The organism is Kitasatospora sp. NPDC048194 (assembly GCF_043202455.1).
Taxonomy (GTDB): domain Bacteria; phylum Actinomycetota; class Actinomycetes; order Streptomycetales; family Streptomycetaceae; genus Kitasatospora.
Genome location: NZ_JBIDAK010000047.1, coordinates 1 through 46,999, shown reverse-complemented (window position 1 = coordinate 46,999; position 46,999 = coordinate 1). Strand labels below are relative to the sequence as shown.

General features: G+C 74.7%; 48 protein-coding genes and 1 pseudogene. 34 read left to right on the top strand and 15 right to left on the bottom strand.

Going from position 1 to position 46,999, the window contains the following annotated elements; all coding sequences use genetic code 11:
- The first annotated feature begins 100 nt into the window (after positions 1 to 100).
- Both ACGF07_RS33500 and ACGF07_RS33495 read left to right on the top strand, forming a co-directional pair.
- Positions 101 to 1,084, top strand: coding sequence for a phosphatidylserine/phosphatidylglycerophosphate/cardiolipin synthase family protein (locus ACGF07_RS33500; RefSeq protein ID WP_392905069.1), 984 nt, complete (start codon positions 101 to 103; stop codon positions 1,082 to 1,084).
- 72 nt (positions 1,085 to 1,156) lie between these two features.
- Positions 1,157 to 2,110 (top strand): alkaline phosphatase family protein, encoded by a 954-nt coding sequence (locus ACGF07_RS33495; protein WP_392905066.1) that lies wholly within the window; start codon positions 1,157 to 1,159, stop codon positions 2,108 to 2,110.
- Here ACGF07_RS33495 and ACGF07_RS33490 read toward each other — a convergent pair.
- On the bottom strand, positions 2,091 to 3,431 hold the full coding sequence (locus ACGF07_RS33490; protein WP_392905063.1) for an MFS transporter: 1,341 nt from the start codon (positions 3,429 to 3,431) through the stop codon (positions 2,091 to 2,093). The genes ACGF07_RS33495 and ACGF07_RS33490 overlap by 20 nt on opposite strands.
- A gap of 83 nt (positions 3,432 to 3,514) precedes the next feature.
- Here ACGF07_RS33490 and ACGF07_RS33485 point away from each other — a divergent pair, with 83 nt between their 5' ends.
- The 3 genes from ACGF07_RS33485 (at position 3,515) to ACGF07_RS33475 (ending at position 4,525) form a co-directional block, all read left to right on the top strand.
- Positions 3,515 to 4,042: a MarR family transcriptional regulator gene (locus ACGF07_RS33485; RefSeq protein ID WP_350741217.1), complete on the top strand. Its 528-nt coding sequence runs from the start codon at positions 3,515 to 3,517 to the stop codon at positions 4,040 to 4,042.
- Positions 4,043 to 4,212: 170 nt separating this feature from the next.
- Positions 4,213 to 4,371, top strand: a complete 159-nt coding sequence (locus ACGF07_RS33480) for a hypothetical protein (RefSeq protein WP_392905061.1) — start codon at positions 4,213 to 4,215, stop codon at positions 4,369 to 4,371.
- Entirely contained in the window at positions 4,364 to 4,525 is a 162-nt protein-coding gene (locus ACGF07_RS33475; protein ID WP_392905059.1) for a hypothetical protein, read from the top strand. Before ACGF07_RS33480 ends, ACGF07_RS33475 begins: the two co-directional genes overlap by 8 nt.
- Positions 4,526 to 4,535: 10 nt before the next feature.
- On the opposite strand, the gene ACGF07_RS33470 is transcribed toward ACGF07_RS33475, so the two are convergent.
- On the bottom strand, positions 4,536 to 5,798 hold the full coding sequence (locus tag ACGF07_RS33470; RefSeq protein WP_392905056.1) for a DUF5685 family protein: 1,263 nt from the start codon (positions 5,796 to 5,798) through the stop codon (positions 4,536 to 4,538).
- Between the two features lie 198 nt (positions 5,799 to 5,996).
- Between ACGF07_RS33470 and ACGF07_RS33465 the strand changes: the two genes are divergently transcribed.
- Genes ACGF07_RS33465 through ACGF07_RS33455 form a run of 3 tightly spaced genes read left to right on the top strand, consistent with a single transcriptional unit; the run spans position 5,997 to position 8,888 of the window.
- Positions 5,997 to 6,560: a helix-turn-helix domain-containing protein gene (locus tag ACGF07_RS33465; RefSeq protein ID WP_392905054.1), complete on the top strand. Its 564-nt coding sequence runs from the start codon at positions 5,997 to 5,999 to the stop codon at positions 6,558 to 6,560.
- Positions 6,557 to 8,173, top strand: a complete 1,617-nt coding sequence (locus tag ACGF07_RS33460) for an MFS transporter (protein ID WP_392905051.1) — start codon at positions 6,557 to 6,559, stop codon at positions 8,171 to 8,173. The genes ACGF07_RS33465 and ACGF07_RS33460 overlap by 4 nt, the downstream gene beginning before the upstream one ends.
- Positions 8,174 to 8,201: 28 nt before the next feature.
- Positions 8,202 to 8,888: an alpha/beta fold hydrolase gene (locus tag ACGF07_RS33455; RefSeq protein WP_392905049.1), complete on the top strand. Its 687-nt coding sequence runs from the start codon at positions 8,202 to 8,204 to the stop codon at positions 8,886 to 8,888.
- A gap of 118 nt (positions 8,889 to 9,006) precedes the next feature.
- On the opposite strand, the gene ACGF07_RS33450 is transcribed toward ACGF07_RS33455, so the two are convergent.
- Positions 9,007 to 10,407 (bottom strand): DUF2252 domain-containing protein, encoded by a 1,401-nt coding sequence (locus tag ACGF07_RS33450; RefSeq protein WP_392905047.1) that lies wholly within the window; start codon positions 10,405 to 10,407, stop codon positions 9,007 to 9,009.
- A gap of 145 nt (positions 10,408 to 10,552) precedes the next feature.
- Between ACGF07_RS33450 and ACGF07_RS33445 the strand changes: the two genes are divergently transcribed.
- A complete protein-coding gene (locus ACGF07_RS33445) occupies positions 10,553 to 10,993 on the top strand; it encodes a DUF2809 domain-containing protein (RefSeq protein WP_392905044.1) in 441 nt (146 codons plus the stop codon).
- A 7-nt stretch (positions 10,994 to 11,000) separates the two neighbouring features.
- On the opposite strand, the gene ACGF07_RS33440 is transcribed toward ACGF07_RS33445, so the two are convergent.
- Positions 11,001 to 11,783, bottom strand: a complete 783-nt coding sequence (locus tag ACGF07_RS33440; protein WP_350741234.1) for an SGNH/GDSL hydrolase family protein — start codon at positions 11,781 to 11,783, stop codon at positions 11,001 to 11,003.
- 300 nt (positions 11,784 to 12,083) lie between these two features.
- Here ACGF07_RS33440 and ACGF07_RS33435 point away from each other — a divergent pair, with 300 nt between their 5' ends.
- Both ACGF07_RS33435 and ddaH read left to right on the top strand, forming a co-directional pair.
- Entirely contained in the window at positions 12,084 to 12,971 is an 888-nt protein-coding gene (locus tag ACGF07_RS33435; RefSeq protein ID WP_392905073.1) for a 4Fe-4S domain-containing protein, read from the top strand.
- A 160-nt stretch (positions 12,972 to 13,131) separates the two neighbouring features.
- Complete coding sequence (ddaH, locus tag ACGF07_RS33430) at positions 13,132 to 13,956, top strand: dimethylargininase (RefSeq protein ID WP_350741236.1); 825 nt, start codon at positions 13,132 to 13,134, stop codon at positions 13,954 to 13,956.
- A gap of 88 nt (positions 13,957 to 14,044) precedes the next feature.
- Here the strand turns inward: ddaH and ACGF07_RS33425 are convergent, their stop codons facing one another.
- Both ACGF07_RS33425 and ACGF07_RS33420 read right to left on the bottom strand, forming a co-directional pair.
- On the bottom strand, positions 14,045 to 15,226 hold the full coding sequence (locus ACGF07_RS33425; protein WP_392905040.1) for a globin domain-containing protein: 1,182 nt from the start codon (positions 15,224 to 15,226) through the stop codon (positions 14,045 to 14,047).
- A 74-nt stretch (positions 15,227 to 15,300) separates the two neighbouring features.
- Positions 15,301 to 15,744 (bottom strand): RrF2 family transcriptional regulator, encoded by a 444-nt coding sequence (locus ACGF07_RS33420; protein WP_392905037.1) that lies wholly within the window; start codon positions 15,742 to 15,744, stop codon positions 15,301 to 15,303.
- A 282-nt stretch (positions 15,745 to 16,026) separates the two neighbouring features.
- On the opposite strand from ACGF07_RS33420, the gene ACGF07_RS33415 reads away from it, so the two are divergent.
- The 3 genes from ACGF07_RS33415 (at position 16,027) to ACGF07_RS33405 (ending at position 19,640) form a co-directional block, all read left to right on the top strand.
- Positions 16,027 to 17,664 carry a beta-propeller fold lactonase family protein gene (locus tag ACGF07_RS33415; RefSeq protein ID WP_392905035.1) on the top strand — a complete coding sequence of 546 codons (1,638 nt, stop codon included), beginning with the start codon at positions 16,027 to 16,029 and terminating at the stop codon, positions 17,662 to 17,664.
- 123 nt (positions 17,665 to 17,787) lie between these two features.
- On the top strand, positions 17,788 to 18,504 hold the full coding sequence (locus ACGF07_RS33410; protein ID WP_392905032.1) for a transcriptional regulator: 717 nt from the start codon (positions 17,788 to 17,790) through the stop codon (positions 18,502 to 18,504).
- A 5-nt stretch (positions 18,505 to 18,509) separates the two neighbouring features.
- Positions 18,510 to 19,640, top strand: coding sequence for an aminotransferase class I/II-fold pyridoxal phosphate-dependent enzyme (locus ACGF07_RS33405; RefSeq protein WP_392905029.1), 1,131 nt, complete (start codon positions 18,510 to 18,512; stop codon positions 19,638 to 19,640).
- Between the two features lie 88 nt (positions 19,641 to 19,728).
- On the opposite strand, the gene nagB is transcribed toward ACGF07_RS33405, so the two are convergent.
- Both nagB and ACGF07_RS33395 read right to left on the bottom strand, forming a co-directional pair.
- Entirely contained in the window at positions 19,729 to 20,511 is a 783-nt protein-coding gene (gene nagB, locus ACGF07_RS33400; RefSeq protein WP_392905027.1) for a glucosamine-6-phosphate deaminase, read from the bottom strand.
- A gap of 328 nt (positions 20,512 to 20,839) precedes the next feature.
- Positions 20,840 to 21,247 (bottom strand): hypothetical protein, encoded by a 408-nt coding sequence (locus ACGF07_RS33395; RefSeq protein ID WP_350748633.1) that lies wholly within the window; start codon positions 21,245 to 21,247, stop codon positions 20,840 to 20,842.
- A 299-nt stretch (positions 21,248 to 21,546) separates the two neighbouring features.
- Between ACGF07_RS33395 and ACGF07_RS33390 the strand changes: the two genes are divergently transcribed.
- The 3 genes from ACGF07_RS33390 (at position 21,547) to ACGF07_RS33380 (ending at position 25,078) form a co-directional block, all read left to right on the top strand.
- Entirely contained in the window at positions 21,547 to 22,308 is a 762-nt protein-coding gene (locus ACGF07_RS33390) for a serine/threonine protein kinase (RefSeq protein WP_392905025.1), read from the top strand.
- Entirely contained in the window at positions 22,305 to 23,831 is a 1,527-nt protein-coding gene (locus ACGF07_RS33385) for a serine/threonine-protein kinase (RefSeq protein WP_392905023.1), read from the top strand. The genes ACGF07_RS33390 and ACGF07_RS33385 overlap by 4 nt, the downstream gene beginning before the upstream one ends.
- Positions 23,832 to 23,974: 143 nt before the next feature.
- Positions 23,975 to 25,078 (top strand): calcium:proton antiporter, encoded by a 1,104-nt coding sequence (locus ACGF07_RS33380; RefSeq protein WP_392905020.1) that lies wholly within the window; start codon positions 23,975 to 23,977, stop codon positions 25,076 to 25,078.
- A gap of 277 nt (positions 25,079 to 25,355) precedes the next feature.
- On the opposite strand, the gene ACGF07_RS33375 is transcribed toward ACGF07_RS33380, so the two are convergent.
- Positions 25,356 to 26,405: an LPXTG cell wall anchor domain-containing protein gene (locus ACGF07_RS33375; RefSeq protein ID WP_392905018.1), complete on the bottom strand. Its 1,050-nt coding sequence runs from the start codon at positions 26,403 to 26,405 to the stop codon at positions 25,356 to 25,358.
- A 474-nt stretch (positions 26,406 to 26,879) separates the two neighbouring features.
- Between ACGF07_RS33375 and ACGF07_RS33370 the strand changes: the two genes are divergently transcribed.
- Complete coding sequence (locus tag ACGF07_RS33370) at positions 26,880 to 28,193, top strand: geranylgeranyl reductase family protein (RefSeq protein WP_392905016.1); 1,314 nt, start codon at positions 26,880 to 26,882, stop codon at positions 28,191 to 28,193.
- Positions 28,194 to 28,412: 219 nt separating this feature from the next.
- Positions 28,413 to 29,015: a GNAT family N-acetyltransferase gene (locus ACGF07_RS33365; RefSeq protein ID WP_350743987.1), complete on the top strand. Its 603-nt coding sequence runs from the start codon at positions 28,413 to 28,415 to the stop codon at positions 29,013 to 29,015.
- A gap of 78 nt (positions 29,016 to 29,093) precedes the next feature.
- Here the strand turns inward: ACGF07_RS33365 and ACGF07_RS33360 are convergent, their stop codons facing one another.
- Positions 29,094 to 29,483, bottom strand: coding sequence for a VOC family protein (locus ACGF07_RS33360; RefSeq protein ID WP_392905014.1), 390 nt, complete (start codon positions 29,481 to 29,483; stop codon positions 29,094 to 29,096).
- Positions 29,484 to 29,708: 225 nt separating this feature from the next.
- Here ACGF07_RS33360 and ACGF07_RS33355 point away from each other — a divergent pair, with 225 nt between their 5' ends.
- The 4 genes from ACGF07_RS33355 (at position 29,709) to ACGF07_RS33340 (ending at position 31,525) form a co-directional block, all read left to right on the top strand.
- Positions 29,709 to 30,152, top strand: coding sequence for a hypothetical protein (locus tag ACGF07_RS33355; RefSeq protein ID WP_392905012.1), 444 nt, complete (start codon positions 29,709 to 29,711; stop codon positions 30,150 to 30,152).
- Positions 30,153 to 30,219: 67 nt separating this feature from the next.
- Positions 30,220 to 30,618: a hypothetical protein gene (locus ACGF07_RS33350; protein WP_350743984.1), complete on the top strand. Its 399-nt coding sequence runs from the start codon at positions 30,220 to 30,222 to the stop codon at positions 30,616 to 30,618.
- A gap of 4 nt (positions 30,619 to 30,622) precedes the next feature.
- Entirely contained in the window at positions 30,623 to 30,919 is a 297-nt protein-coding gene (locus ACGF07_RS33345; RefSeq protein ID WP_392905010.1) for a PRC-barrel domain containing protein, read from the top strand.
- An 18-nt stretch (positions 30,920 to 30,937) separates the two neighbouring features.
- Positions 30,938 to 31,525, top strand: coding sequence for a type 1 glutamine amidotransferase domain-containing protein (locus ACGF07_RS33340; protein ID WP_392905007.1), 588 nt, complete (start codon positions 30,938 to 30,940; stop codon positions 31,523 to 31,525).
- Positions 31,526 to 31,618: 93 nt separating this feature from the next.
- On the opposite strand, the gene ACGF07_RS33335 is transcribed toward ACGF07_RS33340, so the two are convergent.
- From ACGF07_RS33335 to ACGF07_RS33320, 4 genes and pseudogenes are all read right to left on the bottom strand, one after another.
- Entirely contained in the window at positions 31,619 to 32,473 is an 855-nt protein-coding gene (locus tag ACGF07_RS33335; RefSeq protein ID WP_392905071.1) for a DNA ligase, read from the bottom strand.
- A 189-nt stretch (positions 32,474 to 32,662) separates the two neighbouring features.
- Positions 32,663 to 33,541 (bottom strand): annotated as a pseudogene (ligD, locus tag ACGF07_RS33330) (non-homologous end-joining DNA ligase); the annotation flags it as partial.
- A gap of 248 nt (positions 33,542 to 33,789) precedes the next feature.
- A complete protein-coding gene (locus ACGF07_RS33325) occupies positions 33,790 to 34,236 on the bottom strand; it encodes a VOC family protein (protein ID WP_350743980.1) in 447 nt (148 codons plus the stop codon).
- A gap of 28 nt (positions 34,237 to 34,264) precedes the next feature.
- The gene (locus ACGF07_RS33320) at positions 34,265 to 35,149 is read right to left on the bottom strand and encodes a helix-turn-helix domain-containing protein (RefSeq protein WP_392905005.1); all 885 of its coding nucleotides are present in this window, start codon (positions 35,147 to 35,149) and stop codon (positions 34,265 to 34,267) included.
- Positions 35,150 to 35,382: 233 nt separating this feature from the next.
- Here ACGF07_RS33320 and ACGF07_RS33315 point away from each other — a divergent pair, with 233 nt between their 5' ends.
- Positions 35,383 to 35,817, top strand: coding sequence for a CBS domain-containing protein (locus tag ACGF07_RS33315; RefSeq protein ID WP_392905002.1), 435 nt, complete (start codon positions 35,383 to 35,385; stop codon positions 35,815 to 35,817).
- Between the two features lie 223 nt (positions 35,818 to 36,040).
- Entirely contained in the window at positions 36,041 to 36,628 is a 588-nt protein-coding gene (locus ACGF07_RS33310) for a pyridoxamine 5'-phosphate oxidase family protein (protein WP_350743977.1), read from the top strand.
- A gap of 141 nt (positions 36,629 to 36,769) precedes the next feature.
- On the opposite strand, the gene ACGF07_RS33305 is transcribed toward ACGF07_RS33310, so the two are convergent.
- Entirely contained in the window at positions 36,770 to 37,165 is a 396-nt protein-coding gene (locus ACGF07_RS33305) for a transglycosylase family protein (RefSeq protein ID WP_392904999.1), read from the bottom strand.
- A gap of 473 nt (positions 37,166 to 37,638) precedes the next feature.
- Between ACGF07_RS33305 and ACGF07_RS33300 the strand changes: the two genes are divergently transcribed.
- From ACGF07_RS33300 to ACGF07_RS33260, 9 genes are all read left to right on the top strand, one after another.
- Complete coding sequence (locus tag ACGF07_RS33300) at positions 37,639 to 38,157, top strand: universal stress protein (protein WP_350743976.1); 519 nt, start codon at positions 37,639 to 37,641, stop codon at positions 38,155 to 38,157.
- Positions 38,158 to 38,321: 164 nt separating this feature from the next.
- Entirely contained in the window at positions 38,322 to 39,776 is a 1,455-nt protein-coding gene (locus ACGF07_RS33295) for a PLP-dependent aminotransferase family protein (protein ID WP_392904997.1), read from the top strand.
- A 215-nt stretch (positions 39,777 to 39,991) separates the two neighbouring features.
- Positions 39,992 to 40,504 carry a hypothetical protein gene (locus ACGF07_RS33290; RefSeq protein WP_350743974.1) on the top strand — a complete coding sequence of 171 codons (513 nt, stop codon included), beginning with the start codon at positions 39,992 to 39,994 and terminating at the stop codon, positions 40,502 to 40,504.
- Positions 40,505 to 41,013: 509 nt separating this feature from the next.
- The gene (locus ACGF07_RS33285) at positions 41,014 to 42,420 is read left to right on the top strand and encodes a family 2B encapsulin nanocompartment shell protein (protein WP_350743973.1); all 1,407 of its coding nucleotides are present in this window, start codon (positions 41,014 to 41,016) and stop codon (positions 42,418 to 42,420) included.
- Positions 42,421 to 42,669: 249 nt separating this feature from the next.
- Positions 42,670 to 43,680, top strand: a complete 1,011-nt coding sequence (locus ACGF07_RS33280; RefSeq protein ID WP_392904994.1) for a hypothetical protein — start codon at positions 42,670 to 42,672, stop codon at positions 43,678 to 43,680.
- Between the two features lie 108 nt (positions 43,681 to 43,788).
- Positions 43,789 to 44,559, top strand: a complete 771-nt coding sequence (locus tag ACGF07_RS33275) for a hypothetical protein (RefSeq protein ID WP_350743971.1) — start codon at positions 43,789 to 43,791, stop codon at positions 44,557 to 44,559.
- A 150-nt stretch (positions 44,560 to 44,709) separates the two neighbouring features.
- Positions 44,710 to 45,372, top strand: a complete 663-nt coding sequence (locus tag ACGF07_RS33270; RefSeq protein ID WP_392904992.1) for a class I SAM-dependent methyltransferase — start codon at positions 44,710 to 44,712, stop codon at positions 45,370 to 45,372.
- Positions 45,369 to 46,025, top strand: coding sequence for a hypothetical protein (locus tag ACGF07_RS33265; RefSeq protein ID WP_392904989.1), 657 nt, complete (start codon positions 45,369 to 45,371; stop codon positions 46,023 to 46,025). Before ACGF07_RS33270 ends, ACGF07_RS33265 begins: the two co-directional genes overlap by 4 nt.
- Positions 46,026 to 46,251: 226 nt before the next feature.
- Positions 46,252 to 46,839, top strand: coding sequence for a TerD family protein (locus ACGF07_RS33260; RefSeq protein ID WP_392904987.1), 588 nt, complete (start codon positions 46,252 to 46,254; stop codon positions 46,837 to 46,839).
- The last annotated feature ends 160 nt before the right edge of the window (positions 46,840 to 46,999 follow it).

Genomic DNA, 46,999 nt, shown 5'->3' with positions numbered 1-46,999 from the left:
CCCGGAGAGCCGGACGGCCACTCCGGAGGAGCCACTGAAGGCAAGACCCCATTAGCCACATCCGGCCCTCCCGGGCCACCCAACACCTTATGGAGTCCCCATGTCCCTGGCCACCTCCGCGCGCCGGGCCGGCGCCCTGCTGCTGGCCGCCGCCGGCCTGCTGTCCGCCACCGGCACCGCCCACGCCACCGGCACGTACACCGCGGTCGTCTTCCCCGACCAGGACCACACGGTGGTCTACGACCTGATCGGCTCGGCGGCCAGGACCGTCGACGTGACCATGTACGAACTGCGCGACACCACCGCCGTCAACGCCCTGATCGCCCGCCAGCGAGCCGGGGTCAGGGTCCGGGTGATCCTGGACGGGCAGCACACCTCGGTCAACGGCTCCGCCTACAACGCGCTGAAGGCGGCCGGCGTGGGCGTGACGTACTCCTCCTCGGCGTTCGTCTACACCCACCAGAAGACCGTCACCGTGGACGGCGCCACGTCGCTGATCATGACCGGCAACCTGGACTCGACCTACTACGCGAACGACCGCGACTACGGCGTCGTCGACACCGACGCCAACGACGTCGCCGCGATCGAGCGGGTCTTCGCGGCCGACTACGCCAGGACCTCCGTCACCCCGTCGGACGGCGACAACCTGGTGTGGTCGCCCACCGACTCCCAGACCCGCCTGCTGGCGCTGATCAACGGCGCGCGGACCACGCTGGACGTGGAACAGCTGGAGTTCGGGGACCCGGCCCTGGTGGACGCGGTCACCGCCGCCGCCGAGCGCGGTGTCGCCGTGCGGATCGTGGGTATGAACCCGGACACCTACGGTTCGCAGTTCGACCAGGTCACCGCTGCCGGCGCCAGGGTGGTCAGCTACTCCTCGACCACCGGCCTGTACATCCACGCCAAGGCGGTCGTCGCCGACTACGGCACCGCCACGGCGAAGGTGTTCGCCGGTTCGGAGAACTTCTCCGACAACTCGCTGAACCACAACCGCGAGCTGGGCCTGATCGTCTCCGACCCCGGGGTGCTCGGCACCGTCGAGTCGACCTTCGCCACCGACTTCGCCAACGGCAGCCCCTACTAGGCCGGGCCGTTCCCGAACGCCCAGAGCTCCACAGCGCACGTCTCCCCGAGCCGTTCTCACCCGAGGATTGTCATGACTCCGTCTGCGAAGCCCCTGAACGAGACCCCGCCGAACGACACCCCGCCGAACGGCGCCCGCCCGGGCGACGGCCGCCGCCCCCGCTCCCGCCGCGCCGCGACCGCGATCGGCTCGGCCGTCGCCCTGGTCGCCGCCTCCGGCGGGCTCTGGGCCGCCACCGCCACCACCGCCCAGGCGGCCGGGCTGCCCACGCCCGACCACATCGTGGTCGTGGTGATGGAGAACCACGCCTACACCCAGATCATCGGCAGCAGCAGCGCGCCCTACCTCAACAACACCCTGAAGGCGGGCGGCGGCAACCTCACCCAGTCCTTCGCCATCACCCACCCCAGCGAGCCGAACTACTACGCCCTGTTCTCCGGCTCCACCCAGGGCAGGGTCGACGACAGCTGCGTGACGGTCGGCGGGTTCCAGGCCCCGAACCTGGCCTCCGAGGTGGCCGCCGCCGGCAGGACCTGGGCCAGCTACAACGAGACCCTGCCCAGCCAGGGCAGCACGGTCTGCAGCAGCGGCAAGTACGCACAGAAGCACAACCCCTGGTTCGGCTTCGGCAACGTCCCGCTCAGCTCGGCGAAGACCTTCGCCCAGTTCCCGACCGACTACACCACCCTGCCGAACGTCTCCTTCGTCATCCCGAACCTGTGCAGCGACATGCACGACTGCTCGGTCAGCACCGGCGACACCTGGATCAAGAACAACCTGGGGGCGTACGCCAGCTGGGCGCAGACCCACAACAGCCTGCTGGTGGTCACCTTCGACGAGGACAACAGCCTGTCCGGGAACCGGATCCCGACCGTGTTCTACGGCGCGCACGTCGCCCCCGGCAGCAGCTCGGCCACCAGCTACAACCACTACAACGTGCTGCGTACGCTGGAGGACCTCTCCGGGGCGAGCGGCCACGCGGGCAACGCGGCGAGCGCGGCGGACATCACCGGCATCTGGAACTGACCTCCCGCTCGCAGGGCGCCTGGGGCGCCCAGGGCGTCCGGGAGTCGACCGGGACCGGCGGCTGCTGCGCGGCCGCCGGTCCCGGCGCTCCCGGCGCTGCTTCCGGCGTTGCCGCTTCCGGTGCCGCGGGCGCGGTGCCGAGTCGGCGCACCCCCGGTACCGCCGCCGTGCCCGCGCACACCGCGGTCACCAGGACCGCCGCGGTCAGCAGCGGCACCCGGCTGCCCCAGGCGTCGGCGGCCAGCGGCGCCAGGACGTACCCGACGGGTGCAGCGGCCAGCGAGAGCAGCCAGTCGTAGGAGGTCACCCGGGCCAGCACCCGGGGCGGGAAGTCCTGCTGGACCACCGTCTCCCAGACCGGGTTGAGGAAGCCCAGCCCGGCCGTCGCCACCCCGTAGGCGAGCACCGCAACCGGCGCGGGCGCCGGTACGGCCAGCGCCAGCAGCGGAAGCCCGTACAGGGCGAGGGCGAGGTTGCCGATCAGGACCGGGCGCCGGGGCCGGACCCGGCCGGCGACCAGCGAGCCCACCAGGAGCCCCACCGCCGCGGCCTGGGTGATCGCCACCCAGACGCCGTCCCCGCCCAGACGCGTGGCGGCGATCAGCGGGCCGAGGGTCAGCGCGACGGCGCTCGCTCCGTTCCAGACGCCGTGGGCGATCAGGCTGGTCCAGTACCAGTCCCGGGAGCGCACCTCGCTCCAGCCCTCGGCGAGGTTCCGGCGCAGCGAGCTCGGGCCGGTGGGCACGTGGTTGACGGTGATCCGGGTGAGCAGGGCCGCGCTCAGCAGGAACGAGGCGCTGTCGAGGACGAAGGCCCAGCCCGGTCCGGCCGTGAGGACCAGGACCCCCGCGAGGGCCGGGCCGCCGAGCCGGGCGGCGCTGGTGGCCGAGCCGAGCAGGGCGTTGGCGCGCAGCCGGTGCTCGGCCGGGACGGTGCCCCTGACCAGTGGCGAGGCCGTCGGCATGGCGAAGGCGGAGGCGGCGCCGCCGATCACCTCGGCGACGGCGATGTGGGTGAGGACCGGGCGGCCGCCGAGGAGTTCGAGGCCGACGAGCAGCTGGGTGGCGGCGCGCAGCAGGTCGGTGGTGAGGGCGACGAGGCGCGGGTCGAAGCGGTCGCCGACCACCCCGCCCAGGGGCAGCAGGAGGAGCCTGGGCACCATGGCGCAGCCGAGGACGAGGGCGAGGGCCCCGGAGGAGCCCGTGGCACGGGTGATGGCGATGGCCAGGGCGGCGGGCACGGCGGCGTCACCGAGAGTGGAGACCGTACGGCCGACCAGGAGCAGACGGAACCCTGGGAGGCGCAAGGGGTGTTGGGACATGTGCGGGACTTTATTTCGGTAGCGAAATTTTGGCAACGAATATTTCGGCGCCGACAGAAGTGTCGCCTTTGTAGACTCCTCCCATGCCCGAGCACCCGACCCCTCAGCCGCACCCGCCCCGGGACTGGACGGACGGCCACGTCGAGCGCTGGCTGCCGGTGCTGGCCGACCTCGACCCCGACATCGAGGGGGCGGTGACCCGGATGTCGCGGCTCACCCACCACCTCGGCCGGGTCCGGGAGCAGGGCGTCTCCGACTACGGCCTGCACAAGCACGAGTTCGACACCCTCCACGTGCTGGCCGGCCGTGGTGGCCACGCCGCCCCCTCCGACCTGCGCGCCGACCTCAACCTCGCACCCGCCTCCGTCACCGGACGCCTGGAATCCCTGGAGCGCCGCGGGTTCGTCCTCCGCACGCCGTCCACGGAGGACCGCCGGAAGGTCGACATCGTCCTGACGGAGGCCGGGCGAGCCGCCTGGCAGGAGGCCCTCGACGTGGTCGGGCGCGAGGAGCGGCGGCTGCTCGGCGTGCTGAGCGAGGACGAGCGGCGCACCCTGTCGGGCCTGCTGCGGAAGGTGATGCTGGCTCAGGAGGCGACGGCCGGCGGGTGACCGCCCGGCGGTTCCAACGACCGCCTGGCGGTTCCGGTGACCGCGGCTCTCGGTGACCGCGGCTCTCGGTGACCGCGGCTCCGGAACGGCGTGCTCCGGGCGCCGAGTCCGGTCGGTCCGGGGGCGGCGCGTTTATCGCCTGTTGATCACTGCCGCCTAGCGTCGGGGGCATGGACGACAGGACGGCCGAGCGGCCGGGGGCGGCGCCCGAGGGGCGGATGGCGGGGCGGATCACGGAGCAGGACGCCGATCGGTTCCGGCAGTTGCTGGCCGGGCTGGAGCACTCCTTGGCGGCGGACCGCGAGTCGGCGGGGCGGCGTGATGCCTGAGGCCGTCGAGGTGCGGCCGGTGGTGGTGCTGCCGCTCTGGCGGCGGGACGCACGGCAGGAGGACGCGAAGCGGCCCGGGGTGCTGCGGGGGCACCCCGGGCCGGCGGCGTCCGACCGGGCCGGGCGGGACCGGCAGGACCGGCAGGGCGGCTGACGGGCCGTCGTCAGCAGTCGCAACCGCAGTCGCACCCGTCGCAGCAGCAACCGCAGTCGTTGCAACTGCCGCAGCAATCGCCGCAGTCACCGCATTCGCAGTCGCAGCAGTCGTGCCGCTCGCAGAAGCCCTTGCGGCGTTCGCGGGTGAACGGATGCTCGTGCTCGCAGCAGAGCAGCTGGCAGGTGCAGGCCAGCAGCGCCCAGACCGCGCACCCGGCGAGCAGGTTGCGCGGCGGCGGCGGCTTCTGTCCCGGCGGCGTGAAGCCGGGGCCCTGCGGCAGCCACGGGGAGACCGGCGCGTTCGGGTCCTGGCCAGGGTGCGGCTGGCCAGGGGCGCCGGGCGGCACCTGGCGGGGCGGCGCGTCCTGCGGGTGCTCGCCGTGGGAACCGTGCCGACAGGCCGCCCCGTGCGCGGGCCGGCCGAAGACCCGGTCGACCGCGCGTTCGGTCTCGTGCGCCAGGAGCACGTGGACGAGCGCGCGGTCGCTCAGCTCGACCTCCCGCAGGGCGAGCCGGATGCCGTGGACCGCGTCCCGGCAGAGCCGTTCGGCCTCGGCGCGGTCGGTGCCGGTGGCGGTCAGCGGGTTCCAGGCGCCCGAGGCGGCGTCGGCGGCCTGGTCCTCGGCGGCGTCGAGGAGGTGGGCGAGCCGGCCGAACAGCCGTCCGGCCTCGGCGAGCGGGGCGGCGTTGCCGGGGCGCCCGGCGATCACCGCGGTGTGGGCGAAGGCGGCGCAGGTGGCGGTCTCGGTCGGCTCGGTGACCAGCAGCACCGAACTGCCGGGCAGCAGCGAGCGTTCCAGCCCGCCCTGCCGGGAGGCGGCGTCGAGCAGCACGGCGGTGTCGAAGCCGACCGCGGAGGCGGTGCCCGAACTCTTCCGCTCCCAACGCCTGGTCACCACCCGGGCTCCGGCGGCCACCGGCCGGCGGGCGAAGACGCCGTCCCGGTCCTCGACGTGATCGCGGATCTTCACCGAGGCGAGCGCGAGCGAGACGGCGGCGGCCAGCCGGGCGCCCTCGCCCTTGGCGACGGAGGCGGTCCGCATGCCGCGCAGCGGGCACGGTCCGGCGGTGCGCCGCCAGGAGGAGTCCTCCCGGGCGGCCTGGGCCTCGACCAGGACAGAGATGATCAGACCGTCGTAGTTGGTGGCGGTCCGGGCGAGTTGGCCGTGGTCGTCGCGCAGCGCGAGGCAGAGCCCGCACAGGTGCGCCATCCAGGAAGTCTGGAGCTGCTCGGACAGCCGGTGCCTGCACGGTCTGATGATGCCGAACACGATGGTGGTCCCCCTCGCCCATGGGGCCGCTGACCGGCCACTTTATCGGTGAACATCATATGATCAGCGCCTGCTGGGCCGGCGTGGCCGGGGACGAGCCGTCGTCAGACCGTGACCGCCGCCGGGAAAGGCCGCGAAGGTGACCGGGGCCGGGAAAGGCCGCGAAGGTGATCTCACATCCGGGATAGCATCGCGGATATGGGAATCGACACGGCCGCCGACGAGCGGCTGGCCCGACGCCTCGCCGAACTCCGTCTCCAACGCGGCTGGACGCTTGAGGAGTTGGCGTGCCGGGCGGACGTCAGCCGGTCCACGCTGTCCCGGGTGGAGCGGGCCGAGGTCAGCCCCACCGCCGCCCTGCTCGGGCGGCTCTGCGCCGTGTACGGGCGGACCATGTCCCGTCTGCTCGCCGAGGTGGAGTCCGAACCGGCCCGGCTGGTGCGGGCCGACGAGCAGCGGGTGTGGCGGGACGAGGCGACCGGCTTCGTGCGCCGCTCGGTGTCGCCGCCGCACGGGTCGCTGCGCGGCGAGGTGATCGAGGGACTGCTCCCGGCCGGTGCGGACATCGCGTACGACCGCCCCTGCCCACCCGGACTGGAGCACCACCTGTGGCTGTTCGAGGGAGCCCTGGAGCTCACCCTGGACGGCGAGGCGCAGCTGCTCGGCCCCGGTGACTGCCTCCGCTACGGCTCCGGCACCAGCCGCTTCCGCAGCCTGGGCCCCGGCTGCGCCCGGTACGCACTCCTGGTGGTCGAGCCGTGAGCGCCGCCGCCACCGGCCCGGCGGCCGGCGGACCGATACGCCCCGACTTGGACGGCGACCCGGCGGCCGGCGTCCCGTCGATCGACGCTCCGCCACTCGACGTCCCGTCAGTCGTCCCGTCAGTCGACGGCGGGTCAGCCGACGGCGCCCCGACGGCCACGCCGCGCAAGGAGCGCTTCGACGCCGCCGGGCGCCGCGTGCTGCTGGTCTGCGTCGCCGGCGGCTTCACCACGCTGCTCGACCAGTCCGTCCTCAACACCTCGGTCCCCGCCCTCCGCGAGACCCTCCACGCCCACCCCGCCCACCTGCAGTGGATCGTCGCCGGCTACTCGCTGGCCTTCGGCCTCGCCCTGGTCCCCGGGGGCCGGCTCGGTGACGTCAAGGGCCGCAAGTGGTTCTTCGTCGCCGGGCTCGCCCTGTTCACCGCGGTCAGCCTGGTCTCCGCGACCGCCACCGATCCCGCGGTGCTGATCGCCGCCCGGCTGCTCCAGGGCGCGGGCGCCGGGCTCGTCAACTCCCAGATGATCGGCACCCTCCAGGACGTCTTCGACGGTCAGCTGCGCGCCCGAGCGCTCGGCATGTACGCCGTCACCGGCAGCCTCGCCTTCGCCCTCGGCCCGCCCGTCGGCGGGCTGGTGCTGGCGGCGGCCGGCCCCGGACTCGGCTGGCGCCTGACCTTCCTGCTGAACGTCCCGTTCGGCCTGGCCACCGTCGTCCTGGCCGCCCGGCACCTGCCCAGGCCGCGACCCAGCGCCCGGCAGACCGACCTCGACCTGACTGGCCTGCTGCTGGTCGGCGCGCTCACCCTCGTCCTGATGCTGCCCTTCGTCCAGCCACCCGGCTGGACCGGCTGGATCGGCTTCACGGCCGCCGCCCTGCTGCTGCTCGGCACGCTGATCCGGTGGCAGCGCCGCTACGCCCGCCGGGGCGGCCACCCGCTGATCCACCCGGCGCTCACCCGTTCCGCGCCGTACGCGCTCGGCACGGCCACCGCGATGGCCCAGTTCGGCTCCTCGCTGGCCGCCTCGCTCGTCCTCACCATGTTCCTCCAGGACGGCCTGGGCCTGTCCCCGCTGGGCGCCGCCCTGGTCGCCCTGCCCTCCGCCCTGGCCATGGCGGCCGCCTCCGCGCTCGCCTGGCGGGTGGTGCAGCGCATCGGGCGACGCACCGTCACCCTCGGGATGGCCGGCTCCGCCCTGGCCATGCTCGGCAGCGGACTGGTCGGCCACTGGGCCCCGGCCGCCGCGCTGCCCTGGCTGCTCGCCCTCCTGCAACTGCTCAGCGGCGCCTCGGTGGGTCTGATGGGCCCCACCAACCAGGCGTTCGTGCTGCGTCACGCGCCCGCCGAGGCGGCGGGGGTGAGCGGGGCGATCCTGCAGATGACCCAGCGCATCGCGGCCGCCGTCGCGGTCTCCGCGTTGTCCGGGGTCTACCTGCGGGCGACCTCCGGGGGCGGCGACCACCGCTCCGCCTACCTGGCCGCCGGCGCGGTGTGCGCCGCGGTGGCCGGACTCGCGGTGCTGACCTCGGTGTTCGCCGGGCGGGCCGCCGAGCGGGTGCGCCCCGGGGAGGAGCCCGTCGCGGTGAGCCGAGGGCGAACAGCCGTCCGGTGACGGCCCGTGGGCCCGTACCGTGGCGGGCATGACGAACGTACGGACGGTGGAACTTCCCGAGGTCACGCTCGCCTACCGCGAGAGCGGACGGATCGGCGGGCCGCCGCTGGTCCTGCTGCACGCCCTCGGCGAGCGCGCGACCGACTGGGACGTCGTGCTGCCGGACCTCGCCCCCGGGCACCACGTGTACGCGCTCGACCTGCGCGGCCACGGCGACAGCGGCCGCACCGCCGCCTACAGCCTGGAGGCGATGCGCGAGGACGTCTTGGCCTTCCTCGATGCGCTCGGCCTGGTGCGGGTCGACCTGGTCGGCCACTCGATGGGTGGCGCCGTCGCCTACCTGCTCGCCCAGGCCGCGCCGGAGCGGGTCGACCGGCTGGTCCTGGAGGAGATCCCGGCGCTGCACCCGCGCCCGTCGAGCGTGCCGCCGGAGGGGGCCGACGAACCGGCGCACTTCGACTGGGCGATGGTCCGCGCCGTCAAGGCGCAGCTCGACGACCCCGACCCGGCCTGGCGGGAGGGGCTGACCCGGATCACCGCCCGCACCCTGGCCGTCGCGGGCGGGCCGGCCAGCCCCGTTCCCCAGGAGCGGATCGCCGAACTCGTCCGGCTCGTCCCGGACTGCGGCCTGGTCACGATCGAGGCCGGGCACCTGGTGCACAGTGCCAGGCCGGCCGAGTTCGTCGCCGCCGTGGCGCCGTTCCTGGAACGCTGAGCGGCCGTCCGGCGCGGGTGCCGCCCGCCACCTGCCGGGCGACGGCTGCGGATGCCCGACGGCTGCGGGTGCGGACCGTCCCCCCCGCCGACGGGCAGACGGTCCGGCCGCTGCCCCGCTACACGCCGGACTCCGCGGGCAGCCGCCCGCTGCGCACGGCCGCGACCAGCTCGGCGTGGTCGGCCTCGGTGCGGTCCGCGTACGCCACGGCGAACGCGGCGACCGCCTCGTCCAGTGCCTCGCTCTTTCCGCAGTACCCGGCCAGCAGCTCGGGGTCGGCGGTGTGGGCGTGCGCCCGGGCGAGCAGGGCGCCGGTGATCCGGGCGTAGTCGTCCAGTTGGTCGGGCAGCAGCGCGGCCGGGTCGACGCTGCCCTTGCGGTTGCGGAACTGCCGCACCTGGTAGGGGAGTCCGTCGACGGTCGTCCAGCCGAGCAGGGTGTCGCTGACCACCTGCATGTGCTTCTGGCCGAGCACGACCCGCCTGCCCTCGTGCTGCCGCTCCGCCCGCGCGGCGCCGTCGAGGTGCGGCAGCAGCACGGACGGGCGGGCCTCCTTCACCTGGAGCACCAGGGGCTGGTCCCGGTGGTCGGTGAGCAGCACCACGTAGGAGCGGGTGCCGACACTGCCGGTGCCCACCACCCGGAACGCCACGTCCTGCACCCGGTAGCGGGACAGCAGGGTGCGCACCTCGGGGGGCACCGTCGCCACGTACGGGCCGAGTGCCTCGGCCACCGCCCGGGCGGTCGCGTCGGTCACCTCGGTGAGCACCGGCGCGGCCGCGGTGAAGCGCCAACCGCCGTCCGCGGTCCGGGTGGTGCTGCGGGCGGCGAACCGGGCGCTGGTGTTGCCGAGCGCCTTCGCGCCGACCTTCCGGAGGACGTCGGTGAGGTCGTGGGCGTCGGCGAAGGACACCAACTGCTCGTCCGCCACGGCGTTCCAGGCGTCCAGTGAGGGCAGCTTGGCGAGCGTGCGCACCGTCCGGCGGTACGCCCCGGCCGCGTGCTGGGCGGCCGCCCGGGCGGTGGTCTCGCTCGCCCCCGTCTCCCGGCCGGCCAGCACCAGGCTGGTGGCCAGGCGCTTGAGGTCCCACTCCCACGGGCCGGGCACGGTCTCGTCGAAGTCGTTGATGTCCATGACCAGTTGGCCGCGCGCATCGCCGTAGAGGCCGAAGTTCGCCGCGTGGGCGTCCCCGCACAGCTGGGCGTCCACACCGCTCACGGGCGTGCCGGCCAGGTCGGCGGCCATCAGCCCGGCCGAGCCGCGCAGGAAGGCGAACGGCGTGGCGGCCATCCGGCCGACCCGGATCGGCACCAGCTCCGGTATCCGTCCGGCGTTGGAGGCCTCGATGGCCTCCACGGCGGTCGGCCGGCCGGCAGCGGTCGCGAACTCCGCGTGCCGCTCCCGCGGCACCCGCCGCCGCAGGGCCTTCCCGCGTTCCCGCGCCCGTCCGTCCCGGTCGGTCGCGAACCCGTCCACCGCGAACCGCCGCCGCACCTCGGTGCCTCTGCCGTCTGCCACTGCTCCCCGCCCGTACGTTCCGTTCGATCCGGCCCGTGACCTGCACGGACCGGTCCATCGGGGGGTAGGGACGTCCGGCGCGGCGCGGTGGTTCCCCACGCGGGCGCCGGGATCGGGCGCGGCGGCCGCGGGGTAGCGTGGGCGGGTGGACGATCTTCGGAGGGGGCCGGCCTCGCGCGTTCCGGCCGCCGCTGCGGCGGGCCTGACCGTGGCCGCGGGCCTCGGGGTGCGGGCCGGGGCGGCGGCCCTCGGGGTGCGGGCCGGGGCGGTGGGCGAGGTCGCCAAGTACGCGGGCGACGCGCTCTACACCGTCCTGGTGTACGCCCTGGTGGTGCTGGTCGCGCCGGCGGTGCGCCCGGCGCGGGCGGCCCTGTGGGCAGTGGCGGTGAGCTGGGCGGTGGAACTGTTCCAGGCCACCGGGCTGCCGGAGGCGTGGGGCCGGCACAGCGGGCTGGTGCAGCTGGTCCTCGGGTCGACCTTCGATCCACCGGATCTCGCCTGGTACCCGGTCGGCGCGCTCGGTGCCGCCCTGGTCCACCGGGCGCTGCGGGCGCAGCGCGCCACAGCGCCCGGTGGGAGCGGCTGATGAACCGTCAGAGCGGCAGAAGCTCCGGGCGCTTGGGCTCGACGTGGTCGCCCGAGGACTCGCCGCGCAGGCGCCGGCCGACCCATGGGAGCAGGTACTCGCGGGCCCACTGGAGGTCCGCCCGCCGCTGGTCGGCGGGGGACAGGACGGGCGCGGCCGGCCAAGGGGCCTCCGGGTCCTGCGCGGTGGCCAGGCCCAGCGAGCGGGCGGCCAGCAGGGCCACCCGCTGGTGGCCGTCGGGGGAGAGGTGCAGCCGGTCCTCGCTCCAGGCGCGGCGGTCCTGCACGGCGCGCAGGGACCACAGGTCGGCCACCTTGCAGCCGTAGCGGTCGGCGACGGCCCGCATGTGCCCGTTGTAGGTGGCGATCTTGCCGCGCAGGTGCTTGAGCAGCGGCACGTCCTTGGTGTCGAAGCCGGTGCAGATCAGCACCGTCCCGGCGGACACGGAGAGTTGGGCGATGGCCGCCTCGAATCGCTCGGCGACCTCGTCCGGGTCGCTGCCGGGCCGCAGGATGTCGTTGCCGCCGGCGCAGAAGGTGACCAGGTCGGGCTGGAGCCGGCGGACCTGCGGCACCTGCTCGGCCACGATCTGATCCAGCAGCCGCCCGCGCACCGCCAGGTTCGCGTAGCGGAACGCGCCCGGCGGCCGCCCCTCGGCGAGCATCCCGGCCAGGCGGTCGGCCCAGCCGGCGAAGGCGCCGTCCGCACCGGGGTCGTTCAGGCCCTCGGTGAAGCTGTCGCCCAGGGCGGCGTACGAACTGAGGTCAAGGGTCTCCTGGAGGTTCGGCATGAAGAAGATAGTTCACTGAATCAAGTGACCTACGCCACCGTAGGTCATGCCGCGCGCGCGTGAGATGGGCCACGTACCCCGCGCCGGTCGGCCGCGGCCCGCAGAGCGCCGCAGTCGGAAAACCACAAGATCCTTGCCCCCTTCCCGTTTTGGGCCCGAACGGACGATGCTCGAGGGATGCGGCCGACCGGCCGCCGTCCTTCCAGGGGGAAGCCAGCCGTGAGCCTTTCCGAGCACCCGGACCCGACCGAGAACCCGTCCGCCGGTACCGCGGACCCGACGACCGACGCGGACCCGACCATCGCCGGGGACCCGACCGCCGACGAGCACTGGACCATCGACGACCGCTGCACCAACTGCGACGTCGCCCGCCAACTCGCGCCCGACCTGATCGTCGAGCGTGCCCGCACCTCCGAACTGCTCCGCCAGCCGCGCGACGAAGCCGAGCGGCGGCAACTGCTCGCCGCCGCGCACGCCTGCCCGACCCGCTCCATCCGCCCCGGGAGCGGCCGGCTCGACCCGGCCACCGACCCGTTCCCGCTCGCCCTGGACGACGGGGTGCTGCTGCTCGGCCACAACTCCCGCCGCACCGCGGGCGCCAACTCCTACCTGTGCCGCCGTCCGACCGGCTGGGTGATGATCGACACGCCCCGCTACAGCGAGGGCCTCGCCGCCCGCTACGAGGCGCTCGGCCCGGTCACGGACGTGCTGCTCACCCACCGCGACCACGCCGCCCACGGCCGCGCGTACGCCGACCGCCTGGGCGCCCGGCTCTGGATCCACGAGGGCGACCTCGCGTACGCCCCCGACGCGGACCAGGTGCTGCGCGGCACCGACCTGGTCGAGATCTCCCCCGGCCTGGTCGCCCACCCCTTCCCCGGGCACACTCTCGGCAGCGTCCTGTACGTCGCCGACGAGCGCTACTGCTTCAGCGGCGACAGCCTGTACTGGTCCCGCACCAACCAGGACATCGAGGTGCAGGAGGCGGTGACCTGGTACTCGATCGAGGAGCAATCCGCCTCGCTGGACCGCAGCCTGGGCGCGCTGCGCTTCGAGTGGCTGCTGCCCGGCCACGGCGACAAGCGCCGGATGTCCGCCGAGGAGGCCGACCGCCGTCTGCGCGCCCTGGCCGTCCGCGCCCGGGAGTTGCGCACCGAGCCGGTGGACTTCGCCGCCGTGCGCTGGTAGCCGCCGGGCAGGGGTATGCGTGCGCCGGGGCTCGCGCCGGGTGCGCGGGGGGTTGCACCCGGCCGGGGCGCCCGCGCGGGTGTGCGAACGGGAGTGGCTGGGCAGCGGCCTCTGGGGCGGGGTGCACCCCGTATTCCGGCGACCCGAGGACGGTTGAGCGATGCCCACGCAGACCCCGGCGCGTACGGCGCGGCCGCGCCGCTACCTGATGTGCCGGCCGACGTACTTCACGGTGGACTACGCGATCAACCCGTGGATGGACCCGGCGCAGCCCACCGACACCGCGCTGGCCGTGCGCCAGTGGGAGCGGCTCTACTGGGCGTACCGCCGCCTCGGCCACACCGTCGAGCTGATCGAACCGGTGCCGGGGCTGCCCGACATGGTGTACGCCGCCAACGGCGCCACCGTGCTGGACGGCCGGGCCCTGGTGGCGACCTTCCGCCACCCGGAGCGGGCCGCCGAGTCCGAGGCCTACCAGGCCTGGTTCCGCGCGCACGGCTTCCGCGCGGTGCACCGGGCCCGGCACGTCAACGAGGGCGAGGGGGACCACCTGGTGGTCGGCCGCCGGGTGCTCGCCGGGACGGGCTTCCGCTCCTCGCGGGCCGCCCACGCCGAGGCGGAGGAGCTGTTCGGCGTGCCGGTGGTCAGCCTCACCCTCGTCGACCCGCGCTTCTACCACCTGGACACCGCGCTCGCCGTGCTCGCCGACGACCACGTCATGTACTACCCGGAGGCCTTCGACGCCGACAGCCGCGCGGCGCTGCGTTCGCTCTACCCGGACGCGATCCTCGCGGACCGGGCCGACGCCGAGGTGTTCGGGCTCAACGCCGTCTCGGACGGCCGCCGGGTCCTGCTGCCGGAGGCCGCCAAGAACCTGGCGGGGCGGCTCGTCGAGCACGGCTACCAGCCGATCCCGGTGGACGTGTCGGAGCTGCTCAAGGGCGGCGGCGGGGCGAAGTGCTGCACCCTGGAGCTCAGGCCGTAGGGCCCGGGAACGGCTGCCGGCCCGCCCGGGGAGTGCGTCGGGCGGGCCGGTGCCGACGGAGGAACCCCGCCCGCGTCGCCGGGTGGGATCAGACGCCGAGCCAGAGGTCCGGGCCGAACACCTCGTAGTGGATGTCCCTCGCCGGCACGCCCGCCTCGAGCAGCTGGCCGCGGACGGCGCGCAGGAAGGGCAGCGGGCCGCACAGGTAGGCCGTCGTCCCGGCGGGGACGGTGACGGTGGAGAGGTCGACCAGGCCGGTGCGGTCGGCCGGCCACTCGCCGAGCGGCTGCTCGTAGAAGACGTGGGCGGTGGCGTTCGGCAGCTTGGCCGTCAGTTGCTCCAGGTCGGCGCGGAAGGCGTGGCTGAGCTGGTCGCGGTCGCCGTGCACCGACACGACCTGCCGGGTGGAGCCGGTCGTGGCGAGGTGGTCGAGCATCGCGATCATCGGGGTGTTGCCGATGCCCGCGGAGGCGAGCAGGACCGGGCCGTCGCCCTCGGCCAGGAAGACGTCGCCCAGCGGCGGTGCCAGCTCGACGGTGTCGCCGGTGGCCAGGTGGTCGTGCAGGTGGCCGGAGACCTCGCCGCCGGGCTCGCGCTTGACACTGAAGCGCAGCGCGCCGTCGGCGCCGCCGGACAGGCTGTACTGGCGGATCTGGTGGGCGCCGTCGGGCAGTTCGGTGCGGACCGAGACGTACTGGCCGGGCCGGGAGGCCGGGACGGGGCGGCCGTCGGCGGGGCGCACCAGGTAGCTGGTGACGGTCTCGGTCTCCTGGTAGCGGGTGACCACGGTGTACGGGCGCCACAGGTCGGCCGGGTCGCCGCCGGCGGCCGCCTCGACGCGCAGCCGCGCCTCGACGGCCATCAAGGCGTTGGCCATCAGCCAGTACACCTCGTCCCAGGCGGCAGCGACGTCAGGGGTGACGGCCTCGCCGAGCACCTCGACGATCGCCGCGAACAGGTGCTCGTGGACGACCTGGTACTGGTCGTCGGCGATGCCGACCGAGACGTGCTTGTGGGCGATCCGGGCGAGCATCGCGTCCGGCCGCTGGTCGGGATCGGCGAGCAGCGCGGAGGCGAAGGCGGCTATGGAGCCGGCCAGCGCCTGGCGCTGGGTGCCGTTGGCCTGGTTCCCCCGGTTGAAGAGGTCGCGCAGCAGGTCCGGGTGCGTGGCGAACAGCCGGTCGTAGAAGCGCGAGGTGATGTCACCGATCGCGGCGCCCACGACGGGCAGCGTGGCCTCGACGACCTCGGCGGACTTCGCGGACAGCATCAGACGGGCTCCTGACTGGTATCTGAGATTCGTATTTTCGACCGTGCGGTCGAGCGCGGACCCGGGGGCGGGAATCAGTCGGCGGGCCCGGCCGTGAGGCTGAGCAGGACGGGCCCCGTGGGGGAGGAGACCAGGTCGTTGATGCTGAGCGGATCGAGCGAGGCGAAGAACGCCTCCTGGGCGTTCCGCAGGGCCCCGCGCAGCCGGCAGGCGGCCCGCAGCGGGCACGGCGGGTCGCCCTCGCAGTCGACCACGTCGCCGACCCCCTCCAGTTCGCGCAGCAGCAGCCCGAGCGAACCGGTCCGTCCGGCGAAGGTGAGCATCAGCCCGCCGCCGCGACCGCGCCGGGCCTCCACGACGCCCAGGTGCTGCAGCCTGCTGACCACCTTCGCCGCATGGGTGTACGGCACCGCGACCGCCTCGGCCACCTCGCGGGTGGTCGGGTTGGCGTCCTCGCCCAGGACGGCGAGCCGCATGGCGATGCGGAGCGCGATGTCGGTGCTCTTGGTCAGCCTCACGTGCGGAACGCTAACGAATGCGACTCCAGAACTCCAATTTTCCGGCCGGTACCGGCTGAGACCCGGGTCGCGTCCGCACCCGGTGGAGGGGCCCCGTCCGGGTCCGCCCGCCGGCCGCCGTGGTCGCTGCGACCGAATATCGGTCGAATCTGAACAGTTGGCGACATTACCGATCAGTTCCTGACGGGCCGTCAACCTGCCTTCTACGCTTCGTGCGGCTCGGCACCACCCCCTCGAGCCGCCCGTCCCCCGTACCACGGCCCGTTCCCCCGGAGGGATTCCTTGACATCACGTCGTGCACCCAGGCGCACCGGCACGGCGCTGGCGGCGATATCCGCGGCCACCGCCGCCCTGCTGTCCCAGCCCGTGACCGCCGCTGCCGTCGCGCCGCCGCCGGCCGTGGCCGCCCACCTCCCGGTGGCGCCCTACCCGGCGGGGGTGGCGCTCACGCCGGACGGCGCCCGGGCGTACGTCACCAGTCAGAGCACCGGCACGGTGAGCGTCCTGGACACCGCGAGCAGAACCGTGACCGGCACCTTCACCGCCGGCACCGGCTCGTACGCCGTCGCGCTCTCCCCGGACGGGCGCCGGGCCTACCTCACCCACCACCTGGACAACGCGGTCAGCGTGGTGGACACCGCCAGCAACACGGTGACCGCCACCGTCCCGGTCGGCGTCCAGCCCTGGAACCTGGCGCTGTCGCCGGACGGCTCCCGGGCCTACGTCAGCAACGCCGGGGCCGACACGGTCAGCGTGCTGGACACCGCGTCCGACACCGTCAAGGCCACCGTCCCGGTCGGGGCCGAACCGCATGGTCTGGCCGTGTCCCCGGACGGCAGGCGCCTCTACGTGGCCGCCTCCGGCGCCAAGGCGGTGACCGTGGTCGACACCGCGAGCGGCACGGTGAGCGCCACCGTGCCCGTCGGCCACAGCGCCTTCGGCCTGGCGCTCAGCCCCGACGGCAGCCGGCTGTGGGTCGCCGACGGGGACGACAGCACCGCCGCGGTGATCGACACCGGCGCCGGCGCCCTGCTCGGCACCGTGCCGGTCGGCACCGGCCCGTACGCCGTGACCCTGGCCCCGGACGGCTCCGCCGCGTACGTCTCCGACTACGGTGACGACACCCTGAGCGTGATCGACACCGCGAGCCGGACGGTCACCGCGACCGTGCCGGTGGGCGCGAGCCCGTACACCCTGGCGCTGAGCGCGGACGGGCGGCGCGGCTACCTCGCCGACTTCACCGGCAACGCCGTCGACGTGCTGAACTTCCCGCTCCCGGTGCCGGCGGTGACCGGCGTCAGCCCGAACGGCGGCTCCGGAGCGGGCGGCACCACGGTGACCGTCACCGGCACCGACCTGAACGGCGCCACCGCCGTCACCTTCGGCGCGGCCGGCCCGGCCACCTCCTTCAGCTGCACCAGCACCCGCTGCACCGCGACCGCCCCCGCCACCACAGTGACCGGCCCGGTCGACGTCCGGGTCACCACGCCCGGCGGCACCAGCGCCGCCGTCGCCGCCGACCGCTTCACCTACACCGCGCCCAGCGCCCACCTCGGGGTCGCGCTCACCGCGACGCCGGCCACCGGGCGGGTCGACTACACCGTCACCCTCACCGGCCAGGGCCCCGACCCGGTCACCTCGGCCACCGTCTCGGCCGACCTGCCCGCGGGCCTCACCGCGAGCTCCGGCGACTGCACCGTCGCCGCCGGCAAGCTCACCTGCACCCTGAGCACGCCGCTCGCCAAGGGAGCCAGCACCACCCGGCACTTCTCCCTCGGGGTCGGTCTGCTGAACCTGATCCGCACCTGGGACGTCACCGTGGCCCGCACCGGCGGCACCCCCGCCGACCCGTCGCCGGCCACCAGCAAGGACACCCGCAGCTGCACCTCCTTCCTCGGCCTGTCGATCACCTGTCGGTGACCGCTCGCCGGAGGCCCCGCCCGCACCCGTGGGCGGGGCCTCCGGCGCACCCGGGCCCGGACGGGACCCGGACGAGACCCCGAGGCCTGGACGAAGTGTCCGGGCCGGACGTACAGTCCGTGCATGCCTGCCGAAACGCCCGACCCGCGCGTCCGGACCTGGTCGCCGGTCTGCCGGGCGGTCGCCCTGCTCCTCGGCCCGTACGCCGAGGTGGTCCTGCACGACACCGCCACCGACCGGGTGCTGGCCATCTGGAACCCGATGACCACCCGAGCCCCCGGCGATCCGTCGCTGCTCGGCGAACTGGACCGGCTGGACCCCTCCGCGCCCGACGTCTACGGCCCCTATGAGAAGCTGCTGCCGGACGGGCGCCGGCTCTCCTCGGTCAGCGCCGTCCTGCGCGACGCCACCGGTAGGCCCTCGGCGGTGCTCTGCGTCAACCTCGACCGCGGCCCGCTGGAGCAGGCCGCGGCGCTGCTGGCGAACTTCGCCGCGCCCACCGCACCGCGCCCCGAGCCGCTGTTCGAGCGGGACTGGACCGAGCGGATGAACGACGTGATCGGCGGCCACGTCCGGGCCCGGGGCCGACCTGCGGAGCGCTTCACCCGGGAGGACCGGCTCGCCGTCCTGCGCGAACTGGACGAGGCCGGGGTGTTCGCCGTCCGCCGGGCCGTCCCCGCCGTCGCCGCCGCACTGCGGATCTCCCGCTCCACCGCCTACGCCCTGCTCGCCGAGCTCAGACACCCGGCGGGCCCCGGCGCCCGAGCCGGGGCCGGGGCGGGAGCCGGAAACAGCGCCGCTGCCGGCACCGGTCCCGGCGCCGGCACCAGGAAGGACTGACACCGATGACCCGACTGCCCGACTTCCGGCTCGAAACCTACTTCTCCCGCTGGGAGTTCACCGCCCGCCACCACCTCACCGCCTCCGACGCCCAGACCATGACGATGGCCGAGCTGCTCGCCCTGGCCGGCCCCGAGGACCGCGAGGCCTGGGACACCCTCGCGCTCGGCTACACCGAGACCTTCGGCGATCCCGGCCTGCGCCAGGCGATCGCCGGGATGTACGAGCGGGTCGGGGCGGACGACGTGATCTGCTTCGGCGGCGCCCAGGAGGGGATCAACCTCGCCATGCAGGTGCTCCTCGAACCGGGCGACCACGCGGTGGTGCTCACCCCCAACTACCAGTCCGCCGAGACGATCCCGCTCTCGCTGTGCGAGGTCACCGGGGTGGCGCTCGACGAGCGGCGGGACTGGGCGCTCGACCTGGACGCCGTCGAGGCGGCAATGCGGCCGAACACCAAGGTCCTGTCGGTCAACTTCCCGAACAACCCGACCGGGGCGGTGATCGACGCCGCCGACTTCGCCCGCCTGGCCGAGCTGTGCGGCGAGCGCGGCGTCCGGCTCTTCTCCGACGAGGTCTACCGGGGCCTGGAACGCGACCCCGAGCGCACCCTGCCGCAGGCCGCCGACCTCTCCGAGACCGCGCTGTCGCTGAACGTCACCTCCAAGGCGCTCGGCCTGCCCGGGCTGCGGATCGGCTGGATCGCCTGCCGGGACGGCGAGCTGCGCAGCCGGCTGGAGCGGGCCAAGCACTACACCACGATCTGCAACTCGGCCCCCAGCGAGGTGCTGGCCCGGATCGCCATCACCGCGCGGGAGCGGATCCTGGCCCGCAACCGGGGCATCATCGCGGAGAACCTGCCGCTGTTCGACGCCTTCTTCGCGGAGTTCCCCGAGCTCTTCGAGTGGCGCGCCCCGGACGGCGGCTGCGTCAGCTACCCGCGCTACCTGGGCGCGGACGGGGTGGAGGAGTTCTGCACCGCGCTGGTCGAGCAGGCGGGTGTCCTGCTGATGCCCGCGAGCATGTTCCGCTCCGAGCTCACCCCCACCCCGACCGACCGATTCCGGATCGGCATCGGCCGCCGCGACCCGGGCCCGGCGCTGGAGGCCTTCGCCGAGTGGCTCCGCAAGCGCTGAGCGGCCGCAGGCGACCGGAAGGGGCCCGGGCTCCGGCGGCCCTCGGGACGACCGCCGCCGGAGCCCGGGCCCCCGGCAGCCGTACGGGTCAGAGCTTCTGCCAGGCCGGCTTGGCGGCGTAGGTGTCGCGGAAGTAGTCGGCCAGCTTGAGGCGGGAGGCGGCGGCCTCGTCCACCACCACGGTGGCGTGCGGGTGCAGCTGCAGCGCCGAGGCGGGGACGGCGGCGGCCAGCGGGCCCTCGACGGCCAGCGCGACGGCCTCGGCCTTGGCCTCGCCGGTGGCGAGCAGCACGAGGTGGCGCGCCTCCAGGATGGTGCCGATGCCCTGGGTGATGACGTGGTGCGGGACCTCGTCGAGGCTGTCGAAGAAGCGGGCGTTGTCCACCCGGGTCTGCCTGGTCAGGGTCTTGATCCGGGTGCGCGAGGCGAGCGAGGAGCACGGCTCGTTGAAACCGATGTGGCCGTCGGTGCCGATGCCGAGCAGCTGCAGGTCCACGCCGCCGGCCTCGGCCAGCGCGCGGTCGTAGGCGGCGGCGGCCGAGGCGATGTCCGCCGCGTTGCCGTCCGGGCCCAGGAAGGAGTCCTCGGTCAGGCCGAGCGGCTCGACGACCTCGCGCAGCACCACCGAGCGGTAGGACTCCGGGTGCCCGGGCGGCAGGCCGACGTACTCGTCCAGCTGGCAGATCCGCGCCCTCGAGGCGTCCAGCCGGCCGTCCCGGACCCGGGCGGCGAGGGACCGGTAGACCGGCAGCGGGGTCGAGCCGGTCGCGACGCCGAGCAGGGCGTCGGGCTTCTCGGACAGCAGATCGGTGATCGCCGTGGCGATGAGTTCGCCGGCCGCTGAGGCGTCAGGGACGATCACGATTTCCATACTGGTCCACCGTTCTGAGGCGAGGCTGAGGTCTAGACCTCCGAGGTCTAGACCAGTTTGCCGTGAACGGGGGCTCCAGGTCCACCCGGGGCCGCCGGGCCCGCTGGTCCCGGACTCCGGGCGCCCCGTCCGGCGTCGCCGCCGACGGAAGCCGGCGCCGGCGGTGGAAGCCGATGCCGGCGGTGGAAGCCGGTGCCGGCGGTCGAAGCCGGTGCCGGCGGTGGGGGTGTGGAGGGAGCCGGGGCGCGTGCGCCCCGGCTCCCGTCGCCCTGTCCTGCGGAGGCGCTCCCGCCGTGCGGAGCGGGTCGTGCGTCCGGGCGGCCTCCGATCAGAACGGGTTGGTACAGGTGGTGACCTGCTTGCTCGCGTCCAGCGCCGGACCGGCGGTGGCGCAGATGATCCGCGGCCCGGCGGCGGTCACCCGCGGGGTGACGGCCTGGGCCGAGCCGAGCTTCACGGTGGTGGCGGTGGCGACCGGCTCCCACGGGCTGCCCCAGGCCTTCTGGGTGCGGACGTCGACCTGGACCACCGTCAACTGGTCCGGGTCGGCGCTGACCTGGGCGACGCCGACGACACCCTCGCCGTCTATCCGGTGCGAGACGCAGGGGTGGTTGAGCACCGAGGCGCAGGCCGCGGTGTCGGTCTCGGACGTCGCCGTGGCGGCCGTGGCGGGACCGGCCGTCAGGGTCGCGATCCCCGCCACCGTCAGCATCACAGCTGCGATCCGAGTGCGCATGATACGAACCTCCTTGGAAATTAAGGGAATCTCACTCCTTGAGATGAGTCTTGCACACATCATGGAAGTCATGCGTGTGCGTTGCGTCACACTCATGGTGACTGTTCAACTACTGGCTGCAATCGTTCGCCGAACGTTCAGCGGATGGCCGGAATCCGGCCTGACGGGCGGTCAGTTCATCGGCGTACGGCCGCCGCCCTGTCGTCGGGTCCGGTCCCCTTCACTCGTCCGGGTGGCAGCTTGCCAACCCGGCGAATCGGACGGATACCATCGACCCGATCCCCAGCGGAGGTGGCGGCGTGGACACGGTCATCGTGCAACTGCCCTGTCCGGGGCCGGACATGGCGCCCGGCGCAGCGCCCGCACTGCTGCGGATGGGCCCGGGCGAGACGGCGGTGTTCGGGCGCGGCGAGCCCGGGCGGCCGGTCGCCATCCCGCTGTCCGACCAGGGCGTCTCCCGCCGTGCCGGCGAGGTGGCCGCCGCCGAGGACTACTGGCGGCTGTCGAACTTCAGCACCACCGCCACCTACGTGGTGGAGAACCTGGAGGGCGCGGGGGAGCACATCAAGGTGGCGCCCGGACGGCTCGGCGCGCCCGTTCCCTTCGAACTCTCCCGGGTGCTCCTGCCGGCCCTCGGGGAACCCGCCTCCTTCAAGGTCTTCGCCCCCCAGCACGCCTACCTGGACGGTGGCCGGCGCGGCGCCGACGGCGAACACACCGTCAGCCCCTTCGCCCTGGACCCGACCGCCAAGTACTTCCTCGTCCTGCTCGCGCTCTGCGAGCCCCGGCTGCGCTCGCCCTCCACCGCGGCCGTCCCCGGCGTCACCGAGGTGCTGGCCCGGCTGCGCGCCCTGCCCTCCTGCCGGGGACTGACCCGCTCGGCGGTGAACTACCACATCGACTACCTGGTGTGCACCAAGCTGCGGCTGCGCGAGCCGTACGAGGAGGGCCCGGCCGGCGGCAAGCGCGAGGAACTCGTCGCTCTGGCCCTCAAGTTCGACCTGGTCCGGGAGGAGCACCTGGCGCTGCTGCCGGCCCGGCGCCCGGCCGCCCGGCCGTGACGCCCGCCCCGCGGCCCGACCCCGGGCCGCCGGAGCAGCGGCACCCGCCGCGGGGCCTCCCGCCCTTCGAGCTCCCCGAGGGCTACCTCGTGGCCGGCTACCGCACCGGCGCCTTCCTCGGCGCGGGAGCCTGGGGCAGCGTCTACGCCGCCGAGGGCCCGGACGGCACCGGGGCCGCCGTTAAGATCCTCGGTCCGGCCGGGCTCAGCCCGGGTCAGCGCCGCACCGCGGCCCAGATGGCCGGCAGCGAGCTGCGGTTCAGCCGCCGCGCCGACCACCCCCACCTGATCCGCACCCTCGCGGTGGTCACCGTCGAGGATCCGGACCACCCCGCCCTGGACGGGGCCGTCGCGCTGGTGATGGAACGCGCGGCCCGCAGCCTCCAGGACCTCCTCGCCACTGCCCGCCCCGGCACGCCGGTGCCCGGCGCCGAGCGCATGCTCGCCCAGGTCTGCTCCGGACTGACCCACATGCACCGGGCCGGCTGGGTCCACGGGGACCTCAAACCGGCCAACATCCTGCTGATGCCCGACGGCACCGCCAAGATCGCCGACTTCGGCCTCACCTCCGAACTCGAGGGCACCCACGCGTACGCCCCGCCGCTCGGCTCGCCCGACCACGTCCCGCCCGAGTGGTGGTCCCAGCGGACCGGGGCGCGCGGTGTCGCCCTGCGCCCCACCGCCGACATCTGGGCCTACGGCGTGATCGCCCACCAACTGCTCACCGGCGGGCTGCACCCCTTCCTCGGTGCCACCGCCCGGGCCCGCTCGCTGGCGGCCCAGGCGTACGCCCGGGGCGCCGTCCCGCTGCGGCTGGACCAGGCGGTGCCCGCCCCCTGGCGGGCCGTGGTGGCCGCCTGCCTGACCGCCGACCGGGACCAGCGGGCCCGCACCGACCTGGCCGCGCTGGTGGCCCGGGCGACCGCCCGTCCGCCCGGTCGCCGCCGCGCCGCCGTCCGGGCCGGCCTCTCCCTGCTGACCTGCACCGCGGTCCTCCTCGCGCTGGCCGGCGGCCCCGAGCCGGCCGGTGCGGGCGGCCACCGCGCCGGGCCGCCCCCGCTGCCCGGGGCGATCCCGGCGGGCTCGGACGTCCCGGCGCCCTACCGGGGCATGATCGAGGACGCGGCCCGGCGCTGCCCGGAGCCGGAGATCACGCCGGTCCTGCTGGCCGCGATGCTCAAGGCCGAGAGCGGCTTCGACCCGAACGCGGCCCGCCCGGAGACCGGCGAGTACGGCATCGCGATGTGGACGCCCGCCGTCTTCGAGGCCTGGTCCAGGGCGGCCAGCCACCCCGGCCCGAAGTCCTACCTGGACCCGGGCGACGCGATCGCCGCGATGGGCAACTACGTCTGCTGGCTCGACCAGCAGATAAAGCGGCGCGGCTTCACCCGGGACCTGCCCGCCCTGGTCGCCGCCGCCTACCGCACCAGCGACAAGAGCGTGGCGGCCGCCGGGGGCGTCCCGGAGCGGGTGCGGCCGCACGTCGACAAGGTGCTCCGCTACCTGGCCGAATACGGCGGCTGACCACCGGTGGTCGTCGACGGCCACCCGCGGACCACCGGGCTCCTGCGGGTCCGTCGGCGGACGGGAGCGAGTCCTGCCCCGTCCGTGGGCGTCCCGGCGCGGGCACCCGGCCGCCCGGGCCGAGGTCTGGGATCCTCGGGCGCATGATCACCAAGTTCCGCGCGGTGACCGCGCAATGGACCGTCGTCGTTCCGGTGACCGCGTTCGTCGTCCTCGCCCTGACCTGGCACGAGGACCTGCCGGGCTGGGTGGTGGCGGTGGTCGCGTGCTTCCTGGTGGGTGCGGTGCTGGCCGCCGTGCACCACGCCGAGGTGATCGCGCACTGGACCGGGGAGCCCTTCGGATCGCTGGTGCTCGCGGTGGCGGTCACCGTGATCGAGGTCGCGCTGATCGTGACGCTGATGGCCGACGGCGGGGACAAGTCCGCGACCCTGGCCCGGGACACCGTGTTCGCCGCCGTGATGATCACCTGCAACGGGATCCTCGGACTGTCCATCCTGGTGGCCGCGCTGAAGTACCGCACCGCCGTCTTCAACGCCGAGGGCACCGGCGCCGCCCTCGCCTGCGTCGCGACCCTCGCCACCCTCAGCCTGGTGCTGCCGACCTTCACCACCAGTGCCCCGGGCCCGCAGTTCTCCACGACCCAACTGGCCTACGCGGCCACCGCCTCGCTGGTGGTGTACGGGCTGTTCGTGACCACCCAGACCCTCCGGCACCGGGACTACTTCCTCCCCGTCACGGCGGAGGGGGAGATCCGGGTCGAGGACGAGGACCACGCGAGCCCGCCCACCGTGCGGGCCGCCGGCGTCAGCCTGCTGCTGCTCGCCGTCGCGCTGGTCGCGGTGGTGGGCCTGGCCAAGGGCGTCTCGCCGACCATCGAGTCCGCGGTGGACGACGCCGGGCTGCCGCACGCCGTGGTCGGCGTGGTGATCGCCATGATGGTGCTGCTGCCGGAGACCATCGCGGCGCTGCGTGCGGCCCTGCGCAACCGGGTGCAGACCAGCCTCAACCTGGCGCTCGGCTCCGCGCTCGCCAGCATCGGCCTGACCATCCCCGCGGTCGCGATCGCCTCCACCTGGCTCTCCGGCCCGCTGGTCCTCGGCCTCGAACCGGCGCACCTGGTGCTGCTGACGCTGACCGTCGTGCTCGGCACGCTGACGGTCATCCCGCGCCGGGCGACCCTGCTCCAGGGCGCGGTGCACCTCGGGGTGCTCGCGGAATTCGTGGTGCTGGCGGTGAACCCCTGAGGGCGGTCCGCCCGTGGACAGTAGTGGAAGCCGTCGGCCCGTCCCCCCGTACGGGCCGACGGCTTCCGCTCCGGCCACCGTGCCGCCGGCGCCCCAGGGGCTCCCGGCCGGCCGTGGCGCGGCCGGGAGCCCCTGGTCCCGCAGCTGCTCGCGGGACCAGGGGCTCCGTGGTGCGGCGGCTCACCGCGGCGACGCGCGGCCCGCGGAGGGCCCGGGCCCGGCGGAGCGCGGCTTCAGGAGCGCTTCCGCGTCGCCGCCGGACCGCGCCGACCGTGCCTCAGGAGGTGCGGCGACGGCGGGCGTAGACCACCGCGCCCGCGCCGGCGGCCAGCAGTACGGTGCCGGCGCCCGCGTACAGCAGGGTGCCGTCGCTACCGGTGCTGGCCAGCTTCTTGCCGTCCGAGGCGGCACCCGGGATCGGCGTCGGGACGCTCACCTTGGCGGGCTTGATCAGCGGCTTGTCCGGGTTGACCACGGTGCCGGCGTTCGAGGTGTTCACCGGGACGGTGGCGGTCGGCGCGCTGGACGGGCCGGCGCTCGGCGCGGTGCTGGGCGCACCGCTCGGGCTCCCGGCGGCGGGAGTCGAAGGCGCCGGGGTCGAAGGCGCCGGGGTGGTGGGCGCGGAGGTGGTGGGCGCCGGGGTGACCGGGAGGGTGGGCACCGGGGGCTGGACGACCGGGGGGGTCGGCACCGGGGTGGTGCTCGGGGTGGCCGAGTGGGTCGGCGCGGGGGTCTGGGTGGGGGGCTGGGTGGGCGTGTGGGTCGGCGTCGGCGAGGCGCTGTGCGAGGGGGTCGCGCTCGGCACGGTGGTCGGGCCGGCCGACGGGGTCTTGGTGGCGGTCGGCGAGGGCTTGCCGGACGGGGCCTTGCCGCCGCAGTCGACCTTGAAGACCTTGTGCTTCGGGTTGTTCAGGTCGGCGTCCTCGGGCAGCTCGCCGTTGACCAGCTCGACCGACTGCCAGTAGAGCTTGTACTGACCGTCCGGCAGCTCGATGTCCTCGGTGCGGACGTGCCCGTGGCCGTCCACCGGCAGGTCGCCCCAGGCGGCGAGGGTCTCCTGGCCGTGGTCCATCTGGACGATGGCCCAGATCACGTCCTGGTTCGGGTCGAAGCCGAAGGAGTCCAGGTAGAAGGTGCAGACCTTCGGCTCGTTGCGGACGTCCTCCTGGCCGGTGGCGGCGTCGTGGATCTTCACGGTGCCGTTGTTGCCGGGTGCGCCCTTGCCGTTGCCGCCGGCGGCGGCGTGGGCGGCGGGGGCGAGCAGCAACAGGGCGGCGGCGGTCGGGACGGCCACCAGGGAGCGCGCGGCGGTGGAGCGGATGTGCATGCGTGTTCCATCGGGGTTCGGCAGGCCGGGACGAGCCTGCGCGGTGGGAGGGAGCCCTCGGATCGGGCGTGCCGTCGGACCGGAGGCCGGGGCCGTACGAATGGGAGGGGCACAAAAGTTCCCGCAGTCAGAAACGTGACGCAAGGGGGCTTTGGCCGGAATGCGGTGCGGTGGGCGATATCGCCGGATTAGTGGGTCACAACGATCCGATCACCCGATTGTGTCCGCTCCGTGTGCGGGCCGACCGGTTGACGTGCTGGTCAGCGGCGGGTGCCGGGTCGAGGAGTGGACGGGAGCGGCTCGCGGATGGCCGGTTTCGGCCGGTCGGCGGGCCCGGGACGCGTGTCGGGGCGCGGGTCGGCGCCGGGGTTCTCTATCGTCCGTCTGGAACCGCCCGGTCCGTTCGTCCCACAGGCCGGTCCGGCGGATGCTCCGTCGTCTTGCCCAGCCGATCCGACCCAGGGGGAATGCCCGATGCCCGGCCCAGAGCAGCAGGTGCGACCGGACCCGCAGGCGGCCGGCCCGACCGAGGACAGCGCCGACGTCATCGTGGTCGGCGCCGGCCCGGCCGGCTCCACCGCCGCCTACCACCTCGCCCGCACCGGACTGGACGTCCTGCTGCTGGAGAAGTCCGCATTCCCGCGGGAGAAGGTCTGCGGGGACGGCCTCACCCCGCGGACCGTCAAACAACTCGTCGACATGGGCATCGACGTCTCCGAGGAAGCCGGCTGGCTGCACAACCGCGGCCTGCGGTTGATCGCCGGGCGGCGCTCGCTGGAGTTCGACTGGCCGGAGCTCTCCGCCTTCCCCGGCTACGGGCTCGTCCGGCGCCGTGCCGACTTCGACGAACTGCTCGCCCGCAAGGCCGCCTCGGCCGGCGCCCGGCTGGTCGAACGCGCCAACGTGGCGGGTCCGTTGACGGACGAGCGGACCGGGCGGATCACCGGTGTCACCGTCAGACTCGGCGAGGACCGCACACCCGTCGAGTACCGGGCGCCGCTGGTCGTCGCCGCCGACGGAAACTCCACCCGGCTCTCCGTCGCGATGAAGCGCTACCGGCGCACGGACCGCGCGATGGGCGTGGCCTACCGCACGTACTTCACCACCCCGCGCCACGACGACCGCTACCTGGAGGCCTGGCTCGACCTGCGCGACCCCCACGACCCCGCGCACCGCCTCCTGCCCGGCTACGCCTGGGTGTTCGGCATGGGCGACGGCACCGCCAACGTCGGCCTCGGCGTGCTCGACACCGCCGGTACCGACCTCGACTGGCGGGAGCTGCTGCGCCGCTGGTGCGCCGACCTTCCGCCCGAGTACGGCTACACCCCCGAGGCCGTCACCGAGCCCATCCGCGGCTCCGCCCTCCCGATGGGCCTCAACCGCCAACCCCACTACGCCGACGGCCTGTTGCTCGTCGGCGACGCGGGCGGCACGGTCAGCCCCGGCACCGGCGAGGGCATCGCCTACGCCATGGAGTCCGGCCGCTACGCCGCGGAGACCATCGTCCAGGCCCACGCCCGCCGCACCGAGCGCGGCCGGGAACTCGCCCTGCGCGCCTACCCGCAGGCGCTGCGCTCCGCCTACGCGGGCTACTTCGCGCTCGGCCGGCTGGCCGCCGACCTGCTCGGCCGCCCGAAGCTGCTCGGGGCCGCGGGCGCGGCCGGTCTCGGCCACCCGGCGCTGCTGAAGATCGCCTTCCGACTGATGGTCAACCTCACCGAACCCAACTCCAACGACGCCCTCGACCGCCTGATCCACCTCGTCGGCCGGGTCGCTCCGGGGCGATGAGCGCCGGGGCGGCGGCGTCCGGGGCGGTGAGCGCCGGGACGGGCAGGCCGGCGCCGGGCCGCGCACCCTCGGAAAGGGTGGGCGGCCCGGCCTCCCGGAGTCCACCGGACCTCGCCGCCGCACCCTCCGCACCGAGCCCGACGGCGCTCCCGAGCACCGGCGCACCGGAACCGGGTTAATCGCTGGCGGCCACCGGCGGACGGGGGATAGGAAAGCGGGGTGACCATCAGCGACGACGCGACCGGACCGCGCCTCTTCCAACCTGCCGTCCTCGACCTGGGCGACGTCCGGCTGCGCCCCTGGGCCCGCTCCCTCGACCTGGCCGGAGGCACCACCGCCGCCGTGATCGCGGCCGCGACGGATCCGGAGATCGCCCGCTGGAACCCGCTGCGCGACGCCGCCGACCGGGCCGGCGCCGTGGCCTTCCTCGAGCGCGCCGAGACCCGCTGGGCCGCGGGTACCACGGCCTCCTTCGCCATCTGCGACTCCGCCGACGGCACCCTGTGCGGCAACGTCGCCCTGCGCTGGACCGACCGGGCCGACGGCGTCGCCATGGTCGGCTACTGGCTGCTCGCCGCCGCCCGCGGCCGGGGCCTCGCCGGCCGGGCCACCGCCGCCGTCACCCGCTGGGGGGTCCGCACCGCCGGCGCGCGCCGGATCGAGCTGTACCACGCCGTCGACAACCACGCGTCCTGCCGGGTCGCCAACCGGGCGGGCTTCCCCTACGAGGGCACCCTGCGCGCCTCCTACCGCTACGGCGACAACCCCTACACCGACGAACACCTGCACGCCCGCCTCGCCACCGATCCGGACCCCGCCTGACCGCGGGCCGCCCGGCGGCTCCGACGGAACGGCCGCCGCAGCCCGCCCCGGGGCGGCCCGTCCGCCCCGGGCCGGCGCTCACCGGTGGTACTGGGCGAGTTGGACGAGGTTGCCGCAGGTGTCGTCCAGGACGGCGACGGTGACCGGGCCGGTCGCCAGCGGCTCCTGGGTGAAGCGCACCCCGAGCCGGCGCAGCCGCTCGCACTCGCCGTGCACGTTGTCGACGGCGAAGGAGGCGGCCGGAATGCCGTCGGCGACCAGGGCCGTCCGGTAGGGCCTGACGGCGGGGTGGGCGTCGGGCTCCAGCAGCAGCTCGGTGCCGTCCGGCTGTTCGGGTGAGACCACGGTGAGCCAGCGGTGCTCACCGAGCGGCACGTCCGCCTTCTTCACGAAGCCCAGCAGCTCCGTGTAGAAGCGCAGGGCCTTGTCCTGGTCGTCGACGAAGACACTGGTCAGGTTGATCCTCATGAACCGGCCTCTCGGGGTGCGCCACGGACGGCGGCGGCCGCCGAGCCGATCGTAGGTCGCGCACCACCGGGGCCGCCGGACGGCGGGCGCCCGACCGGGGCGCAGGTACGGCCACGGCGGCCGGAATCCGGCCCCGGCAGGCAGCGCGCCGTGCTCCGCGGCGGCCTAACCTGGAAGGGCGCATTCGGTGCGTGGCCTGCGAACGGAAGCACGGGAGCGGCGGCCATGACGATGATCTCCGCGGCGGTGTTCGGTACCGACTGGCAGCCCGGGCTGCCGGGCGGCGCCGAACTGCTCGGCGAGTGCGCCACCCGGGGCTGGACGGTCGTGCTGACCGGGCCCGGTCCGGCCGGGGCTCCCGCCCCGGCCGTGGCCGCACCCGGCGGCGATGCGGTGCGGGCGGCGCTGGAGCTGGTGGACGGCGTGCCCTCGCACGCCGTGGCCGTCGCCGGGAGCGTGCGCGAGGTGCGGGCGGCGAGGCGGGCCGGGTTGCCCTGCGTCGCCCTGGAGACCGGCGGTGACGCCGGCCCCGAGCTGCGGGCGGCCGGCGCGGCCGAGGTCCACCGCGACGCCGCCGCCCTGCTGCGTGTCCTGGACGACAGCCTGCTCGCCCGCCCGCGGGCCTTCGGCCGCGTGGGCGCCGGAACGGGTGGTCCCCGGAACGGTTGACGCCGGCCCGTACCGGGCAACCGCCCGGGTGCGAGGGCATGTCACCGGAATGTCGGAGGTGACCGAGATGGACGGACCCGCGTTGAGCGGATGGGAGCGGCGGCTCCTCGAGGAGATCGAGTCCGATCTGCGCCGGGACGCACGCCTCGATCGGAAGCTGAGCACCATGGGGGCCAAACGGCCGAGCCGGGTCCTCGGCGCGGTGCGCGGCGTCGGACGCCGGATCACGGCCGGGGTGGTGCTGACCGCCGTGGTGATGACCGCCTTCTGCCTCAGCATCGGCGTACGGACGCCGACCACCGCCGTGCTCGTCGCCCTCGGAGTGGTCTGGACGGCCTCGGTGGCGGCCGCGGTCGCCGCCTCGGAACTGCTGCGGCGGCGCCGGGGCACGCGCGGAGCCGACCCCCTCGATCCGGACCGGGCGCAACGGCGCGAACGCCGCCCCTGGGACCGACCGGAGGCGTGAACCGATGAACACCGACCTGTGGGAGTACCGCCCGGGATCCCATCCCGCCGCCGACCTGAGCCTGATCGGGTACGAGGTGCACGCCACCGACGGCCCGGTCGGCCGGGTGGAGCAGGACGCCGGGGACCACCTGCTGGTCGACGCCTCCACCTGGGTGCCCGGAGCCCGGGTCCCCGTCCCGGCGGGCCTGGTCGCCCGGATCGACCACCTGGACCTCGCCGTGCACCTCGACTGCCCGCGGGCCCGGCTCAGCTCCGTCCCCTCCGCCGCCGAGGACCTGACCGGGCCCCGCCCGCACTGAGCCGGGGACCGCCGAGCCATGGGCTGGCCGACCATCACCCTCACCGGCCGGACGATCGCCTTCCTGGTCGCCCCGTACGGCGTCGAGCAGGAGGAACTGACCGAGCCCTGGCAGGCGGTCGTCGAGTCCGGCGGCACGCCGCGGCTGCTGTCCACCACGGAGGGACGGGTCCGGGCCGTGCGGCACCGCGCGCACGGCGACACCTTCGCGGTGGACGGCCTGGTGGCGGAGGCCGATCCGGCCGACGTCGACGGGCTCGTGCTGCCCGGCGGACTCGCCAACCCGGACGCGCTCAGGGTGGACCGGGCGGCGGTCGCCTTCGTGCACGCCTGCTGCGCCGTCGGCCGTCCGGTCGCGGCGATCTGCCACGCCCCCTGGACCCTGATCGAGGCCGACGCCGTCCGCGGCCGCACCCTCACCTCCTGGCCGAGCCTGCGCACCGACCTGGTCAACGCGGGCGCCCACTGGGTCGACGAGGAGGTGCACGTCTGCCATGAGGGGCCGGGCGTGCTGGTGACCAGCCGCAGGCCCGGGGACCTGCCGGTGTTCGACGACGCGCTGGTCACCGAGTTCGCCCACGCGACGGCGAAGCGGCACCGGGTGTGAGGCGCCCACCCGGCCGGGGGCGCCGTCCGGGCCGGCCGTCCAGGGCCCACCGGCTGCTCGGTCCCAGCCGGCCGTCCAGTCCCGGTCGGCCGCTCAGTCCCCGCGCAACCGGACGAAGGTGGCGGTCGGCGGGCGTCCGGTGACGGTGAGTTCGGCGCGCAGGGGTGCGGTGAGGGGGTGGACCGGGCCGTGGTCCGGGTCGACGGCGGGCGGTCCGAGCAGCGGGGCGGCGGCCTCGGCGAGTTCGCGGGCCTGCACGGCGGTGAGCCGGGGCGTCGTCAGCAGCACCCGGTCGTCGTCCAGTCGCACGACCAGCGCGTGCGGGCGGTCGGCCGGGCCGGTGAGCGCGCGGACGGTGGCGTCCACGGTGTCGCTGCGGCGGTACTTGACCCAGGCGCGGCCCGCCCGCCGCGGACTGTAGGGGGAGCCGGCGGCCTTGCAGACCAGGCCCTCCACGCCGATGTCGGCCAGCTGCGCCATCCACTCCAGGGCCTCCGCGCGGTCCGTGGTGGCCATCACCGGCTGGATCGGCGGCGGGACGTCGGCCAGGGCGGCGAGCAGCAGACGGCGCCGGTCGGTGAGCGGGAGGCTGCGGACGTCGCGGCCGGGGAGGGCGAGCAGGTCGAAGGCGACCAGGCCGAGGGCGACGTCCGGCGCGGCGGCCCGGGCCTGGCGGGTGCGCAGCAGCTCCTCGAAGGCGAACCGGCCGGAGCGCCAGGCGACGAGTTCGGCGTCCATCACCACGCCCTCGGGCAGCCGGGCGACGGCCGCGGCGATCGGCGGGAACTCCGGCGCGAGGTCGCGGCCGCTGCGGGACTGCAGGACGGCGGGTCGGTCACCGCGGGCGAAGGCGACGCACCGGAAACCGTCCAGCTTCAGTTCGTACTGCACCCCGCCCCCGCCCAGCCCGTCGGCCGGTGGGACGGAGGGCACGGCGGTCGGACGCATCACCTCCACGGGCGGCTGCAGCACCTGGCGGGGCCGGCCGGGTGCCGCCGACGGCTCGGCTCCGGCTGCCGGCTCCGGGGCGGCCGACCGGCTCCCCGCCCCCGACCGGCTCGCTGTCCCCGGCCGGCTCCCCGCCGCAGGCCGGCCGGCCGGGGCCGACCGGGGTGGCACCGCACGGCTGGCCGAGCCGGGCAGTGACCGGGCCTGCTCAGGGTCCAGCAGCGGGGCGAACAGGTCGCCGTCGGCCGCCAGCCGGTCGGGGACCTCGGCGAGGGTGAGGACCAGGTCCGCCTCCCTCCGGGCCCGCTCCAGCTCGGTCCAGGACAGCGGGGCGGAGACCGTCGGCTGCGGCCGGGCGCGCAGGGTGTACGGCGCGGCGGTGGTCTTCTTGGCGTTGTTCTGCGACCAGTCGACCAGCACCCGGCCGCGGCGCCGCGCCTTGGCCATGGTGTGCACGACCAGGTCCGGATGCTCGGCCTCCAGGGCGGCGGCCAGCGCCTTCGCGTACGCGGAGACCGTGGCGCTGGGCGTCGGCTCGATCGGGACCATCAGGTGCAGTCCCTTGGACCCGGAGGTCTTCACCCAGGCCGTCAGGCCGTCCGCGGCCAGCCGCTCGCGCAGCATCAGCGCGACCGCCCGGCAGGTCAGCACGTCCGCTCCCTCGCCGGGGTCGAGGTCCAGGACCAGCCGGTCGGCCAGGCCGGGGGCGGCGGCGTGCCACTGCGGCACGTGCAGCTCCAGGCAGCCCAGGTTGGCGAGCGCGAGCAGCGCCGCGCCGTCCTCCAGCACCACCTGGCGCAGGTCGCCGCTGCTGCTGGGCACCTCCACGGTGCGCACCCAGCCGGGGGTGCCGGGCGGGGGGTTCTTGGCGACGAACACCTCCGCCTCGACGCCGTCCGGGCAGCGCAGGAAGGAGACCGGGCGGTCGTGCAGGTGGGGGAGCAGGGCGGTGTGCACGGCGGCGTAGTAGCGCAGCACCTCGCCCTTGGGGGTGCCGGTGCGCGGGTAGTACACCTTGTCGAGGTGGGAGAGCGAGAGGGTGCGCCCGTCCACCGTCATCTGAGGCATGGGCCGTCTCCGATGCCTGCTGCGGGTGGCCCCCGCAGCCAGTCTGCCCCGACCCGGCCGTCACCGCCCGGGGCCGCCGCCGTCCGGGGCGGTCACCGCGGGAGCCCGTGACCGCCCGTGATCCCGTGACCGCCCGGGGCCGCACACCGGAAGCCGAGCCGGTCGTCGTGGTGGCGGTCGGAGACCATCGCGGACGACCGCGCCCGGCGGCCGGGGCCGGGGGACCGGCCGGCTCCCGGCGGCTGGTCTCACTCCTGCGGGCCGTCGGGCCGGGGCGCGCCCGGGTAGGTGCCGAAGTACCAGTGGTTGCCCTCCGGGTCGGCGGCGGCGAAGTCGCGCGAGCCGTAGTCCGTCTCGTGCACCGCCGTGGTGATCCGGGCGCCGGCGGCCACGGCGCGGTCGTGCACGGCGTCCGGGTCGGCGGTGACCACGTACGCGCTGAAGGTGCCGGGGCGGGCCGGCCCGCCCTCACCGCCCTTCGCGCCCTCGGCTTCCTCCGCGGCCTGGCGGTCGGAGCCGAGCATCACACCGCCGCCCTCCGGCCAGGCCAGTTCGGCGTGGGCGACGAAGTCGCCCTCCCCGTAGCTGACCACCTCGCGGAAGCCGAAGGCGTCCACCAGGAAGCGGATCAGCGCGCGGGCGTCCCGCGCGCGGAAGGTCGGCCAGACCTGCGGGGCGGGGGTCCTGGTGTCCATGGGTTCTCTCCTCCTCGGGCGGGGACTGCTACGCCCCCCACTCTGCGACCGCCCCGACCTCCCCGCCTTGGACGTTTCGGAACTTCGCCGCCTCCGGCCCCTCCGCCGCCAGCCAGGCGCTCGGCGCGCACCCGGCCAGCGCACGGAACTCGCGCGCCAGATGCGCCTGGTCGAAGTACCCGCAGCGGGTGGCCAGTTCCGCCAGCCGGGGCGGCGGGGAGCCGGCGGCGAGCAGGTGCCGAGCCCGGTCGAAGCGGATCACCCGGGCGGCGGCCTTGGGGGTGAGTCCGGTCTCCCGGCGGAACCGCTGCTGCAGGTGGCGGGCGCTCCAGCCGGTCTCCCGGGCCAGTTCCGCCACCGGCAGCGCACCGCCGCTGCGCCGCAGCGCCCGCCAGGCCCAGCCCACCTCCGGCGGCACCCGCCCCGACGGCCGGGCGGCCTGCAGCAGCGCTCCGTCCAGCACGGCGAACCGTTCCGGCCAGCTGCCCGCGGCCCGCAGTCGCTCGTGCACACCCGGGCCGAGCCGCCCGAGCAGGTCCTCCGCCGGAACGTCGATCCCGGCCAACTCCCCGGCGGGCAGTCCGAACAGCGCACGGGCGGCGAGCGGGTGCACGGCGATCTGCACGCCGGACTGCGCACCCTCGTGGGTGATCGACGCGGGGGAGGTGTGCAGGCCGCCGAGCAGGGTCGGGTAGCTGCCGGGCGGCTGCCCCGGGTCGGGGTGCGCGGCGATCACCAGCGGTTCGTCCAGGGTCAGGATGAAGGTCAGGTACGGGGAGGGCAGACCGCGGTGCACGGCAGGGGCGAGGCCGCGTTGCCGGTAGCCCGAGTACCAGCCCACGTACGGGCGCAGCGCCCTCGCGGGCCGGGCCCGTACGGCCTCGTCGACGGCAGCGGCGGTTTCCGTCGTCACGTCTCCAGTATCGGCGCCGCGCGGACGGCGGTTGCGGGCGGACGGGCCGGCCCGTCCGCCCCGGCGGTCCGTACGGGGCCGGGTTCGCGGTCGCGGGTGGGCGCGGTGTTGCCTATGGTGATGGCACGGTCACACCGCGAGCGCGCCGATCGGCCGCCGGTGACCGCCGGGGGGACCGGTGGGGAGGCCGGTGGGGGAGAACGTCTGGGGGGTCAATCGACGAAGGAGTCCCCGTGACCACTGCCCGAGACATCATGCACACCGGCGCCCAGTGCATCGGCGCCCACCAGACGCTGGACGAGGCCGCGCGCATGATGCGCGACATGAACGTGGGCGCGCTGCCGATCTGCGGCGACGACCAGAAGCTGCACGGCATCATCACCGACCGCGACATCGTGGTGCGTTGTCTGGCCGAGGGCAAGGACCCGGCCGGGATGACGGCGATGGAGCTGGCCGGGCACCTGCACTGCGTGCGCGCCGACGACAGCATGGACGCGGTGCTGAAGAAGATGGAGCAGCACCAGATCCGCCGCATCCCGGTGATCGAGGGCGAGCGGCTGGTCGGCATGATCAGCGAGGCCGACCTGGCGATGGGCCACCGGGACGGCCAGCGGCTGACGGACCAGCAGATCATCGAATTCATGGACAGCGTCTACATGATGCGCTGACCGGCGCCGGCACCGGCAGCCGTCGTCCTCCCGCCACCGGTGCCCCGCAGCTCGTGCCCCGCTCGCGTCCTCTGACCGGCCCGCCCCCCGTACCGGCCGGGCCGTCGAGGGCGCCGGGCGGGGCCTCGACGTCCCCCGGCGCCCGCCCCGGTGGCGCCCGAGCTCGTCTCGCGCTGTGGATCTCCCTTTCCCCGCCGATCGGGACGGGAGCACAATCGCGTCCATGGGAAAGCAGTACGAACGCATCGACGGCCGGTTGCGGCAGTTCATCGAGAGCCAGCCCGTCTACTTCGTCGCGACCGCGCCGCTGGCCGCCGACGGCCACGTCAACATCTCGCCCAAGGGCCGCTCCGGGACCCTCGCCGTGATCGACGAACTCACCGTCGCCTACCTGGACTTCGGCGGCTCGCAGGCGGAGACCGTCGCGCACCTGCGGGAGAACGGCCGGATCACCCTGATGTGGTGCGCCTTCGAGGGCCCGCCCACCGTGGTCCGGGTGCACGGCCGCGGCGAGCCCGTCTTCCGCGACGACCCGCGCTTCGCCGAACTCCTCGGCCACTTCGGCCCCGCCGCGGACGGCTCCGGCCTGCGCGCGATCGTCCTGGTGACGGCGGACCGGGTCAGTGACTCCTGCGGCTACGCGGTCCCGTTCATGGAGTACCGCGCCGACCGGGAGCTGCACGCCCAGTACTTCGACCGCAAGGGCGAGGACGAGTTCAGCGCCTACTGCGAGCGCAAGCCGCTGGTGGCCACCAGCATCGACGGCCTGCCCGCCGTCCCCCTGCCGCTGCCGCCCCGGCCGGCCGCCTGATGCACTGACCCGCCGGACGGGGCGATCGGCTCGGTGTGCCGGTCCGGGGCCGGGGCGGCCGCACGAAGGGGGCGATGCGCCGGTACGGCGAAGCCGCCGCACCCCGGGTGGGGTGCGGCGGCTTCGCCGTGTGCGGGGGCCTTACTTGGTCAGGCCGGCCTTGACGGAGCAGATCGGCCAGGCGCCCGGGCCCTGGGCGGCGAGGACCTTCTCGCCGACGGAGATCTGCTGGTCCTTGGTGGCCAGGTCGGCGCGCGGGGCGAAGGAGGTGCCGCCGAAGGCCGCCCAGGTGCTGGAGGTGAACTGCAGGCCGCCGTAGAAGCCGTTGCCGGAGTTGATGGCCCAGTTGCCGGTCGCCTCACAGGCGGCGACCTTGTCCCAGACCGTGGCCGGAGCGGCGGAGGCGCTGTTCGCCGTGACGAGGCCGGCCACCGGCAGGGCGGTGAGCGCCCCGGCCATCAGAGCCATCCGGACGCGGTTGCGGCGCTTCGGGGTGGCAGTGGTGGTGGCAGCGGTGGTCTCGTTACGGAAAGTCATGAAGGTCCTTTCGGAGGGCGTCTGCGAGCACGCGGAACCAGGCCCTCGGAAGGCCGTCGGTTTCGGGGACACGTCGCTCGCGTGGTCCTGCACCGTCCTGCTCGGGGGCCTGGGGCCCGGCCGGAGCGGATCGCTCGGTGCAACGGGTTCGAAGCTACGGGGCCGTTCTGGCGGTTTCAAGGATTCGCAGGTTTGCGCACGTCAGGCTCCCGTTACCGAAGGTATTGATCTAGAAAAAGGGATGATTTGACCCGATTTCGACGTATTTTCAAGATCAAATCGGCCCGCGACGTGGCCCCCGTCACCCCGGAGGCCCTGTGAGCCCGCGCACACCGTCGACAGCCCGTGAGCACTCACCCCGCCACGGGTGCCGGAACGGACGGCCGGCGGCGCCGTCCGGGTGGCCCGCGCCACAGCCCTCACCCGGAGCGCCCGCTGCGCTCACCCACGGTGGCGGGCATAGCCTTCGGCCCATGAGCAACGAGAGCGATGCGGCCGACACCGGGGCCGTCGGCGACGAGGAGCACGAGGCCGCGGCCGCCCCGGCCGGCTTCGAACTGGGCACCGACGGGCCCAAGGTGATCCTGGCGGGCCTGGACGGCTCCGACTCCTCCTGGCGGGCCACCGCCTACGCCGCCGGACTCGCCCGCCGCCAGGGCGCCGTCCTGGCGGTGGCCTACGTCCAGCCGATACTCGGCGCCGCGACCGCCCTGGCCGGGGCCGCCGTGGAGGAGACCACCCAGGAGATCGCCGACGAACTGCTGATCGCCCTGCGCGAGGCCGAGCAGCGGGTCCGCGAGGTGTGGAAGGTGGAGTGGCGCTTCCTGACCATGCGCGGCGACCCGTACACCGGCCTGGCGAAGCTCGCCGACGAACTGCGCGCCGACGCCGTCGTGGTCGGCGCCTCCGAACAGGCCGGACACAGGGTGATCGGCTCGGTCGCGGTCCGGCTGGTCAAGGCCGGCCGCTGGCCGGTGACCGTCGTGCCCTGAGCAGGGGCGCAGGGGCGGGGGAGTGCGACCGGCCCGCTCCGGGCCGGGTCGGACGGGTCAGGAGCCACCGCTCCGGGGTCGCTCCGGGCCGGGTCGGACGGGCCGGCGCCACCGCTCCGGCCGCCCGCAGGGCGGGAGGAGGGCGGCGGGTAGGGTGCGTGACCATGACGGAAACGCCGGGCGCGCACCCCACTGAGCCGGCCCGCCCGACCGGCAGCGACCTCCACCTCGATCTCCCCGCCGGCGGCGGCCGCCGCGCCGCGCTGATGTCCGCGCTGCGCGAGGCGATCCGCAGCGGAAGACTCGCCCCCGGCACCCGACTGCCCCCGTACCGCGCTCTCGCCGCCGACCTCGGCCTGGCCCGCAACACCGCCGCCGAGGCCTACGCCGAACTGGTCGCCGAGGGCTGGCTGACCGCCCGGCAGGGCTCCGGCACCACCGTCGCCGAACGCGCCGCGCCCGCCCCGCCCGCCCGGGCCCGCCGCCCCGCGCCGCAGCCGGGGCCCGCCCACGACCTGCGCCAGGGCCAGCCCGACGCCGCTTCCTTCCCCCGCACGGCCTGGCTGGCCGCCGCCCGCCGGGCCCTCACGGCCGCGCCCAACGAGGCCTTCGGGCCCGGCCGTCCGCAGGGCCGGCCCGAACTGCGCAGCGCCCTCGCCGACTACCTCGCCCGCGCGCGCGGGGTGCGCACCGACCCCGACCGGATCGTCATCTGCTCCGGCTTCGCACACGCGCTCCGCCTGCTCTTCGACGGCGCGACCCCCGTGCTGCCGCCCGCCGAACAGGGGCCGCTGGCCGTCGAGGCGTACGGACTGGGCTTCCACCGCGGGCTGCTCGCCGCTGCCGGCGTCCCCACCGTCCCGCTGCCGATCGACGAACAGGGCGCTCGGGTCGGTGAGTTGGCGCACCACCCCGACGTCCGCACCGCCCTGCTCACCCCCGCCCACCAGTTCCCGACCGGCGGCCCGCTGCACGCCGCCCGCCGGGCCGCCGTGGTCGACTGGGCGCGGGGGTGCGGCGGGCTCCTGCTGGAGGACGACTACGACGGCGAGTTCCGCTACGACCGCCAGCCGGTCGGCGCCGTCCAGGGCCTCGACCCCGAGCGGGTGGTCTACCTCGGCAGCGTCAGCAAGAGCCTCAGCCCCGCGCTGCGCCTCGGCTGGATGGTGCTGCCGGACCACCTGGTCGACCGTGTGCTGGCGGCCAAGGGCGAACGCGAGGCCTGGGCCGGCGCCCTGGACCAGCTGACCCTCGCCGAGTTCATCGACTCGGGCGGCTACGACCGCCACGTCCGGCGGATGCGGCGCCGCTACCGGGACCGCCGCGACCGACTGGTCGCCGCGCTCGCCGCGAGCGCCCCGCACCTCGAGGTCTCCGGCATCGCGGCCGGACTGCACGCGGTGGTGCGCCTGGACGCGGGCACCGAGCGGGAGGTGCTGAGGGCCGCAACCCGCCGCGGCCTCGCCCTCGACGGCCTCGCCGACTTCCGCCACCCGGCCGTCACCCCGGAGGCCATGCCGACGGCGGACGGCCTGGTCGTCGGCTACGCCACTCCGCCCGACCACGCCTACCCGGCCGCGCTCGCCGCGCTGTGCGCCGTCCTGCCGGCCGCCGCCTGAGCGGGGGGAGTGGTCGGCGGGCGGCCAGCGGCGGGCGGTGGGCGGCCAGCGGCGGGCGGTGGGCGGTGGGCGGCGAAGCATAGGCCTTCCGGGCGCCGCGCCGGGCGGTTTCGCCGGTCGACCGGTTCCCGGCGTCCGCTCGCCGCTCCTGCGTCGGTACGGCTTCGGACCGAGGGCGCCGGTCGAAACGGTACCGGCGCCTACGCTCCTTGGACATGCGCAGAACACATCTGAGCCGGTCGACGCTCGCCGTCGGCCCGGCCCTCGCCGCCGGTCTGCTCCTCTCCGCCGCACCGGCCCGGGCCGCCGGCCCGCTGCCGCTCACGGCCGTGTCCGATCGTCAGACGACTCCCGTCGGCGGTGAGTTCACCCTCACCATGACGCTCACCAACCCGTACGACACGCCGATCCAGTTCGTCTACCAGAGCGTCCAGGAGACCTACGCCACCAGCCTGCAGAAGGGCCTCAAGTTCACCGCCACGGCGTGCGGCACCCAGACCAACGGCTGCAGCGACAACGTCCACGGCGGTATCGCCCGCTACAACGTGCCGCTCGCCCCGGGCGCCGCCAGCACCTTCACGATCACCTACGCGATCGCCCCGGACTCGGTCTGCGGTCCGGACACCAGGATCGACTTCTACTCCTACCTGTACTACGAGTACAACGGCGGTGAGGCCAACAACTCGGGCATCATCGACGTCCCCGGCACCCAGGTCGCCTGCGCCTGACCCGCCGGCGGCACCGCCACCCTGCCCGGCGCATCCCCCTCTGCGCACCCCTGGTCCCCGTCAGGTGCCGGCCGCCCCCGTACCGGCACCTGGCGGGCTCTTCGCGTGCCCGGGGCCGGGCGCGAACCGGGCAGGCCGGTGTGCCGGGTTGACGCCGCGCGGCTGGAGCGCGCGCGGTCGTCCGGGGCCCGGGCGGGACGGGTCGAGGCGTTGGTGGGGCGGGGAACGCACGTGGGAACGGATGTTCCCGCGGCGTGCGGCGCGGCGCGGGCCGGATGCGGGACATTCACCCTATCGGGGGGTACTCGGCCGCCGTACGGGCCTGGTCGGGCCCTGGTGATCTAGGGTTCCCGATGGGTCGCCGGGAGACGGTGGCCAGTCCCTCGACACCCGCCAACTCCCCTATCAGTAAGCGGATCTGATGATCCGCCATGGCTCGCGTGTGCCTCAGGGCGGTGCGGTACGGCCCTGGCCGCGTGATCCGAACCACACGAATGGAGACCCTGCCGATGTCCGTGGACACGAGCCCGGCGACACAGCAGGACCGGCAGCAGAGCCTTGCGACGGCGGCTGCCCGCAACCTCGCCACCACGACCAAGTCCGCACCGCAGATGCAGGAGATCACCTCCCGCTGGCTGCTCAAGGTCCTGCCCTGGGTCGAGGCCCACGGTGGTGCGTACCGGGTGAACCGACGGCTCACCTACGCCGTCGGCAACGGTGTGGTGGAGTTCATCAAGACCGGCTCCCAGGTCCGCGTGATCCCGGCGGAGTTGGGCGAGCTCGCCCTGCTGCGCGGCTACGAGGACGAGGAGGTGCTGACCGCCCTCGCCGACCGCTGCCAGCAGGTCGACTTCGGCCCCGGTGAGGTGCTCACCACGCTGGGCGAGGCGGCCGACAGGATCTTCCTGATCGCGCACGGCAAGATCAACAAGATCGGCACCGGCAAGTACGGCGACGAGACCGTGGTCGGCGTGGCCGGCGACGGCGACCGCTTCGGCGACGACGCGCTGCTGAACCCGGACGCCGTCTGGGAGTTCACCGCCAAGACCGCGACCTCCGGTGTCGCCCTGACCCTGACGAGGGACGACTTCGCCCGCATCCGGGACAACGCGCCGAGCCTCCAGGAGCACCTGACCGCCTTCCTGGCCCTGCCGCTGCAGGCCCAGAACGAGCGCGGCGAGGCCGAGATCGCCATGTCGGCCGGGCACCACGGCGAGTACGAACTCCCCGGCGCCTTCGTGGACTACGAGCTCAAGCCGCGCGAGTACGAGCTGAGCGTCGCCCAGACCATCCTCAAGGTCCACACCCGTGTCGCGGACCTGTACAACAAGCCGATGAACCAGATCGAGCACCAGCTCCGGCTGACCATCGAGGCCCTGCGCGAGCGCCAGGAGCACGAGATGATCAACAACCCGGAGTTCGGCCTGCTCAACAACGCCGACTTCGACCAGCGCATCCAGACCCACTCCGGGCCGCCCACCCCGGACGACCTGGACGAGCTGCTCAACCGGCGCCGTGACCCGGACTACCTGCTGGCCCACCCGCGCACCATCGCCGCGATCGGCCGGGAGTTCAACGCCCGCGGCATCTACCCGCACCACGTCGACCTCGGCGGGCAGCAGGTGCCGGCCTGGCGCGGTGTGCCGATCCTGCCGTGCAGCAAGATCCCGATCACCAAGGAGAACACCAGCTCGATCCTGGTCATCCGGACCGGCGAGGACAACCAGGGCGTCATCGGCCTGCACCAGACCGGGCTGCCGGACGAGTACCAGCCGTCGCTGTCGGTCCGCTTCATGGGGATCGACGAGAAGGCGATCATCTCCTACCTGGTCAGCGCCTACTACTCGTGCGCGATCCTGGTGCCGGACGCGGTCGGTGTGCTGGAGAACGTGGAGATCGCGCACCGCCGCCACTGACCAGCCCTCGGGGCGTGGAGCGCGGAACAGTGTGAACGCAGGCCGTAACCGGCTGGCGTGATGATCGTTTGACCTCATGGCGGACGGCCCGCCCGCAGCGGCGGGCCGTCCGCCTGAGCGCGTTCGGGCGGCGTGGATCGTGCCCGATCGGTTCCCCGGTCCGGAACGCCGTCACGCCCGCCCGTACCCCCGGCCGATCGGCCCGGGACCCGCCGTCCTCCCCAGTCGACCCGAAAGGTGTGTGGAGTCATGCCGCAGCGTCGGCACTTCCGACGGATACCGCGACACGGTGGTGGAACGGCCGTCCCCGGGCGGCGCGTTCGACTGATCGGCGCCACGGTCGGCGTGGTGGCGATGTGCGCGCTGGTCGGCGGCGCGAGCGCCTCCGGCGCCGAGCGGCCGGGGCACCAGCACGGCCCGGTGGTGGACACCTGCGTGTGCAGTGAGACCGACGTGTCGACGACCGTCGGCCCGGGCGGCAGCGTGGACGTCGGGGTGGACGTGGACGTCCGGGTCGACGTGACGGTCGCCCCCGGCACCGGGCAGGACGGCCCGCGGCCTCCGCACGGGCACCATCCGTGCCACCCGTGGCACCAGGCCGGCCCGTTCCCGGTGGTGCCGTCGTCCTCGCCCTCGGCCCCGGCGGACCTCCGGCAGCAGCCGGGGCGGCCGGAGGGCGGCCAGGGGGACCAGGACGACCGCGGTGAGTACGGGAGCCAGGGCAGCCCCGGGCATCATCACCACCACCATCACCACCACCCGCACCCCTGCCCCACTCCGACTCCCACCCCCACTCCGACGCACACCCCGACACCCACCCCCGCGCCGACCCCGACGCACACCCCCAGCCCGACGCCCACGCCCAGTCGGACGCCGTCGCCGACTCCGCCGCCGGCCAGCCCGACCCCGGTGCCCACCCCGCCTCCGCCGTCACCCCCGCCGCCGGCGCCCCCGGCCGTACCCGCTGATCCGGCCCCGGCGGCACCGGCTCCGCAGCCGGCCCCGCCCGCGGTGCCGCCCCTGCCGGCCGTGCCGTCCCCGGCGCCCAGCCCGGCACGCCCCAGCCCGCTGTGGCCGACACCGGCCGCGCAGCCGGTCTTCCACGTCAGGAACGCACCGCCGCCGCCCGTCGCGACGCACCACCACAGCGCCCCGGCGACCACCACCATGCTGCTGATCACCGTCCCCGCCGTGCTGGGTGCCGCAGCCCTGCGCCCGGGCCGGGGCGGCAACCGGGGCCGCGGTCGGTCCGGGTCCTGACGGTCCCCTGTTCCCGGCGATGCCCGGGGAGTTGCACGCTTTCGCGCTCCCGCCGTCGCCCCTGCTTTCCCGTTCACGTCACAAGCCAAGCCAGAGAGAGGAGTTCCCATGTCCGAGTGGGTGGCGTTGATCGTCGCCATGGCGGCGGCCTGTGTCGTCGTCGTGGCGGTGGTGCTGCTGAGGCACCGCCGGGTGGGCGCCGAGGAGAACCCCGACGAGACGCCCGACGTCATCGAGTACATCACGATGATGATCGGCGTGGTCTACGCGATCGTCCTCGGCCTCGCCATCGCGGGTGTCTGGGAGGCGCGCGGCTCCGCGCAGGACGACGTGTTCCGCGAGGCGCAGTCGCTGCGCGAGGTGAGCGACCGGGCGGTGGTCTACCCGGCCGAGTTCCGCGACCTGGTCCGGGCCGACGTGGACGGCTACGTCACGTACGTGGTCGACGTCGAGTGGGACCACATGAAGTCGGAGGGTGAACTCACCGACAAGGGCACCCAGCTGCTGTCCAAGCTCCAGAACGACGTCGCCACCCGTTCGCCGGCCTCCGACCTGGAGGCCCAGGCCTACCAGCCGATCATGGACCGGATCAGCCAGGTCTCGGACGCCCGCAACCAGCGCGGCCAGAACGCCGGCCCGACCATGCCGGACGTGGTCTGGTTCGGACTGCTCGCCGGGGCCGTGGTCACCGTCGGCATGCTGTTCGCCCTGCAGATCCGGCGCACGCCGCGGGAGTTGATCCTGGCGGCCTGCTTCAGCGCGCTGATCGCCTTCCTGCTGTTCATGATCTGGGACTTCGACGATCCGTTCGCGAGGAGCGTCTCGGTCACCACCCAACCGTTCGAGGACCTCTTCCCCTCGCTCAACCTCACGAGCTGATGCCGGGGTGGCTCCCCTTCGGTCACCGGGAACCCGGGCAGGAGATCAGAGGATGACCTGCCCGGGTTCCCGGTATCCGTCCGGGGCGGCGGCGGGCGCCGGACCGGTAGGTTGACCCGGACGGAACAGGCCGGCGGACGGAGGAGTGCCATGGACAGCCAGGACTGGGACGACCGCTACGCCGCCGGCGAGCTGGTGTGGGGCACGGAACCCAACCGCTGGGTGGTCCGCGAACTGACCGATCTGGCCCCCGGGCACGCGTTGGACCTGGCCACCGGCGAGGGCCGGAACGCGATCTGGCTGGCGACCCGGGGCTGGGAGGTCATCGGCCTCGACTTCTCCGCCGTCGCCCTGGAGCGCGCCGAACGGCTCACCGCCGAGCTTCCCGACGAGGTTGCCGACCGCCTCACCTGGCGCCACGGCGACGCCCGCTCCTTCGCGGCCCCCGCCGCCGGCCACGACCTCGTCCTGATCGCCTACCTCCAGCTGCCCGCCGGGGACCGCCGGGCCGTGCTGCGCCGCGCCGCCGACGCCCTGGCCCCCGGTGGCACCCTGCTGGTGATCGGACACGACCTGCGCAACCTCACCGAGGGCGTCGGCGGCCCGAAGGACCCGGCCGTGCTCTTCACCCCCGAGGACGTCCTCGCCGACCTCGCCGACCGCGGGCTGCGCACGGTACGTGCGGAGCGCGTCCACCGGGAGGTCGGTGCCGAACGCGGCCACCGGGACGGCGCTTCCGGCACGGCGATCGACGCGCTGGTGCGGCTCGAGCGGCCTGGGCGGCCGGTGCGGCCGGCGCGGGGTGACCGGTGACGGCCGGCACCTCCCGCCGGGCGCTGCTCGCCGGCCTGGCGGCGGCCGCCCCGCTGGTACTGGCCGGCTGTTCCTCCGGCACGACGGGCAGGAGGGACAAGGACGGTCCGGTGGCGAGGGCGAACGACCCGGGTGGCGCCGCCTTCGTGATGATCATCCGCCACGGTGAGAAGCCGACCGGCGACCAGCCGGGCCTGGACGAGGACGGCAGGCCCGACGGGAAGTCCCTCACCCGGCGCGGCTGGGACCGCGCCAGGGCGCTGCCCACCCTGTTCACCCCGGCCGCGCCGGGTCTGCGCACCCCGGCCAGGATCTACGCCGCCACCGACCAGGGCCCGATGGCCGGAGCACACCGGATGCGCCAGACCGTCGGACCGACGGCCACCGCGCTCGGGCTGACCGTGGACACCGGCTACGCCGAGTCCCAGGAGTCCGCACTCGCCGCCGCCGTGCTCGCGGGAGCCCTGCCGGTGCTGATCTGCTGGGAGCACTCGCGGATCCCCCGGATCGTGGAGGCCCTCGGAGCGTCAGGAAGCGGCGCACCCGGCAGCTGGCCGGACCGCTTCGACCTGCTCTGGGTGTTCTCCCGACCGGCCGGCGGCGCGTGGACCTTCCGGGAACTGCACCAGCACCTCCTGGACGGCGACGCCTGATTCTGCCTCCGATACGCCGATACGCCGATGCGACCGAGCGCGCACGCCTGCGGTGGGCCGCGGCCGACCGCAGGCGCGCGCATTCTCGGTGTACGGACCACCGCCGGACGTGAGGCCGCAGGGCGGGCTGGGTAGGGTCACCGAAGCACGCCGTCGGATGATCACAGGTTTTCCTGCGGTGCGATAGGTTCGCGCCACGGACGGCGGCAGGAACGAGGAGGGCACGATGACCGTTTCGCTGGCCAAGGGGCAGAAGATCAGCCTGGAGAAGCCGGGCGGTGGGCAGTTGAGCGTGGTCCGGATGGGCCTGGGCTGGAAGGCCGTGCAGCGCAAGGGCTTCCTGGCGAAACTGCTCTCCGCGGGTCAGGAGATCGACCTGGACGCCTCGGCGGTGCTCTTCTCCCGCGGGCGCGCGGTGGACGTGGTCTTCTTCCAGCACCTCACCAGCGACGACGGCTCGGTGCGGCACAGCGGGGACAACCTGGTCGGCGGCGCCGGCGACGCGACCGACGACGAGTCGATCACCGTCGACCTCACCCGCATCGCGGCCGAGGTCGACCAGATCGTCTTCACCGTCAACTCCTTCACCGGGCAGACCTTCCAGGAGGTCGAGGCGGCCTTCTGCCGACTGGTGGACGAGACCACCGGTGTCGAACTGGCCCGCTACACGCTCACCGGCGGTGGTCCGTTCACCGCACAGATCATGGCCAAGGTGCAGCGCACGCCGAACGGTTGGCAGATGGCAGCGATCGGCCAGCCGGCCAACGGGCGCACCTTCCAGGACCTGATGCCGGAGCTCTCCAAGCACCTCTGAGCCGGCGGGCGGCGAACCGCGAACCGGGGCAGGAGCCCGGTGGCAACAGCGGCGGGGGGGGGGCCCCCCGGGGGGGGCCCCCCCCCGCCGGGGGGCCGCCCGGGGGGGGGGGGGTGGGGGGGGGGGGCCGGGGGGGGGGGCGGGGGCGGGGGGGGGGGCC

Coding starts and splice junctions, on each gene's coding strand:
- ACGF07_RS33500 (WP_392905069.1), top strand. CDS start 101: ATGTCCCTGGCCACCTCCGCGCGCCGGGCCGGCGCCCTGCTGCTGGCC.
- ACGF07_RS33495 (WP_392905066.1), top strand. CDS start 1,157: ATGACTCCGTCTGCGAAGCCCCTGAACGAGACCCCGCCGAACGACACC.
- ACGF07_RS33490 (WP_392905063.1), bottom strand. CDS start 3,431: ATGTCCCAACACCCCTTGCGCCTCCCAGGGTTCCGTCTGCTCCTGGTC.
- ACGF07_RS33485 (WP_350741217.1), top strand. CDS start 3,515: ATGCCCGAGCACCCGACCCCTCAGCCGCACCCGCCCCGGGACTGGACG.
- ACGF07_RS33480 (WP_392905061.1), top strand. CDS start 4,213: ATGGACGACAGGACGGCCGAGCGGCCGGGGGCGGCGCCCGAGGGGCGG.
- ACGF07_RS33475 (WP_392905059.1), top strand. CDS start 4,364: ATGCCTGAGGCCGTCGAGGTGCGGCCGGTGGTGGTGCTGCCGCTCTGG.
- ACGF07_RS33465 (WP_392905054.1), top strand. CDS start 5,997: ATGGGAATCGACACGGCCGCCGACGAGCGGCTGGCCCGACGCCTCGCC.
- ACGF07_RS33455 (WP_392905049.1), top strand. CDS start 8,202: ATGACGAACGTACGGACGGTGGAACTTCCCGAGGTCACGCTCGCCTAC.
- ACGF07_RS33440 (WP_350741234.1), bottom strand. CDS start 11,783: ATGCCGAACCTCCAGGAGACCCTTGACCTCAGTTCGTACGCCGCCCTG.
- ddaH (WP_350741236.1), top strand. CDS start 13,132: ATGCCCACGCAGACCCCGGCGCGTACGGCGCGGCCGCGCCGCTACCTG.
- ACGF07_RS33425 (WP_392905040.1), bottom strand. CDS start 15,226: ATGCTGTCCGCGAAGTCCGCCGAGGTCGTCGAGGCCACGCTGCCCGTC.
- ACGF07_RS33410 (WP_392905032.1), top strand. CDS start 17,788: ATGCCTGCCGAAACGCCCGACCCGCGCGTCCGGACCTGGTCGCCGGTC.
- ACGF07_RS33405 (WP_392905029.1), top strand. CDS start 18,510: ATGACCCGACTGCCCGACTTCCGGCTCGAAACCTACTTCTCCCGCTGG.
- nagB (WP_392905027.1), bottom strand. CDS start 20,511: ATGGAAATCGTGATCGTCCCTGACGCCTCAGCGGCCGGCGAACTCATC.
- ACGF07_RS33395 (WP_350748633.1), bottom strand. CDS start 21,247: ATGCGCACTCGGATCGCAGCTGTGATGCTGACGGTGGCGGGGATCGCG.
- ACGF07_RS33380 (WP_392905020.1), top strand. CDS start 23,975: ATGATCACCAAGTTCCGCGCGGTGACCGCGCAATGGACCGTCGTCGTT.
- ACGF07_RS33375 (WP_392905018.1), bottom strand. CDS start 26,405: ATGCACATCCGCTCCACCGCCGCGCGCTCCCTGGTGGCCGTCCCGACC.
- ACGF07_RS33370 (WP_392905016.1), top strand. CDS start 26,880: ATGCCCGGCCCAGAGCAGCAGGTGCGACCGGACCCGCAGGCGGCCGGC.
- ACGF07_RS33360 (WP_392905014.1), bottom strand. CDS start 29,483: ATGAGGATCAACCTGACCAGTGTCTTCGTCGACGACCAGGACAAGGCC.
- ACGF07_RS33355 (WP_392905012.1), top strand. CDS start 29,709: ATGACGATGATCTCCGCGGCGGTGTTCGGTACCGACTGGCAGCCCGGG.
- ACGF07_RS33350 (WP_350743984.1), top strand. CDS start 30,220: ATGGACGGACCCGCGTTGAGCGGATGGGAGCGGCGGCTCCTCGAGGAG.
- ACGF07_RS33345 (WP_392905010.1), top strand. CDS start 30,623: ATGAACACCGACCTGTGGGAGTACCGCCCGGGATCCCATCCCGCCGCC.
- ACGF07_RS33340 (WP_392905007.1), top strand. CDS start 30,938: ATGGGCTGGCCGACCATCACCCTCACCGGCCGGACGATCGCCTTCCTG.
- ACGF07_RS33335 (WP_392905071.1), bottom strand. CDS start 32,473: ATGCGTCCGACCGCCGTGCCCTCCGTCCCACCGGCCGACGGGCTGGGC.
- ACGF07_RS33325 (WP_350743980.1), bottom strand. CDS start 34,236: ATGGACACCAGGACCCCCGCCCCGCAGGTCTGGCCGACCTTCCGCGCG.
- ACGF07_RS33310 (WP_350743977.1), top strand. CDS start 36,041: ATGGGAAAGCAGTACGAACGCATCGACGGCCGGTTGCGGCAGTTCATC.
- ACGF07_RS33305 (WP_392904999.1), bottom strand. CDS start 37,165: ATGACTTTCCGTAACGAGACCACCGCTGCCACCACCACTGCCACCCCG.
- ACGF07_RS33300 (WP_350743976.1), top strand. CDS start 37,639: ATGAGCAACGAGAGCGATGCGGCCGACACCGGGGCCGTCGGCGACGAG.
- ACGF07_RS33295 (WP_392904997.1), top strand. CDS start 38,322: ATGACGGAAACGCCGGGCGCGCACCCCACTGAGCCGGCCCGCCCGACC.
- ACGF07_RS33290 (WP_350743974.1), top strand. CDS start 39,992: ATGCGCAGAACACATCTGAGCCGGTCGACGCTCGCCGTCGGCCCGGCC.
- ACGF07_RS33285 (WP_350743973.1), top strand. CDS start 41,014: ATGTCCGTGGACACGAGCCCGGCGACACAGCAGGACCGGCAGCAGAGC.
- ACGF07_RS33280 (WP_392904994.1), top strand. CDS start 42,670: ATGCCGCAGCGTCGGCACTTCCGACGGATACCGCGACACGGTGGTGGA.
- ACGF07_RS33275 (WP_350743971.1), top strand. CDS start 43,789: ATGTCCGAGTGGGTGGCGTTGATCGTCGCCATGGCGGCGGCCTGTGTC.
- ACGF07_RS33270 (WP_392904992.1), top strand. CDS start 44,710: ATGGACAGCCAGGACTGGGACGACCGCTACGCCGCCGGCGAGCTGGTG.
- ACGF07_RS33260 (WP_392904987.1), top strand. CDS start 46,252: ATGACCGTTTCGCTGGCCAAGGGGCAGAAGATCAGCCTGGAGAAGCCG.